Genomic DNA, 56294 nt, shown 5'->3' on the forward strand with positions numbered 1-56294 from the left:
GACCGGAGGCGGGGCAGGCCCGCAGACCGGGGCGACGCCGGAGGCCGGGGCGGGCCCGCAAACGGGGTGGCGACGGTGCCGGGGCGCAGCGATGCCGGAGGCCGGGGCGGGCCGCAGGCCGGGCGGCGCCGGGGCCGTCTCGGTGCCGGGGCGCGGTGATACCGGAACCGCGGTGGTACGGGGATGCAATGGTGCCGGAGGCGCGTGGTGATGCTGGAGGGGTCGCCGTGGTGGCGAGGGCCGTACGCTGGGTGGCGATCTTGCACCGCGTCGCGAGGAGCGGGAGGAGCGCGGATGACCGCCCGGACGGATGTCGTGGCCCGGCTCACCGGCCGGGCCGTGCGCGCGTGGCGGCCGATGTCGGGAGAGCTCACCGAGGCCACCCTCGACGACGGGCGGGTGGTGGTCGTGAAGCGGGCGCCGGGACCCGGCGCGGCACGGGCCGAGGCGGCGGGGCTGCGCTGGCTCGCCGACGCGGGCGGCGTGCGCGTGCCGGTGGTGCACGGCCACGAGGGCGACCGGCTGGTCGTCGACCGGGTCGCCGAGGGCCCGCCGAGCCGAAAGGCGGCCGAGCGCTTCGGGCGCGGGCTGGCCCACCTGCACGCCGCCGGGGCGCCGGCGTTCGGTGCCCCGCCGCCGGGCGGCCCCGCGGAGGCGTTCATCGGGCTCGCCCCGATGCGCAACGAGCCGGATGACGACTGGCCCCGCTGGTACGCCGGGCAGCGTGTGCTCCCGTACCTGCGCCGGGCCGTCGACGAAGGCACCGTCCGGCCCGGGGAGGCGGCCGTCGTGGAGCGGGTGTGCGAGCGGCTTCCCGCGCTGGCGGGCCCCGCCGAGCCGCCCGCGCGGCTGCACGGCGACCTGTGGAACGGCAACGTGCTGTGGGGGGCCGACGGGCACGTCCGGCTGATCGACCCGGCCGCGCACGGCGGGCACCGCGAGACCGATCTGGCGATGCTGCGCCTGTTCGGCTGCCCGTACCTGGACGCGGTGGTGGCCGGTTACCAGCAGGTGGCGCCGCTCGCCGACGGCTGGGCCGCACGCGTCGGCGTGCACCAGCTGTTCCCGCTGCTGGTGCACGCCGTGCTGTTCGGCCGGGGCTACGCGGAGCAGACCCTGTCCGCGGCCCGTGCGGCCCTGTCGGGCTGACGCGTCACCGCGTCACGACATGCCGCTCGTCCGGGACGCAGTGGGTCATCGTGAGCCCCTCGACGTCCCGCGGCTTGTTCTTGCCGAGGTTGGACAGGCGCTCGCGGTCCTCGTCGGTCAGGTCCTGGCTCGCCAGCGGCTCCAGGCCCGCCACGTCCTCGGGGCCGATGCCCAGTCCCTCGCCGACCCGCAGACCGAGGTCGTTCTCGACCAGCAGGAAGTGCCAGACCATGCGCTCCTGCACCGCCCGGTCGCACTGCGACAGCAGGTCGACGAAGTTCTTCACCAGGTCGTCGCGCTCCCAGTCCTCCAGGAGCAGGTAGCGCTGACCGGCCTGCAGGTAGTCGTTGGTGCGCGGGATGCGCTTGCGGGTCAGCCGGCCGACGATCTCGGGGCCCTGCTCGTCGTGGGTCGGGTACTGCGCCTCGCGCAGGCCGCCGGTGATCGAGGGTTCGTAGTTGACGTGCGGGTTCTCGCCGCCGCCGTCCTGGTGGTACGCCATCTGCCCGTCGCGCTGGTTGGTGCGCACCTCGGCGTTCTTGGCCTGGTTGACGGGCAGCTGGAGGTAGTTCGGCCCGACCCGGTAGCGCTGGGTGTCGCTGTAGGAGAAGGTCCGGCCGACGAGCATCTTGTCGTCGGAGAAGTCCAGCCCGTCGACGAGGACGCCGGTGCCGAAGGAGATCTGCTCGTTCTCGGCGAAGAAGTCCTTCGGCATGCGGTCGAGCACCATCCGACCGACCGGCTTCGGCGGGAAATCCTGCTCGGGCCAGGTCTTGGTGTCGTCCAGCGGGTCGAAGTCGAGCTCGGGGTGGTCGTGGTCGTCCATCATCTGGACGAGCAGCTCCCACTCGGGGTAGTCACCGCGCTCGACCGCCTCGTACAGGTCCTTGGTGGCGTGGCCGAGGGAGTCGGCCTGGACGTTGGCCGCGTCCTCCTCGGTCATGCTGCGCACGCCCTGCTTGGGCATCCAGTGGTACTTGACGAGCTTGGTCTGGCCCTCGGCGTTGACCCACTTGTAGGTGTTGACGCCGAAGCCCTGCATGTGCCGGTAGTCGGCCGGGATGCCGCGCGGGCTGAACAGGTTGACCAGCATGTGCATGGACTCGGGCGTCTGCGACATGAAGTCGAAGATGCGCCGGGGCTGCTGCTCGAAGGTCACCGGGTCCGGCTTGAGGGCGTGGATGACGTCCGGGAACTTGATGGCGTCGCGGATGAAGAAGACGCCGAGGTTGTTGCCGACCAGGTCCCAGTTGCCGTCCTCGGTGTAGAACTTCACCGCGAAGCCGCGCGGGTCGCGCGCCGCCTCGGAGGAGTCCCGCCCGCCGATGACGGTGGAGAAGCGGACGGCGAGGTCCGTGCGCTTGCCCTGCTCCTGGAAGAGCTTGGCGCGCGTGTAGCGGGAGATCGGCTCGTCGCCCCACTTCCCGTACGCCTCGAAGTAGCCGTAGGCGGTGACGCCGCGCGCATGGACGACCCGCTCGGGGATGCGTTCGCGGTCGAAGTGGCTGATCTTCTCGAGGAACTGGTAGTTCTCCAGCGTGGCCGGGCCGCGGGCGCCGACGGTGCGCTGGTTCTGGTTGTCGTAGACCGGATGGCCCTGCCGGTTGGTCAGTACCTTGCGGTCGTCGCCCGGTGCGGGGCCGGTCCCGGATACGTCCGTCATGTGCGTGGGCTCCTTCGGCTGGAGACCGGGGCGGCCGGGTCGTGCCCGGGGGCGGCCGCCGCCGATCATGGCGGGACGGGCCGGGTACCCGCCCCCCGCGGGTCACTCACGTCCTCTTTTCGGGTGAACCGACCAGATCCGTACAACCTTCGGCCGGTGGGCGGTGTCTTCCTCACCGAACGACCACATCCGTCCCGACGCGTTCCACGGGGGAACACATGAGCTCGGACCGTACTCGTCTGCGCCGCGGCACGGCCGTCGGCCTCACCGTCCTGATGGCGGCCGCTCTCGGTGCCGCCGGGGCCGGTGCCTCCACCGCCGGCACCGCCGCCCCGCAGAAGCACCAGACACAGCAGGCACAGCAGGCACAGCAGATCGCCTCGTCCGTCATCGGGTCCGACTACAAGATCACACTGACCGCGCTGCGCTCGACGCAGGACGCGTACGCCGCCTCGGTGCGGCTGCAGGTCTACACGCAGGCAGGGGGCACCTGGAAGGAGTCGGACCGCGTCACCGTCGGCGAGACGGACGGCTGGTTCTGGTACCCGCTGACGGGCAAGGGCGCCGTGTGCGCGTTCTCGACCGCGGGGACCGAGCCGGCGCCGCTGACCGTCAGCCTGCTGCTGACCCCGTCCCTCGGCTGCTCCGAGCCCGCGCACTACGTCGTGGAGGACGGCCGGGTCTCGGTGGAGTGAGCACGCCCCCGCACAGGGGAAGGCCCGGACCCCCGAAAGGTCCGGGCCTTCTCGCGCGCGTCGCGGCTCAGCCCTCGGCCAGGCGGCTGCGCAGCAGCTGCTTGCCCAGCTCGGCACCCTTGCGGCTGTCCGCCTGCGCCTTGCGGAACAGATCCGCGACCTCGGTGTCCTTGGCGCGCTCCGCGTCCTGGATGTAGCTCTCCAGCCGCAGGGCGTTGCTCAGGCACGCCTCGACGTACCAGATCAGGTTGTAGTCCTTGTCCTGCGTACCGGTCGCGCCGCCGGTCTCCGACTCGCTGGTCATACGGACCTCCTTCTCCGTGGAGCGGACCTCTTGTGGGCTGGCCGGGTACCCGGCCACCGGGAGTGCACACGGCCCGCAGCCCCGTCTCGGGGGCATGTTCCGGTCATCGCCCCCGGGCGGGCCGCGACCACGAGCAGACCGGCACGGAACACCAACTCCCCTCTGCAGCACGGCATTTCCGACGTTGACCGCAGAAGCACCCAGTCGTCGATCACTTTCGGAACGAAGTGGGACTCCACCGTGCGAGATCAGTCGATGACGGTGTGTACTGTGCTGCGGACGGTTCGCCCGAGCACCACCGACCCCGCCCTGACCGACCTCCCCTGGACTCACCTTCATGATCGACATACCGGACCTCGCCGTGGGCGGTCTCGCCCTCGGGACGCTGTCCGCGTTCGCTCTGGGCGGCGGTCTGCTGCGCTCCCGGCGGCACGTGGCCGCACTGCGGGCGACGACGGCCTCCCTGCGCGCCCGACTGGACGGCACCTCACGGATGTTCACGGCGGAGGTGGAGCACCTCGCGGAGCGGCGCGTGCCCGCCGCGGCCCGGCGCACGGCACATCCGCACGTCGCGGTCCCCGGCCCGCTGAACGCACAGGTGGCGGGTTCACCCGTCGAAGCAGCCCTGCAACGGGTGCTGGAGGCGCTGCACGCCGAGCTGGCCGCCCAGCGCACCAGGGTCGACGCCGCCGCACAGGCGGGGATGCGCGGGGCCACCCGGGAGATCCAGGCGGCGCTGTACCGCCTCCAGGACGCCCTGCGCTCCCTGCAACAGCGCTACGACGATCCCGAGCTGGCGCAGACTCTGTTCGCCCTGGACCACGAGAACGAGCAGTCCCTGCGGCGCGCGCAGGTCGCCGCGGTGGTCTGCGGGGCGTGGGTGGGTCTGGCCCGGCAGGAGTCCCATCTGGTCGACGCGGTGACGGGGGGTCAGGCGCGGCTCGTGGGGTACGAACGCGTCCGGGTGCACAACCACCTGGAGGCCGGCACCGCCCTGGTGTCCCACGCCGTGGAGCCGGTCGCCATCATCGTGGCCGAACTCCTCGACAACGCGCTGCGGCACTCCGCGCCCGACACCGACGTGGTGGTCAACCTGGAGGCCGTCCACCACGGCGTCTGCGTGACGGTGGACGACTCCGGTCTGGGCATGACCCTGGACGAACGGGCCCGCGCCCAGAGGATGGTCGCCGGTGGCGAGCCGATCCTGCTCACGGACCTGGGCGATCCGCCCCGGATGGGACTCGCGGCCGTCGGGCAGCTCACCCGGCAGTTCGACCTGAGCGTCGACCTGAGCTCGCCCTCGCCGTACGGCGGGGTGCGCGCGGTGCTGCGGGTGGGCAGTCACCTGCTGACCCGGATCGATCCCGAGGAGCAGCCCCCGGCGGCCAGCGCCCCGCGACCGACCCGCAGGGCGGCACCCGGGGCCGCGCGGGGCGGTTCCGGTTCGCCCGCCGGTGAGGAGGCCGGCGCCGGGCCGGCTCCCGCGCCCGGCGACGACAGGCCCGCGGCCGCCGGCCACGACGCTCCGGCCGCCGAACACGACGCTTCGGCCACGGGCCACGACGCTCCGGCCACCGGTCACGAGCCCGCGGCCGACGGCCGCGGGGCCGCCGACCGCCACCACGGCCCGGCGGGGACCGCCGTCGCCCCCGCGGCCGCCGACCACGCCTACGGCACCGCGCCGGACGACGGCACCGCCGCCCCGGCCCCGGGCCACCACGGCCCCCGGGACAGCGGCGGCCTGCCCCAGCGGCGCCGCCGCACCCGGGCGGCGGACGCGCCCGCCGCGTCCGCCCCGGACCCGCCCCGGCGGCGCGGCCCCGAGGAGTCCGCGGCGGCCCTCGCCGCCCTCCAGTCCGGCACGGCGGCGGCACGTTCCGCCGGCGGATCGAACGCCGGCGCCACCGGGCCCGTACCCGAGGACGCGCCGCCCGCGACCACGGCCGGGCCGGCGTCCGGCGGCACCGGCAGCGACACCTGCCGCACCGACACCGACACCGACACCGACGGCAATGACCACGAAGGGGGAACCGCGCGATGACCAGCCGCGCCACGGGGGACACGGCATGGGTGCTCGAACCGGTCCTGGAGGTGCCGCACGTCGTGGCGGCCGTCCTGCTCACCCGGGACGGACTGGTGACGGGCTGGACCGATGCCCTGTCGCAGCCGTCGGCCGAGCGGGTGGCCGCCATCACCAGCACCGTGCAGGGTGCCTGCCGCACCGCGGCGGCGGCCTTCGCGGACGCCGACCGGGCCGACGTCCGCCAGGTCGTCGTCGAGTCCGACCACGGATACGTGCTGATCGTGCCCACGGACCACGGCACCTGTGTGGCGGCCTACGGCGACCCGGACGTGCGCCTCGACCTGCTCGCCCACCGGGTGCACTCCCAGGTGGCGCGGCTGGGCCGGAAGGCCATGGCCGCCGGGCCCCGAGGCTCCGACGGCGGCACACCGGCATGACCGGCCGCCGAGGCGGCCGTCCCCTGGTTCCCGCGTACCTGTCCACCGGCGGGGTGGCCCGGCCCAGCCGTGACCATCTGGAGCGGCTGTCGGTCCTCACCGGCCGCGGCCTGCCGGCGCCCGCCGGTCTGCCCGCCGCGCAGGTGGCCCTGCTCGAGGAGCTTCAGGGCGGGTCCCTCACGGTGCTGGAGGCCGCGGCGCTGCTGCGGCTGCCGGTCTCCGCGGTGCTGGTGCTGGCCGCCGGGCTGCTCGACCGCGACCTGGTGCTGGCCCGCCCGCCGATCCCGCCCGCCCGCCGCTTCGACCCCGACCTGCTGAAGAGAGTGGCCGATGGCCTCCGCGACCTCAAACACCCTTGACGCCCGCAGCGGCGGCGTGGACATCCACCTGCCCGACACCGCCCGCGACCTGGTGAAGATCCTGGTCACCGGCCCCTTCGGGGTGGGCAAGACGACCTTGATCGGCTCGGTGTCGGAGATCCGGCCGCTGCACACCGAGGAACAGCTCACCGAGGCGTCCGTCCAGGTGGACGATCTCGCCGGGGTGCGGGACAAGTCGACCACCACGGTCGCCATCGACTTCGGCCGGATCAGCCTGCCGGGCGGCATCGTGCTGTACCTGTTCGGCACACCGGGCCAGGAGCGGTTCCGGACCCTGTGGGACGACATCGCCCACGGCGCGCTGGGTGCGCTCGTGCTGGTCGACTCCCGCCGGATCGACGCCTCGTTCGACGTGCTCGGGCTGGTGGAGGAGTCGGGGCTGCCGTACGCGGTCGCCCTCAACACCTTCCCGGACGCGCCCCGGCACCACACGCCCGCACAGCTGCGCGCGGCCCTGGACCTGGAACCCACGACCCCCATGGTGACCTGCGACGCGCGGGAGGCGAACTCCTCGATCGACGCCCTGCTCACCCTGGTGCAGCACCTGATCGACCACCACCCCCCGGAGCCCCGGTGACCCACCCCTCCCCCGCCGAGCAGGCCTTCACCCTCGCGGCACCCGTCCGCCTGTGGGAGGACGGCTTCGCCCGCGACCCCTCCTCGTACTACGCCGCCCTGCGTGCCCAGGGCCCGGTCGGCCGGGCGGAACTCGCGCCCGGCGTGCCGGCCTACGTCGTCACGGAGCGGCGGGCGGCGCTGGAGCTGCTGCACGACACGGACACGTTCTCGCACGACCCGCGGCCGTGGGAGGCGACCGTCCCGGACGACTCCCCGATCCTGGGGATGATGCGCTGGCGGCCCAACACCCTGTTCGCCGACGGCGCGGCCCACGTCCGGTACCGCACCGCGCTGCTCGACGCCTTCGACCTGGTCGAGCCGCACGACCTGCGCGAGCGCGTGCACCGGGCGGTGCACGTGCTGGTGAGCCGGTTCGGGCCGCGCGGACGGGCCGATCTGGTGGGCGAGTTCACCCGGCCGCTGATGGCGCTGGTGTTCAACAGCCTGTTCGGGCTGCCGGACAGCGCGAGCGACCGGCTCGACGCCGCCCTGGGCAAGATGATGGAGGGGGGCGCCCAGGCGGCCGAGGGCGAGGCCGAGTTCGGGGGCTACGTGCTGGAGCTGATCGCCGCCCGGACCCGGCAGCGCGGCGAGGACCTGCCGAGCCGGCTGCTGGACCACCCGGCGGGCCTGACGCCCGAGGAGGTCACCTGGCAGGTGTTCCTCACCCTCGGCGCGGGCCACGAGCCGACGGCGAACCTGGTGTCGAACGCCCTGTCGCGGATCCTCGGCAACCCGGCCTACTACTCGACCCTGACCAGCGGCGCCCGCCCGGTGACCGACGCGGTGCTCCAGGTGCTGCACCACGAGACCCCGCTCGCCAACTACGGGATCCACTACGCCCGTACGCCCGTCACGTTCCACGGCGCGCGGATCAGGGCGGCGGTACCGGTGGTGATCTCCTACGGGGCGCTGGCGGAGGAAGCCGAGCGCCGGCCCGGCGGCACGCGGCGCCACCCGTCCGACGCCTCGCACCTGTCCTGGTCGGCGGGCCCGCACGCCTGCCCGGTCAAGCAGCACACCCTGCTCATCGCCACCGAGGCGATCGAGCGGCTCACGCAGTGGCTGCCCGACCTCGAACCCGTGCTGCCGCGCGAGCGCCTGACCTGGCGGCCCGGCCCCTTCCACCGCTCGCTGACGGAACTGCCCGTCCGTTTCACCCCCCGCAGCCCCGACCAGCCAGGAGGACGCCCGTGACCGTCACCGACCGCATCGCCCTCGATCCGTCCGGCGCCGACATCGCCGCCGAGAGCGCCCGGTTGCGCGACCTCGGCGCGGTCGTCCCCGTGGAGCTGCCCGGCGGCATCCCCGCCTGGGCGCCCACGCGCCACGACACGCTGAAGGAGCTCATCCTCGACCCGCGGGTCAGCAAGGACCCGCGGCAGCACTGGCGGTTGTGGCCCGAGCTCGGTGAACACCCCTCCTGGGGCTGGATCCTGGGCTGGGTCGGGGTGGTGAACATGCTCTCCACCTACGGTCCGGACCACACGCGGCTGCGCAAGCTGGTCGCGCCCAGCTTCACCCACCGCCGCACCGAGGCGATGCGGCCCCGCGTGGAGGCCATCACGGCGGAGTTGCTGGACGCGCTGGACGCGGCCGGCGGCGGGACCGTCGACCTGAAGGAGGGGTTCGCGCATCCGCTGCCCATGCGGATGATCTGCGAACTGTTCGGTGTCCCGGACGAGTTGCGCGCGGACACCGGGCGGCTGATCGCGGCCATCATGGACACCAGCGACCCTGGTCCGGAGCACGCGGCCCACGTCCAGCGGCAGATCGGCACGGTGCTGCCCGCCCTGATCGCCCACAAGGCGGCGCACCCGGGCGACGACATGACCACCGAACTGATCCGGGTCCGCGACGAGGACGGCGACCGGCTGAGCGACGAGGAACTGCTGTACACGCTCCTGCTGGTGATCGGCGCCGGCTACGAGACCACGGTCAACCTCATCGGCAACGCCGCCGTGGCCCTGCTGCGCGATCCGCGGCAGCTCGACGCCGTGCGGGCCGGGCGGATCGGCTGGGACGCCGTCGTCGAGGAGACGCTGCGGGCGCACCCGTCGATCGCCTCGCTGCCGCTGCGGTTCGCCGTGAGCGACCTGTCGGTCGGGGGCGTCACGATCCCCGCCGGCGACGCCATCATCACCACCTACGCCGCGGCCGGACTCGACCCCGAGCACTACGGGCCGGACGCCCACGTCTTCGACGCCACGCGCGCCGCCGACGACCACCTGTCGTTCGGGATCGGGGTGCACCGCTGCATCGGAGCCCCGCTGGCCCGGATGGAGGCGCTGACCGCGCTGCCCGCCCTGTTCGACCGCTTCCCCGGCCTGCGGCTCGCGGCGGGTGACGAGGAGCTGCGGCAGGTGCCGTCGTTCATCGCCTTCGGCTGGCAGGAGATCCCGGTGCGGCTGCGGGACTGAGGATCGCGCCGCGGGAGCGGGCACCGCGCCGCGGCGGGAGCCGCGCGGGAGCGCGACCGGTCCCCCGTTCCGGTCGTGCCCCCGCGGTGCCCCGAACCTACGTGCCGGACGGCGGCCTTGTGAATCGTCCCGGTGCCCATCGCGCACGGCAGCGGACTCACCTGTGCACAGCCGCGCCCGGTTTGCCCGGGTTCGCCGGGCGTCGCGGCCCGGCCCGCTGCCGGACCGCCCGGGCACGCCGCTCAGTCGGGCTCGCCGAACACCGGCAGATCGAGGTCGCCCACGGCCAGGTGGGCGAGGACGACCTCGTACAGGTCCGTGCCCGAGGTGAGCAGCCGGCGCTCCAGAACCGGTTCGGCGCTGCGGACGTGTTCGCGCACGGTCTGCGCGTGCATGCCGAGCGCCTGGGCGGCCCGCTCGGCGTTGCCGCCCGCCGCGATCCAGGCGCGCAGGGTGCGGCGCGGGTTGCGCGCGTCGGCGTCCAGCCGTCCGAGCAGGTCCCGCGCCCAGGAGCGCAGGGCGGGCCCGGACAGCAGGTCGGCGAGCAGCGCTCCGCGGCCCCGGGAGCCGTCGGCCGGGTGGCTGTCGGGCAGGCCGATCCGCGTGTTGACCGCCAGGTGGACGACGGCCCGGGCCGCGAGGCCGGTGAAGTCCGCGCCGAGCAGGTTCTCCACCCGTTCCATGCGGGCACGGACGGTGTTGCGGCTCACGCCGAGAACCTTGGCGGCGTTGACGGCGGTGAACTCCAGGCCCAGCCGGTTGGTGGCGAGGAGCTCGGCACGGGTGTGGTGCGGCAGCGCGTCCAGCGGGCGCAGCGCCCGGGCCGTCCAGCCGCGCAGCAGCTCGGGGTCCATCAGGCGCTCGGGGTGGGTCCGCTCGGCGTAGACGGCCGTCTTGTCCGGCCGGAAGTGCGCCACCGCGAGGGCGCTGACGGCCTGCCCGTAGGCCGTCGCGGTCCGGGCGAGGCTCTGGCGGACGCTGCCGCCGAGGAACAGGTCGCGGTGCCCGGCGACCAGGGACCGCAGCGCACCGGCGGCGCTGTCCCGGGGGCTGACGACGATGACGTGGCCCGACATGGCGGGGCACCGGACGACGAGGGCGTTCTCCCCGGTGCGGTCCAGGCATTCCCGGGCGACGCGGTCGCGGGCGGAGGGCGCGGACTCCACGACGTAGACGCACGCCGTGTCGGCGTCGAGCAGCCCCGGCCACAGCCCGGCGGCGACGCGGCGGGCGGCGACGGTGTCCTCGACCATGAGCAGCTGAAGGATGGCCAGACGCAGGTCGGAGGTGGCCCGCCGGAGCCGGTGCCCGGCCGCGGCCGACTCGTGCGCGGTCAGCAGCAGGCCGATCACCTGGGCGGTGTGCGTGACGGCGTCGGAGGCCCGCCGGTCGAACGGCGTGGCGCGGGAGACGGCCAGGACACAGGACCGTGCGGCGTGCTCCACCCTGACCAGGCGCAGATGACGCTCCCGGCTCTGCCAGGCGGCGGAGGCGATCCGGCCGGCGGCGACGTCCGCGACGAGGCCGCCGTCGAGCGGCAGCCGGTCGCCGGCCATCAGGTTCCCGGCGTCGTCCTGGAGGGCGACGGCGGCGTCCACCGTGCCGGAGAGCCAGGCGACGACCCTGCGCACATCGCGGCCCGCAGGCCGCAGATGCTCCAGGAGCTCCGCCGCCCACGCCCCTTCGGCGCCGATCGCCGCCCTTCCTGTCCCGTCCTCACGGCCGGTCACCTCGGCCCTCCCCTCGCTGCTCGTGCCGCCGTACGGCACACCGGCCGGGGACGTTACCCGACGGGTGCCGGGCCGTCCCGGGGGCACCGGCGGGCCCGGTCCTGCGGGTCGGGCCCCGGCCCCTGCGCCTGCGGCCGGTGCGCGCGGCTTAAGCTCGGCGGATGGCGAAGTACTACGACGTGCACCCCGACAACCCCCAGCCGCGCACCATCGGCCAGATCGCCGACAGCATCCGCGCGGACGCCCTTGTCGCCTACCCCACGGACTCCTGTTACGCACTGGGCTGCCGTCTGGGCAGCCGCGACGGCATCGAGCGGATCCGCTCGATCCGCAAGCTGGACGACCGGCACCACTTCACGCTGGTGTGCCAGGACTTCGCGCAGCTCGGGCAGTTCGTGCGGATCGACAACGACGTGTTCCGCGCGATCAAGGCGTCCACGCCGGGCAGCTACACGTTCATCCTGCCCGCGACGAGGGAGGTGCCGCGGATGCTGCAGCACCCCAAGAAGAAGACGGTGGGCGTGCGCATCCCCGACCACGTCGTCACGCAGGCGCTGCTCGCCGAGCTCGGTGAGCCGCTGCTGTCGAGCACCCTGCTGCTGCCCGGGGAGGAGGAGCCGTTGACGCAGGGCTGGGAGATCAAGGACCTGCTCGACCACGTGCTGGACGGGGTCGTCGACTCCGGCGACTGCGGCACCGAGCCGACGACGGTCGTCGACTTCTCCGGCGGCGAGGCGGAGATCGTGCGGTACGGGGCGGGCGACCCCGCGCGGTTCGAGTAAAGCGCGACCCAAGGGCCGTTCACGGTTCAACCTTACGGCGGGGGTGGGCGAATTGCCCCGGAACCGCGCGTGCCACGATGACCATGATCCGCCCGGTCACGCGGACGGTTCCGGCCCGCCACCCCCCGCAGAAAGGCAGCCCGCCATGACCGCCGTACAGGGAACCGCCGTCGACATCCCCACGGAGGACGGCATCGCCGACGCCTACCTGGCCCAACCCGGCGACGGGGCCGCGCACCCGGCGGTCCTGCTCTTCATGGACGCCTTCGGGCTGCGTCCGCACCTGCGCTCCATGGCCGACCGGCTGGCCGGTGCGGGCTACACGGTGCTGGTGCCCAACCTGTTCTACCGGGCGGGCCGCGCCCCGCTGTTCGACCTGCCCGACTTCATCGACCCGCAGGCGCGACCGGGCACGTGGAAGCAGATCATGCCCGTCATGCAGGCCCTGACCGGCGAGCGGGCCATGCGGGACGCCGGCGCCTATCTGCGGTGGCTGGCCGCGTCGCCCGCGGTCGCCGACGGCCCGGTCGCCCTGACCGGCTACTGCATGGGCGCCCGCCTCGCCCTGCTCACCGCCGGGACCTACCCCGAGCGGGTGGCCGCCGCGGCCGGCTTCCACGGCGGACGGCTCGCGACGGACAAGCCCGACAGCCCCCATCTGGTGGCCGGGGACGTCACCGCCGAGCTGTACTTCGGCCACGCCGACCAGGACCACTCGCTGCCGCCGGAGCAGATCGACCGTCTGGAGCAGGCCCTGACCGAGGCCGGTGTCCGCCACCGGTGCGAGGTGTACACGGGCGCCCCGCACGGCTTCACGCAGGCCGACACGGCGGCGTACCACCGGGAGGGCGACGAGCGGCACTGGTCGGCGCTGCTGGACCTGCTCGCGCGCACGTTCTGACACCGGACCACTCCGGTGCGGCGGGAGTCGCGCCCCGCCCATCTCCCGCCCCGGGCAGGGTTGTTACGGTGCACCGGTGTCCGACTCCTCACGCGATACCGCCGAGGGCGCCGGCTGGGGCGGTGCCGAACGCGGCGCCTACCGGCAGCTGATGCCGCCGAAGACGGAGAAGATCTCCTGGCTGGACCCGAGGATGCTGTGGGTCGCCCGCAACGGTGTCCTGGCCTCCTGGTTCGGCGACCCCACCGGCCGCACCCGCGCCCGCTGGGTGGCGCAGCGGGCCGCCGCCGGCGCCCCGGCCGACAAGGTGATCCGGCGCGACGACCCGGACCGCTTCTCGTTCCTGGTCATCGGCGACACCGGGGAGGGCGACGACCCGCAGTACGCCGTCGTGCCCGGGTTGCTGAGCGCCGGCCGGGACACCCGTTTCGCCGTCCTGGCCAGTGACGTCGTCTACCCGGTGGGCAGCGCGGACGACTACGGCCCGAAGTTCTTCCGCCCGTACCGCGACTACCCGGCGCCGATCTACGCGATACCCGGCAACCACGACTGGTACGAGGACCTCGACGGCTTCATGCGGGTCTTCTGCGACGACGCGCCCGCCCTGCCGCCCGAGCCCCGGCCGCGCCCGCTGACCCGCGCCTGGCTGCGCTCCCTGCTCTGGCACCGGCCGCACCCCGGCGACGGCCGACGGCTGGCCGCGGCGCGGACCCTGCGCTCCGCACCCGCCCAGCAGGCCGTCCAGCCCGGGCCGTACTGGGCGATCGACGCCGGCCCGGTGCGCATCGTCGGCATCGACACCGGCCTGCTCGGCACCCTCGACGCCGAGCAGGGCGCCTGGCTGCGCGAGGTCTCCCGCGGGCCCCGCCCGAAGATCCTGGTCACCGGCTCGCCGCTGTACGTCGACGGACGGCGCGAGCCGTGCGCGGTCGAAGGCGGCGGCACCGTCGACGACATCGTCCGCGACCCGGCCCACCACTACGTCGCGGCGATCGGCGGCGACATCCACAACTACCAGCGCTACCCGGTCCGGCTGGACGACGGGCGCACCCTCCAGTACGTCGTCGCGGGCGGCGGCGGGGCGTTCATGCACGCCACCCACACCATCCCCCGCGTCGACGTCGCCGGCGTCAGCGAGGCGGACTTCCGCTGCTACCCGCTGCGCGGCGACTCCCTGGCCTTCTACAGCCGCCTCTACGGCCGGCGGTTGCGCCTGCCCCGCTTCTTCACCCTCACCGAGGCCGAGGCGACGGCCGTGATCGCCGAGCGCCTCGGCATCCCGCCCACGCGCGCGCAGGGCGCCCCGGTGAGGGTGACCCGGCGGGTGCGGCTGGTCGCCGCGCTGCTCGGTACCGGCCGCCGCCCCGACCGGGCCAGGCGGTTCCGGCTGCCGGTGCGCAAGATCTACACGTCGTTGTTCTCCCCGGGCTCGGCGACGTACAGCCCGCCCTTCTTCAAGTGCTTCCTGCGCCTGGACGTCTCCCCGGAGTCGGTCCGCCTGCGCTGCCACGCGGCGACCGGCAACCGGGCCCAGGAAGTCGCCCCGCCGGTCGAGGACGAGGTGACGATCCCGCTGCGCTGATCGGCGGAGGACGGGAACACGGCGGTGGCGACCGGGGTTGCCACTGCCGTGAGCCATCGAGCGAGCAACGACGGAGGACCCGTGCCACCGACCTCACGACCGCTGCGGAAGCTGGGATTCCTGACCATCGGGCTGTTCGACGAGGCGGATCCGCGCCGGGGTCACGAGTCCACGCTGGAGATCATCGAGCTCGGCGAGCGGCTGGGCTTCGACAGCGCCTGGGTGCGCCACCGCCACCTCCAGTACGGCATCTCCTCCCCCGTCGCCGTCTTGTCGGCCGCCTCCCAACGCACCCGCCGGATCGAGCTGGGCACGGCGGTCATCCCGCTGGCCTGGGAGAACCCGCTGCGGCTGGCCGAGGACCTCGCCACGGTCGACCTGCTGTCCGGCGGGCGGCTCAACCCGGGCGTCAGTGTGGGGCCGCCGGCGCACTTCGAGCAGGTCAAGGACGCCCTGTATCCGCACACGGCCGACGCGGAGGACTTCGGCTACGGCCGTGTGGAGCGGCTGCTGGACTTCGTCCGCGGCAAGCCGGCCTCGGACTTCAGCGGGGTGGAGGGCTTCGAGGTCTTCTCCGACCGTGTCCAGCCGCACTCCCCCGGGCTGGGCCGCCGCATGTGGTACGGCGGTGGCAGCCTGCGCTCGGCCCGCTGGGCGGGCGAGCACGGCATGAACCTCCTCACCAGCAGTGTCGTGAAGGCCGAGGACGCGGAGGGGCCCTGGGACTTCGCGGCGATCCAGCTCGCCCAGATCCGGGCGTTCCGCGCCGCCCACCCCGACGGCGAGGCGGCCCGGGTCTCGCAAGGGCTGGTGGTGATCCCGACGGACTCCGCGACCCCCGGTCAGCGCGCCCGCTACGCGGAGTACGCCGCCCGGCGCACCCCGCGCACCACGTCCCCGCAGGGCCCGGCCCGCCTGCTGTTCGCACCGGACCTGGTGGGCCCGTCGACGGAGATCGCCGAACGGCTCCACGCACACGCCGCGTTCCGCGAGGTCGACGAGGTCGCCTTCGCACTCCCCTTCGCCTTCGGCCACGAGGACTACGTCCAGATCCTCACCGACCTGGCCACGCACCTGGGGCCCGCCCTCGGCCGGCACCCCCGTGGCTGAGCCCCCCCCGGCCGTAGGTGACCTCGGGTCACCAGCGGCCGGGGGCCGTTCCCGTGACGGGTTGTGAGGGGCGGCCGTCGGGGCCGACGGGGACGTCACCGGCGAGCATCACGCGATGCATGATCCGCGGGTGGTCCAGGTGGGCCGTGTCGCCGGGGGCGAGGTGCATCGTGGTGCGGTTGTCCCAGAACGCCACGCTGCCCGGTTCCCAGCGGAAGCGGACCGTGTACTCGGGCCGGACCGCGTGCTCCAGCAGCAACTCCAGGATCGCCGCGCTCTCGGGCCGGGACAGGCCCTCGATCTGCTCCACGTAGTAGCCGTTGACGTACAGGATGCGCTCGCCCGTCTCGGGGTGGACCCATACCAGCGGGTGCAGCGAGGCGACCTGGTGCTCCAGCAGGTGACGGACGTAGCCGTCGTCGCCGGGCCGGGGCTGGTAGCCGACGCCGAGCCGGTGCTCGGCCCGCAGCCGGTCGGTGAACTCCCGCAGCGGCGCGGACAGACCGGCGTACGCGGCCGCCAGGTTCGCCCAGGTCGTGTCGCCGCCGTAGGGCGGGACGGTCTCCGCCCGGAGGATCGTCGCGGCGGGCGGGTCGACGCGGGCTCCGTGGTCGCAGTGCCAGCCGCGCTGCAGGGTGTGGCGGCGCCGCCGCAGCCACTCGTCGTGCTCCATGCCGTACCGCCCCCCCAGCTCCAGCCGGTCGGCGGTGGTCTCGATCTCGGGGACGTCGGGCGGTGAGGCCTTGCCGCGCCGCGGCAGCACCACCGGCCGGCCGAACCGCCGCGCGAACGCCACGTGCCCGGCGTGGTCGAGCCGCTGCCCGCGGAAGAACACCACCTTCCACCGCAGCACCGCCGCCCGGACGGCGGTGACGGTCGCGTCGTCGAGATCGGCGGCCAGGTCCACTCCGTCGATCTCCGCCCCGATGTGCCCGGCGACCGGCCGGACCTCGATCCCGGCCTTTCGCGCCGCCTCGTCCGTCCTCGGGCTGTCCGTCGTCATGAGCGCTCCGCTGGTCGTGGGCGTGGTCCTGTCTTCCGGGAGATCGTGACAGCGATCCCGGCGGAGGGCGACCACGCCTCCGGGCCGCACGGCTCCCGGTCCCCCGGTTGATCACCGCCCACCCCGTCCGCGACGCTGGGGGGACGACACAGTCAACGGGAAGGCCCGACGGTGATCAGCATCCCGACGCACACGCTCAACGACGGCACGGCGCTCCCGGCCCTGGGTTTGGGCACCTGGCCGCTCGGCGACGACGAGGCCCAGGCCGCGGTGGTCTCGGCCCTGGAGGCGGGCTACCGCCTGATCGACACGGCGACGAACTACCGCAACGAGACGGGGGTCGGCCGTGCCGTGGCCGCCGGGGTGGTACCCCGCGAGGAGATCGTCGTGACGACGAAGCTCCCGGGCCGCCACCACGGCTACGAGGAGACCCTCGCCTCCTTCGAGGAGTCCCGGTCCCGCCTCGGCCTGGAGTACGTGGACCTGTACCTGATCCACTGGCCGCTGCCGCGCCAGGACCGGTACGTCGACTCCTGGAGGGCCATGGTGAAACTGCGCGACGAAGGGCTGGTGCGGTCGATCGGCGTCTCGAACTTCACGCCCGCGCACATCGAGCGGCTGGAGAAGGAGACCGGGGTCCTGCCGTCGGTCAACCAGATCGAACTGCACCCGTTCCTGCCGCAGGACGAGCTGCGCGCCTTCCATGCCGGCCGGAACATCGTCACCGAGAGCTGGAGCCCGCTGGGCCGGGGGACGTCCCTGCTGGAGGACCCGGCCCTCGCCCGGATCGCCGGGACGCACGGGGTGACGCCCGGGCAGGTGGTGCTGCGCTGGCACACCCAGCTGGGCGCCGTGCCCATCCCGAAGTCGGCGAACCCCGAGCGGCAGCGCGCCAATCTGGACGTGTTCGGTTTCGAGCTGAGCGCGGAGGAGATGGCCGCCGTGGCCGACCGGGCCCACCGCCGGGTCGGCGGGGACCCCGAGGTGCACGAGGAGTTCTGAGGGGTACCCGGGCCGGCCGGACAGGAGGGAGCCGCACATGGCCGAGCGGGACCGGCTGCGGGACTATCGCGGCAGACGCGACTTCGGCCGGACCGGGGAGCCCGAGGGCAGCGGGGCCGCCCCCGGGAGGCGCCCGCGCTTCGTGGTGCAGATCCACGACGCGAGCACCCTGCACTTCGACTTCCGGCTCCAGGTCGGCGACGTCCTCACGTCCTGGTCGGTGCCGAAGGGCCCCTCGGCCGACCCCGGGGACAAGCGGCTGGCGGTGCCCACGGAGGACCATCCGCTGGAGTACGAGGACTTCGAGGGCGTCATCCCCCGAGGTGAGTACGGCGGGGGCACGGTCATCGTGTGGGACCGCGGCACGTACGAGCCGCTGAGCCACGACCGCCGGGGCCGGCCGGTGGACTTCGCCGCGTCGCTGGAGCGCGGGCACGCCACGTTCCGGCTGCACGGCTCGAAGCTGCGCGGCGCGTACGCGCTGACCCGCTTCCGCGGTGGCGACGACGGCGAGGAGGCGTGGCTGCTGGTGAAGCAGGCCGGCGGCTCCCGCACGCGGAGCGCCCCCGATCCGCGCCGGGCCCGTTCGGCGGTGTCCGGCCGTACGCTCGCCCAGGTCGCCGCGGAGACCGGGTGAGCGTGCCGTTCAGAACAGCGGCGTGAGGGCCTGCTCGCACCAGATGGTCTTGCCCCGGCTGGTCTGACGGCTCCCCCAGCGCCGGGTGAGCTGGGCGACCAGCAGCAGTCCCCGACCGCCCTCGTCGTCCTGGTGCGCCCGCCGCAGATGCGGGGAGGTCGAACTGCCGTCGGAGACCTCGCAGATGAGGGTCCGGTCGCGGATCAGCCGGAGCTGGACGGGCGGGGCGCCGTGGCGGAGGGCGTTGGTGACCAGCTCGCTGACGACGAGTTCGGTGACGAAGGCCGTCTCCTCCAGGCCCCACGCGGTGAGACGGTCGGTGGCGGCCTGGCGGATCACGGCCACCTGCGCGGGGTCCGGCGTGATGTCCCAGGTGGCGACCTGGTCGGCGCCCAGCGCCCGGGTGCGGGCCAGCAGCAGGGCGACGTCGTCGGAGGGCTCCTTCGGCAGGACGGCCTTGAGCACCGAGTCGCACAGGGCGTCCAGCGAGTCGGCGGGCACGGTCAGGGCGCGGCACAGCTCGTCGGTCGCTACGTCGACGTCGCGGTGGCGGTCCTCGACCAGCCCGTCGGTGTACAGGGCGATCAGGGAGCCCTCGGGCAAGGGGAGTTCCGTCGCCTCGAACGGCAGGCCTCCGACGCCCAGCGGAGGCCCGGCGCTCATCGGGATCAGCCGGGCGGACCCGTCGGGCAGCACCAGGGCGGGGGCGGGGTGCCCGGCCGCGGCGAGGTGGAGGCGGCGGGCGACGGGGTCGTAGACGGCGTACAGGCAGGTCGCCCCCACTTCGGCCACCTCGTCCCCGAGGTCGTCGGAGGCCAGGTGCGTGACCAGGTCGTCCAGGTGGGTCAGCAGCTCGTCCGGGGGCAGGTCGACGTCGGCCAGGGTGCGCACGGCGGTGACCAGCCGGCCCATGGTCGCCGAGGAGGGGATGCCGTGCCCGACGACGTCCCCGACGACCAGCGCGACCCGGCTGCCGGACAGCGGGATGACGTCGAACCAGTCGCCGCCGATCCCGGCCGCCGAGCCGGAGGGCAGATAGCGGTGGGCGACCTCGACGGCGGCCTGCCCGGGCATGCCGCGCGGCAGCAGGCTGTGCTGGAGGGTGAGGGCGGTGCCGCGCTCCCGGGCGAAGCGGCGGGCGTTGTCCACGCAGACCGCGGCCCGGCTGGCGAGTTCCTCCGCGAAGACGGCGTCGTCCCCGCCGTAGTCGTCCGGCTGCGCCACCCGGACCGCCACGGCGACGCCGAGCGTGATGCCACGGGCGCGCAGCGGTACGGCCATCATCGAGTGGGCGCCCTGGCGGTACGGGCGTCCCTGGGGGGAGCGGCTGTCGCGCTCGGCGACCCAGCGCACGAAGGCCGGCTCCCCCGCCTGGCTGACGACGGCCCGGCTCTCGCGCATGGCCCGGGCGATCGGTGAGAACGCCGGGTAGACGTCCACGTCGCCCACGTGCACGGCGGCTTCCGGGGTGCCCTCGCTGACCGATCCGTGGGCGACCCGCCGCAGGGCGATCTTCTCGGCCGGGACGGCCGGTGCCTCCTGCGCGCCGAGGACCCAGTCGAACAGGTCCACGCTCGCGAAGTCGGCGAACCGGGGCACCACGACGCCGATGAGCTCCTCGGCCGTGCGCACGACGTCCAGGGTGGTGCCGATGGCCGCCGCGGCCTCGTTCAGCAGGGCGAGCCGCTGCCGGGCCCAGTAGTGCTCGGTGCTGTCGTACGCGGCCAGGGCGGTGCCCACGAGGTCGCCGTCGGCGTCGCGGACCGGCCACATCTCGGTCACCCAGGAGTGCTCCCGGTTCAGCGCCGGCGCTCCGGTGAAGCTCTCGTAGCGCAGCGGCCGGCCCGTCTCCACGACGTGCCGCAGGTGCCAGTCGAAGCCGCGGCTGTGGCCGGCCTCCTCCACGGTCCCGGGGAAGTGCCGGCCGACCAGGCTCTCCTCGGACACGCCCATCACCTGGCAGGCGGCGTCGTTGAGGCGCAGACAGCGCTGGCCGGTGTCGAACACGGACATCGAGAGGGACGCCTGCTGGAAGGCGCGCCCCGCCAGGGAGGTCTCGGCGCGGCCGGGCGGCGCCGCGGTGAGCACGTATCCGTCTGGTCGCCCGTCCCCGCCGGCCACGGCGCACGCCCGGACCCGGAGCCCGACGAGGTGGCCGTCGCGGTGGCGCACCACGACCGTGCCCGCCCGGTCGGACACCGCCTGCACGGACACGTCCTCGGCGAGCAGGTGCCGTACGGACCGGCCCACGACCTCGGCGGCGGGGTGGCCGGTGAGCTGCCGGGCGCCCTCGCTCCACCCCGTCACGATGCCCCGGGCGTCGATGATCGCAGCAGCGGAGGAGTCCTCCATTCGTCCAGGATTGACCCTGTGCCGTCCCGCCTCAACCGCGGGGCGGCGTACGGGCGGCGCCGGGACGGGTGTTCAGGGCCGGTGCATGCCGGGTTCAGGGCCGGTGCGCGCGGAGTGCGGCGAGCGCCCGGTCGGCGTGGGCGTTCATGCGCAGTTCGCTGCGCACGACGTCCAGGACGGTGCGGTCCTGCGCGATGACGAACGTCGTGCGCCGGGTGGGGGCCAGGGAGAAGCCGCGCCGCACGCCGAACCGCTCGCGGACCGTGCCGTCGGCGTCGGACAGCAGGGGCATGCCGAGGCGGTGCTGCCCGGCGAACTCCCGCTGCCGTTCGACGCTGTCCGCGCTGATGCCGACGGGCCGGGCCCCGACGGCGGCGAACTCGGCCGCGAGGTCACGGAAGTGGCAGGCCTGGGCCGTGCAGCCGGGCGTCAGGGCGGCCGGGTAGAAGAACAGCACGACCGGCCCCTCGGCGAGCAGCCCGGACAGGCTGCGGACGCGGCCGGTCTCGTCCGGCAGCGAGAAGTCCTCGACCGTGTGCCCCGCTTCCACGCGGCCGCTCAACGCTTGCCCCCGGCGTTCCGGGCGACGCCGCGGGCCCACAGCACCAGCGGCACCTGGAGCGGCAGGCGCCCGAAGGCGGCGGCCTTCTGGCGTGCGGGGCGGTGCCGCCAGTCGACGGCCATCTTGACGTTGGCCGGGAAGACCCCGGCGAAGAACGCCGCGGTGGCCAGCGCGGCCGCCTTCCGGGTGCGGGGCAGCGCGAGGCCGGCGGCGAGCGCGAGTTCGGCGGCACCGCTGGCGTGGGTCCAGGTCCGGGGCGAGCCCGGCAGGGCGCCGGGGACGATCGCGTCGAACCGGCGGGGGGCGGCGAAGTGGGCGATGCCCGCGGTGGCCAGCAGGCCGGCGAGCAGCAGGGGCGAGCGTTCGGACCGGGACACGGTTCCTCCTCTGATGACCTGCCGCGCGATATTACTCGACGGTAGGAATCCCTCGGAGCCCGGGCGACCCCTTCGGGGCGCGGGACCGGCCCGGGTTCGGCGGCCGGCGCCGGGGCGGGGCGCAGGGGTGCGCGGCCGCCGTCCTCAGGCGGTGGGCGCCGGGGTCCCGTGGGGCTCGGGGGCCGCGTCGGCGGCGTACGCGAGGAAGTCGTCGACCATGCGGTGGAAGAGCGTGGCCAGCTGCCCCAGTTCCTCCGGGGACCAGTGCGCCAGCGCCAGCTGCATACCGCGGACGCCCGCCTCACGCACCTTGGCGATGGCCTCCCGGCCGGCCTCGGTGAGTTCGATGCGCTGGGCGCGGCGGTCGTCGGGATCGGGGACGCGCGTGACGTACCCGGACCTGTGCAGTTGCTGGACCGTGCGCGTGACGTGCGAGGCCTCCACGCCCAGCCGGGCGGCCAGCTCGCCCGGACGCAGCGGATCGGCGTCGGCGATCTGGCGCAGCAGCGCGACGGCGGCCCGGTCGAGCGGGACCCCCGCCAGGGCCATCAGCCGCTCGTGCTGACGGGCGCGCGTGCTCAGGTAGGTGATGCGCGTAAGCGCGCGCTCGATCTCGGTCACCTCCGCCGAGGGGCCGTCGGGGAGCGGTGGGGTGGGCATGGCACCACGTTACCATGTCGTTGCGTAACGCAAGTAAAGCGGGGCGCCGTTCAGGGGAAAGGGACGGCCGGCGCGCGTGACCGCACCCCGGGGCGTCGACATCTCACCCGTGAGTCTGCCGCTGATCCCGCCCATGCTCGCCACCTCCGGCACCCTGCCCCCCGCCGCGCAGGACGCGCGCTGGGCCTACGAGACCAAGCAGGACGGCCAGCGCGTGGTGGTCTACCTGCCCGGGGACGGCACCGTGGTGCTGCGCGCGCGGTCCGGCGACGAGATCACGGCCGCCTACCCCGAGCTGCGCCTCCTGGGCACCGCCCTCGGCGCCACCCCCGCCGTCCTGGACGGCGAGATCCTGGCCCTGGACGCCGAGGGGCGGGCGAGCTTCCAGTTGCTGCAGTCCCGCATGGGGCTGGCGCACGCCCCCGCCCGGGCCGCGCGGCGGGCGGCGGAGGTCCCGGCCCACCTCGTGCTGTTCGACGTGCTGCACCTGGCCGGCGAGTCCCTGCTGCGGCTGCCCTACACACGCCGCCGCTCGGCCCTGGAGGACCTCGGCCTGAGCGGACCGTCCTGGTCGACCCCGGCCGCGCTCGTCGGCCACGGCGCCGAGGCGCTGCGTGCCACCCGCGAGCACGGCCTGGAGGGCCTGGTCTGCAAGCGGCTGGACTCGGTGTACGAGCCGGGCGTGCGCTCACGGGCCTGGATCAAGATCCGCAACATGCGCACCGAGGACGTCCTGGTCGGCGGCTGGCAGCCCGGCAGGGGGCGGCTCACCGGCCTGCCGGGCGCGGTCCTGGTGGGTCAGCGCGCGGGCGGACGGCTGCGCTACGTCGGCAGTGTGGGCACCGGCTGGAGCGAGACCGAGCGCCGGGAGCTGGCCGGGCTGCTGGCGGCGGCCGCCACCGGCACCTGCCCCTTCGACCCGGCCCCCCGGGCACCCGGCGCGCACTGGGTGGTGCCGCGGCTGGTCGGCGAGGTCCGCTACAGCACCCGGACCCGGGAGGGGCTGCTGCGACAGCCGTCCTGGCTGCGGCTGCGGCCGGACCTCGCGCCCGAGGAGTCGGCCGCCGACATCCCGGACGACCCGGCCTGAAACGGCGCCCCGACGCCGGCTGTTGATCCGCCCTTCACCCGCGGGATGTTCCGACCCTCTTGGCATGGACGCGTTCAACCAGGAAGCTGAACCCCCGTTCCCCCCACAGCCGTTGGGCTGCGCCCGGATCCCGAGGAGGACGCAGTGTCGTCACGCCCGTACAGCCGCCGCAGGAGATGGCTCACCGGGGCCGCCGGGGCCGCCGCCCTCGTGCTCGCCCTGCCCGCGACCGCCTTCGCCGCCCCGCCGCCCGCCCTGCCGGCCGACGCCGAGCCCCTGGAGCGGACGTACCAGCCGGCGTACGACTACGACACCGACGGCTGCTACTCCTCGGCCGCGATCGGTCCCGACGGCAGCGTGAACAGCGGGCTCAAGCCGACCGGGGCGCTCGACGGCAACTGCCGCGACGCCTCCGACCTCGCCAACACCAACGGCTACGCGCGCGCCAAGTGCAACAACGGCTGGTGCGCCGTCCTGTACGCCCTCTACTTCGAGAAGGACCAGGCCCTGCCCGGTGTGAGCCTCGGCGGGCACCGGCACGACTTCGAGCACGTCGCGGTGTTCGTGCAGGACGACCAGGTCCGCTACGTCTCGACCTCCGCCCACGGCGACTTCGACGTGCACGCGGCCGCGCAGGTCCGCTTCGACGGCACGCACCCCAAGATCGTCTACCACAAGGACGGGATCGGCACCCACTGCTTCCGCCTCGCCGGCCCGGGCGACGAACCGCCCGAGAACCACCGGGGCACCTGGCAGTACCCGCCGCTGGTCGGCTGGAACGGCTACCCGGCCGGGCTGCGCGACAAGCTGTCCTCCCACGACTTCGGCAGCGCCCACTTCGGCCTGAAGGACGGCAGTTTCGAGAGCCACCTGGCCAAGGCCAAGCCGTCGGGCATCCCCTTCGACCCCTACGCGTGACCCGCCCGGTCCGGCCGGGGGGCACACCCCTCCGGCCGGACCGGGGCGGGGAACACACAGCCGAACGTCCCGAACTGGCGTACGCTGCCCGGCAGTCGGGGGAGGCACGCGACCTCCGCTCCACCGGGAGGGTCTATCGTGGGGCGCATGTCCGCCCCCGAACTGATCCGCATCGTCTCCCGCGACTCACCCATGGCGCTCGCCCAGGTGGAGCGCGTCCGGGCCGAACTGGCCGCCGCCCACCCCTCGGTGCGCACCGAGGTCGTCCCGGTGAAGACCACCGGGGACAAGTGGCTCGGCGACCTGTCCCAGGTGGAGGGCAAGGGCGCCTTCACCAAGGAGGTCGACGCGGCACTCCTGGCCGGGGAGGCCGACCTCGCGGTGCACTGCGTGAAGGACGTGCCCGCCGACCGTCCGCTCCCGGCGGGCACGGTGTTCGCCGCCTTCCTCAAGCGGGACGACATCCGTGACGCGCTGATCCACCCCGGCGGCCTCACCCTGGACGAGCTGCCCGCGGGGACGCGCGTCGGCACCTCCTCGGTGCGCCGGGTCGCGCAACTGGCGGCCACGCACCCGCACCTGGAGTGCGTGCCGTTCCGCGGCAACGCCAACCGCCGTCTGGCGAAGCTGGCGGCCGGGGAGGCCGACGCCCTGCTGCTCGCGGCCGCCGGCCTGGAGCGCATCGGCCGGACGGACGTGATCACCGAGATCCTCTCGACCGAGACGATGATGCCGCCCATCGGCGCGGGCGTCCTGGCCCTCCAGTGCCGCGAGGACGACGCCGACCTGATCGACGCGGTGAGCGGTCTCGGCGACCCGGACACCCACCGGGAGACGACGGCCGAGCGGATGTTCCTGCACGTGCTGCAGGGGCACTGCAACAGCCCCATCGCCGGGTTCGCGCGGGTCGACCGCGGCGGGGAACTCTCCCTGCGCGCCTGCGTGTTCACTCCGGACGGCAAGACACGGCTGAACGCCCACGAGTGGGCGGGGCGGCTCGATCCCGCCACGCTCGGCACCTCGGTCGCGGTGGCGCTGCTGCGCCAGGGCGCCCGGGAGATCATCGACGGCATCCCGCACTGAGCGCGGCGTCGCCCTGACGGCGGGTCAGGCGGTGCCTTCCTCCGCCTGGTCCCGCAGGAAGACGCTCACCTGGTGGGCCAGGCTGTCGCGGCACTGGCCCAGCGGGGCCCCGGGGGCTCCCTCGTGCACCCCGATGCCGCCCGCCCACAGACGCCGGGCGGTCCACTCCTCCTCGACGCGCAACTGCACCTGCACGTCCACCAGGCTCAGGGCCTCCTCGGCCGCGGCCGCGTAGAGCACGGCCGTGACCCGGCGCAGCGGATAGACGTCGAAGCCCTCGATGAACTGGGAGTTGCGCCAGTCGACGAAGGCACTCTCGCCGTCCGGGCCGACGCGCACGTCGATCTGGCCGTCCTCCAGGTGGATGCCGAGGTGCCGGCTGCCGCGGTTCTCGACCGTCACGCGCAGGCGGAAGTAGGTGAGCCCGTCGGCCGCGTCGTCCCTGCCACGAGGCGGTTCGGCCGGTTCCAGACGGTGGACGCGGACGCGCAGACCGGCATGCTCCTCGTACTCCTGCCAGTCCCCGACCACGTTCGGCTCGTACACGCTGCACCCTCTCGACCTCTGGAAGCTGCTTCCTATCTGTGGCCCGAGCACAGTGTCAAATGAGCAGAATGCGCTGTGGCCAGGCAGTTCGCCGTACCTGATCGATGATCAAGCCGTGCCCAGCGGTTATCCGCGAGCCGCCGGAGAAAGCGCTTGCCCAGGCGTGCCGCACATCACTTCCACGAGTGAAGATCAACGGGTCGGGCGACCCGGTGGCGCCGGAGCCGCCCGGACACCACCGCCTCGACGGCGGACGGCGCCGGGAACCGGCCACCGGAAGGGCCGGCGGCATGGTCACCGCACTCCGGAGGCGGCGACGGCTCCTCGGTCGCAGCCAGGCCAAGATGCCCCGAATGTCGTATTGTCGGAAGTGCTTCGTTGTCACTGCCCGGCCGCGGGCGGTGAAGTGCTTCGGACAGGAGGCACATCCGTGGGAGCCGGCCTGCCGGGCCCCGGGTGCTTCCGTGAGGTCCGAGTCCGTGCTTCCCATGGTGTCCGTCCCTTCCGCACCTGCTCAGGGAGGTGCGCACCACATGCGTATCGCCGGCAGCACCCGAACGCACCCGCACGACGACGCCCCCGACACCGCCGAGGCGTTCCGGCGGCTGGCACGACTGCCCGAAGGACCCGAGCGCAAGGCCCTGCGCGACGAACTGGTCGAGGCCTGGCTCCCCATGGCCGAGCGGATCGCCGTCCGGTTCCGGGGCCGCGGCGAGGCCCTGGAGGACCTCTACCAGGTCGCGGCCCTGGGGCTGGTCAAGGCGGTCGACCACTACGACCCGGCCCGCGGCAACGCCTTCGAGGCCTACGCCGTGCCCACCGTCACCGGCGAGATCAAGCGCCACTTCCGCGACCACATGTGGACGCTGCACGTGCCCCGCCGGGTCCAGGACCTGCGCAACCGCGTGCGGCACGCCGTCAAGGACCTGTCCCAGACCACTTCGGGCCGCTCCCCCACCCTGGCCGAGATCGCCGAGTACGCCCAGCTCACCGAGGGCGAGGTGCGCACCGGGATGGAGGCGCTGGAGTGCTTCTCCGCGCTGTCGCTGGAGGCGGAGATGCCGGGCACCGACGGCTACGCCCTCGGGGACGCGATCGGCGGACCCGACCCGGCCTTCGACATCGTGGTCGACCGCGTGGCCGTCCGGCCCTGCCTGGAGGCCCTGCCCGAGCGCGAGCGGGTCATCCTGTACCTGCGGTTCTTCAAGGGGATGACCCAGAGCCGCATCGCGGAGCAGCTCGGCATCTCCCAGATGCACGTCTCACGGCTGCTCAGCAGCTGCTTCGCCCACCTGCGCGAGGAACTGCTCACCGAGACCGGGTGAACGGGGAGCCGGCGCCACGCCTCCCGCGCGGCTCACCGCTCGGGGGGCGTGCCGGGCAGCTGCACCGGCCCCGCGCCATCCAGGGCGTCCTCCAGCGCAGCCCGGATCTCCTCGGGCATCAGGCCGGTGCGCCCCCACACGAGGATCATCTCGGCGACGTTGCGCAGCTTGGTGTTGGTGTGCTGGGAGACCTGCTTCAGCACGGCCCATCCCTGGTCGGGCGAGATCCTGCCGAGTGCCACGACCATCCCGATCGCCTGGTCCACGACGGCGTGGGAGACGACCGCCTCCTTCAGCTGCTGGATCTCCTCCTGCAGCTGAAGGATCCGCTCCGAGCCCCCGTCCGTGGGCATGGTCACCTCCGGGTCCGGTGCGCCGCTGCCCGGATGGCCGGACAGGGTGCTTGAGTGCCTTGACGCAGTGTCCGGCCCGTCCATCGTCGTCACCCGGCCCGCCGGGTGCCACCCGGGTGGACCAGCCGGTTCCGTTTCGGTGCGCCCGCCGGGGTACTCGGCAGGCGCAGCCCATGGCCGCGGCCGGACACTGGTGGCCATCCACCGGTGGCCGCCGGGCCGACGAGATCAGGACACGACTGCCATGAACCACGACATGCCCACCCCCTCCGGCACGAAGGACGTCATCTCCTCGCACTCCGTGTTCGGCGCTCCCTGCTGGGTGAGTCTGACCAGCCGCGACGTCCGGGCGACCGAGGAGTTCTACGGGGCGGTGCTGGGCTGGCAGTGGCGGCCGGCCAAGCTCGGCGACCGGTTCCGGATCGCCCTGGTGGACGGGTCGCCGGTGGCCGGGATCGCGGGCGTGGCGACCATGTGGCAGATGGCCGTGGCGTGGCTGCCGTACTTCGCGGTGCGCAGCGCGGACGAGGCGGCGGCCCGGGTGCAGGAGCGCATGGGCACGGTCGCGGTGGGGCCGATCTCCCTGCCGCCCGGGCGGGCCGCGCTGCTGGCCGACCGCGACGGGGCGGCGTTCGGCATCTGGGAGGGCGACCTGTTCACCGACTGGGAGACCTGGCGCAACGCGCAGCCCGCCTTCATCACGCTGCACACCCGGGACGCCTTCGACGCCGCCATCTTCTACGGCGAGGTCCTGGACTGGGCGTCGCGGAGCCCCGGGTGCTGCGAGGTCCACTACGAGGGCGGCGAGGTCGTGCTGCGCAGCCGCGGTGACGTCGTCGCACGGATCGAGTCGGGCGCCCTCGAGGCGGCGCCGGATCCCGCCATCCGCCCCCACTGGCAGGTCCACTTCAGCGTCGACGACGTGGCGGCCTGCGCCCGCGCCGCGGAGCTGCACGGCGGCAGCGTCGTGTCCAAGGGCGGCGACGAGGCGGTGCTGCGCGACCACGACGGGGCGCAGTTCACCGTCACCGCGCGACGCGCACGCTGATCGCCCCGGGCATGCGCCGGCCCCGCGGGAGCGGTGCTCCCGCGGGGCCGGAGTCCGTGGCCGTCACCGCGTCCGGTCGCCCCGCTCCGCCCGGGAGGGCCGGGACAGCAGGACCAGGCTGCGCGCCCCGACGGTGAGGCCGGTGCCCGCCTTGTGCTCCGCCTCGTCCGGCGTGCCGTCGGGGTCGGCCGTGTCGATCAGCGCCGTCCACCTCTCGCCGTAGGAGGCGTCCGGGATGCGGAAGTCGACCGGCTCCCAGTGGCTGTTGAGCAGCAGCAGGAAGGAGTCGTCGACGACGGGGCGGCCGCGCGGGTCGGGCTCGGCGATGGCGTCGCCGTTGAGGAACACCCCGACCGAGTGCGCGTCACCGCGCTGCCAGTCGTCGTCGGTCATCTCGCGGGCGTCGGGCGCCAGCCAGACCAGGTCGGGCAGCGGCTGGTCGGCCCGCCTGATCGTCTCGCCGCGGAAGAAGCGGCGCCGGCGCAGCACGGGGTGCGCGGTGCGCAGGTTGATGAGGTAGCGGGTGAAGTGCAGCAGGTCCCGCTGCTCCTCGCTCAGCCCCCAGTCGATCCAGGAGATCTCGTTGTCCTGGCAGTAGGCGTTGTTGTTGCCGCCCTGGGTGCGCCCGAGTTCGTCGCCGTGCGAGAGCATCGGGATGCCCTGGGAGAGCAGCAGGGTGGCGAGGAAGTTGCGCTGCTGGCGGATGCGCAGCTCCCGCACGGCCGGGTCGCGGCTTCCCCCCTCGGCCCCGCAGTTCCACGACCGGTTGGTGCTCTCGCCGTCCTGGTTGCCCTCGCCGTTGTCCTCGTTGTGCTTGTCGTTGTACGACACGAGGTCGCGCAGGGTGAAACCGTCGTGCGCGGTGACGAAGTTGACGCTGGCCCGGGGGCGGCGCCTGCTGTGCTGGTACAGGTCGGACGAGCCGGTCAGCCGGGAGGCGAACTCGCCGAGGGTGTGGTCCTCACCTCGCCAGAAGTCCCGTACGGCGTCCCGGTACATGCCGTTCCACTCCGACCACAGGGGCGGGAAGTTGCCCACCTGGTAGCCGCCCTCGCCGACGTCCCACGGCTCGGCGATCAGCTTCACGCGGCTGATCACGGGGTCCTGCTGGATGAGGTCGAAGAACGCCGAGAGCCGGTCCACCTCGTGGAACTGCCGGGCCAGGGTGGCCGCCAGGTCGAAGCGGAAGCCGTCGACGTGCATCTCGGTCACCCAGTACCGCAGCGAGTCCATGATCAGTTGCAGTACGTAGGGGTGCCGCATCAGCAGGCTGTTGCCGGTGCCGGTGGTGTCGTAGTAGTGCTTCCAGTCGCCGTCGACCAGGCGGTAGTAGGAGGAGTTGTCGATGCCCCGGAAGGACAGGGTGGGGCCCAGCTCGTTGCCCTCGGCGGTGTGGTTGTAGACCACGTCGAGGATGACTTCGAGGCCCGCCGCGTGCAGGGTCTTCACCATCTGCTTGAACTCGGCGACCTGCTCCCCGCGCGTGCCGTGGGCGGCGTAGCCGTTGTGCGGCGCGAAGAAGCCGATGGTGTTGTAGCCCCAGTAGTTCGACAGGCCCCGGTCGTGCAGCACCCCGTCGTGGACGAACTGGTGCACGGGCATCAGCTCGACGGCCGTGACGCCGAGGGAGGTCAGGTGCTCGACCACGGCGGGGTGGGCCAGGCCCGCGTAGGTGCCCCGCAGTTCCTCGGGCACCTCGGGGTGGGTCCTGGTCATGCCCTTGACGTGGGCCTCGTAGATGACCGTGTCGGCGTAGGGCCGGCCGGGCCGGGCGTCGTCGCCCCAGTCGAAGGCCGGGTCGGTCACCACGCCGAGCATGGTGTGCCCCGCGCTGTCGGCCGGGTCGGGGCCGTCGGGGTTGCGCTCGTAGAGCGAGGGGTGGTTGTCGATCTGCCCGTCCACCGCGCGGGCGTACGGGTCGAGCAGCAGCTTGGCCGGGTTGCAGTGGTGGCCGGCGCTGGGGGCCCAGGGCCCGTGCACGCGGTAGCCGTAGCGCTGGCCCGGGCCGACGCCGGGCGCGTAGCCGTGCCAGACGAAGCCGTCGACCTCGTTGAGCGGGACCCGGGTGTGGGTGCCGTCGTCGTCGACGAGGACCAGCTCCACGCGCTCGGCGACCTCGCTGAAGAGCGCGAAGTTGGTGCCCTCCCCGTCGAAGTCGGCACCCAGCGGGTAGGGGCGCCCGCCCCAGGCGGACACCCCTTTCCGTTCCTGCCTGCGGGTCACCGGGCGTCCTCCAGGACCTCGGCCGGGGTGCCGGCCGGACCGGCCAGCCGGGTGATGGGCACCTCACGGGGCACGTCCAGACCCTCGCTCTCGCGCGGGGCCGGCGCGGTCGGCACCAGCGGGACGCGCTCACCGGCGCGGGCGCGCTGCGAGAACCAGATGACCTTGCTGCCGGTCTCGGTGGCGCAGCAGCCCCAGCCGTCGCTCATCGCCGCGAGGTGCTCCAGGCAGCCTCGCAGTTCCTGGTCGGGGCGCAGGCCGCGGTCGTTGTCACCGATGGCGGTGATCAGGTGCTGCCCGTTCCACCACATCTCGATCGACGTGTTCTTGTCCGTGGCGTGCTCGTCGATGGCCTTGAGCAGCATCTCGGCACCGCCGCAGACGGGCTGGACGAGGTTGTCCAGGTCCCAGAACCTCAGGTGAGCGGCCAGAATGCGGCTGACCTGTCCCACCCGGTCGGGGCTGACTTCCACGTCGAGGTGGTAGTAGCAGGGCACTGCGGTCTTCATCGGTCGGCTCCTCACCGCGAAGCTCAATTCCTTCTCGTCCGCGTCTGCGGAACGAGCCCCGAACACAGAACGTGAGCGCGTATCGCTTCTGAGTCACCCTCAGAGTGAGGGTGCTGCTCCGTTCGTGCAACACGAGGGCACACCTGAGGCGCCGGAGCGCCCATGTGAGCAGCGGGACGGGCCCCGAACGGCCCACCCCGTCCGCGACTCGTTGAAGATCCAACAAGACGCTGCGTCATGGCGCGTGCACCATGTGTGAAAGAACTCGATCGCCGTCACGGGTCCGCGTCGCTGTGCGCGGCCTCCGTCCGACCGTCGGGAGACCGTGCCCCCCGAGCCCGAAAGGTGATCGGCGCCATGCTGCTACCCGCCAGAGCCGAAGTCGCCCGGCAGTTGCGCCGTTACCGGGCCTGGGAACGCGTGATGCTCGCCGCACCGAACGACCTCACCGTGCGGAGCACGTTCGAGGACTCCGGCTACACGCTGTGCGTGCTCATGGGCAAGCGCTGCGCGCGGGAGGCGGCGGACGCCGCCGAGCGGTACCTGCGCACCAATCACGTCACGTACCTGCAGGAGCAGAACGACAGACCGCGCCCGGCCGCGGCGGTCCGGCGCAGGCCGCCGGTGGCGGAGCGGAGATCCCCGGCGGGAAGGTGATGCCCTTCCCGCCGCAGCTGTCCCCCTGACCGGGCCTCCGCGGCCCGGCTTTCGAGCACGGTGGAGGTGAGGACCATGAGGAAGACCCGGGCCATCGGCCGTATCCCGGTGCGGGACGTCCGGCCGGCCGTGGAGGCCGGCAACCGGCCGGCCAAGGCGGTCGTGGGTGAGACGTTCGAGGTCACCGCCACCGTGTTCCGGGAGGGGCACGACGCGGTGGCCGCCAATGTCGTCCTGAAGGACCCCGAGGGCCGTCCCGGCCCGTGGACGCCGATGCGCGAGCTCGCCCCGGGCAGCGACCGCTGGGGCGCCGAGATCACGCCGCACGCCGTCGGCCGCTGGACGTACCGCGTGGAGGCGTGGAGCGACCCGGTCGCCACCTGGCGGCACGCGGCGGGGATAAAGGTTCCCGCGGGCATCGACCCGGGCCTGGTGCTGGAGGAAGGCGCGGAACTGCTCGAACGGGCGGCGGCCGGCGTACCGAGGGACGCCGGCCGCGGTGTGCTGCTCGACGCGGCGGAGACCCTGCGCGACGACTCGCTGCCCACGACGGACCGGCTGGCGGCCGCCCTGACACCCGAGGTGGACCGCGTGCTGGCCCGGTACCCGCTGCGGGACCTGGTCAGCACGTCCGAACCGATGCCGTTGCTGGTGGAGCGGGAGCGGGCGCTGTACGGGTCGTGGTACGAGTTCTTCCCGCGTTCGGAGGGCACGGCCGAGCGGCCGCACGGCACGTTCCGCACGGCGGCGCGGCGGTTGCCGGCGATCGCGGCGATGGGGTTCGACGTGGTCTACCTGCCGCCGATCCATCCCATCGGCACCACGTTCCGCAAGGGGAAGAACAACACCCTCTCCCCCGGTCCGGACGACGTGGGGGTGCCGTGGGCGATCGGCTCGCCCGAGGGCGGCCACGACGCCGTGCACTCGGATCTGGGCACGATGGACGACTTCGTGTGGTTCGTCGGGCGGGCGCGGGAGCTGGGGCTGGAGATCGCGCTGGACTTCGCGTTGCAGTGCTCGCCGGACCACCCGTGGGTGCACAAGCACCCGGAGTGGTTCCACCACCGGCTCGACGGCACGATCGCGTATGCGGAGAACCCGCCGAAGAAGTACCAGGACATCTTCCCCATCGCCTTCGACGCGGACATGGACGGTCTGGTGGCGGAGACGTGCCGGGTGCTGCGGCACTGGATGGACGCGGGGGTGCGGATCTTCCGGGTGGACAACCCGCACACCAAGCCGGTGGTGTTCTGGGAGCGGGTGATCGCGGACGTCAACCGCACCGACCCGGATGTGATCTTCCTGGCCGAGGCGTTCACCCGGCCCGCGATGATGCACACCCTGGCGCAGATCGGTTTCCAGCAGTCGTACACGTACTTCACCTGGCGCAACACCAAGCAGGAGCTGACGGAGTACCTGACGGAGCTGTCGGGCGAGGCCGCCTCCTACATGCGGCCGAACTTCTTCGCCAACACCCCTGACATCCTGCACGCCTACCTCCAGCACGGCGGCCGGCCGGCCTTCGAGGTGCGGGCGGTGCTCGCCGCGACGCTCTCGCCGACCTGGGGCATCTACTCCGGCTACGAGCTGTGCGAGAACACGCCGTTGAAGGAGGGCAGCGAGGAGTACCTGGACTCGGAGAAGTACCAGCTGCGGCCCCGCGACTGGGAGGCGGCCGAACGCGAGGGACGCAGCATCGCCCCGCTGATCACCCGCCTCAACACCGTCCGCAGGGAGAACCCGGCCCTGCGACAGCTGCGCCACCTGCACTTCCACCACACCGACAACGACGCGCTCCTCGCCTACAGCAAGCGCAGCGGAGACGACGTCGTCCTGGTGGTGGTCAATCTCGACCCGCATCGGGCCCAGGAGGCCACGGTCTCGTTGGACATGCCGCGACTCGGCCTGGACTGGCACGAGTCGGTGCCGGTGCGCGACGAGCTCACCGGCGAGACCTACCACTGGGGCCGGAACAACTACGTGCGCCTCGAGCCGGGGCGGGCTCCCGCGCACGTCTTCCACCTCCAGTCCCCGCCCGCCGCGCAAGGTAACGGAGGGGCAGGAACGTCATGACCGTGAACGAACCCGTGCCGGACACCTTCGAGGACACCCCGGCCAGGGACCGGGATCCCGACTGGTTCAAGCGCGCCGTCTTCTACGAGGTGCTGGTCCGCTCGTTCCAGGACAGCAACGGCGACGGCGTCGGCGACCTCAGGGGCCTGACCGCCAAGCTGGACTACCTCCAGTGGCTCGGCGTCGACTGCCTGTGGCTGCCGCCGTTCTTCAAGTCGCCCCTGCGTGACGGCGGCTACGACGTCAGCGACTACACCGCCGTGCTCCCCGAGTTCGGCGACCTCGCCGACTTCGTGGAGTTCGTCGACGCCGCCCACCAGCGCGGCATGCGCGTGATCATCGACTTCGTCATGAACCACACCAGCGACCAGCACCCGTGGTTCCAGGAGTCCAGGAAGGACCCCGACGGCCCCTACGGCGACTTCTACATGTGGGCCGACGACGACAAGGGCTACCCGGACGCGCGGATCATCTTCGTCGACACGGAGACCTCAAACTGGACGTTCGACCCCGTGCGCGGCCAGTACTTCTTCCACCGCTTCTTCTCGCACCAGCCGGACCTCAACTACGAGAACCCGCGCGTCCAGGAGGAGATCCTGGCCGCGCTGAAGTTCTGGCTGGACCTGGGCATCGACGGCTTCCGGCTGGACGCGGTCCCGTACCTCTACGCGGCCGAGGGCACCAACTGCGAGAACCTGCCCGCCACGCACGCCTTCCTCAGGCGGGTGCGCAAGGAGATCGACGCCCAGTACCCGGACACCGTGCTGCTGGCGGAGGCCAACCAGTGGCCCGAGGACGTCGTCGACTACTTCGGCGACTACGCCGCCGGCGGCGACGAGTGCCACATGGCCTTCCACTTCCCGGTCATGCCCCGCATCTTCATGGCCGTCCGCCGCGAGTCCCGCTACCCGGTCTCCGAGATCCTGGCCAAGACCCCGGCCATCCCCTCGGGCTGCCAGTGGGGGATGTTCCTGCGCAACCACGACGAGCTGACGCTCGAGATGGTGACCGACGAAGAGCGCGACTACATGTGGGCCGAGTACGCCAAGGACCCCCGCATGCGGGCCAACATCGGCATCCGCAGGCGCCTGGCGCCACTGCTGGACAACGACCGGCACACCATCGAGCTGTTCACCGCGCTGTTGCTGGCCCTGCCCGGCTCGCCGATCCTGTACTACGGCGACGAGATCGGCATGGGCGACAACATCTGGCTCGGCGACCGGGACGCGGTGCGCACCCCGATGCAGTGGACCCCGGACCGCAACGCCGGCTTCTCGACCAGCGACCCCGGCCGGCTGTACCTGCCGGCCATCATGGACCCGGTCTACGGCCACCAGGTGACCAATGTCGAGGCGTCGATGTCGTCGCCGTCGTCGCTGCTGCACTGGACCCGGCGCATGATCGAGATCCGCAAGCAGAACCCCGCGTTCGGCCTCGGCTCCTACACCGAGCTGCCCTCGTCCAACCCCGCCGTGCTGGCCTTCCTGCGGGAGTACGAGGACGACCTGGTGCTGTGCGTGAACAACTTCGCCCGTTTCGCCCAGCCCACCGAACTCGACCTGCGCGAGTTCGCCGGGCGGCACCCGGTGGAGCTGTTCGGCGGGGTCCGCTTCCCCGCGATCGGTGAACTGCCGTACCTGCTCACCCTCGGGGGCCACGGCTTCTACTGGTTCCGGCTCACTCGAGTCGCATCCCGCATCGGCCGGCGACTGTGAGCGTGCGCCGACGAAAGGAGGCGTGACCATGCCGAAGACCGCATCCCTCCGCCCGGACCTCACGCGCCTGGCCGAGCCCATGGAGTCGCTCGGGGCGCTGCTGCGCGACTGGCTGCCCCGGCAGCGCTGGTTCGCCGGCAAGGACCGGCCCGTCACCGAACTCGGTCTGCTGTCGATGACCGAGCTGTTCCCGGGGTGCCTGCACCTGCTGGTGCACGCCGGGCACGCGGGGCACACCGGCGTGCCCTCGCCGGGCGGCGCGCCCCCGGCCGGCGACTGCTACCAGCTGCTGCTCGGTGTGCGCGAGCACCCGTCGCCACGGCTGGGCCGGGCGCTGATCGGGCAGGTGCAGGACGGGCCGCTGGCCGGCACGACCGTCTACGACGCCCTGCACGATCCGCGCTCCGCGCAACTGCTGCTGGAGCGGCTGCGCCGGCCCGGCACCGCGGGCCCCCTGCGCTTCGACTGTGACCCGGAGCATGAGGTCCCCGCCGGGCTCGTGCCGCGGCTGCTGGACGCCGAGCAGTCCAACTCCTCGCTGGTGTACGGCGACGAGTACATCCTGAAGGTCTTCCGGCGCATCCAGCCGGGCGTCAACCCGGACCTGGAGGTGCCGGGCGCGCTGGCCCGTCAGGGCTGTCACCGCGTCCCCGCGCCGGTGGCCTGGTTCCAGACCAAGCACCCCTTCACCGCGACCCTGGGCGTGCTCCAGCCCTACCTCCAGGGGGCCTCCGACGGCTGGACGCTGGCCCTGGAGGCGCTGGCCGCCGGGGACGACTTCACCGTCCAGGCCCGGGCGCTGGGAGCGGCCACGGCCGAGGTGCACCTCGCGCTGGCCTCGGCGTTCCCCGTCGGGGCGCCCGGGGAGAACGCGCGCACGGCGTCGGCCATGACCGAGCGGCTGGACGCCGCCGCGCACTGCGTGCCCGCGCTCCAGCCCCACGTACCGGGACTGCGCACCGCGTTCGCCGCGCTCACCACCTGCGACCCGGGCCCGCCCGCCCAGCGCATCCACGGCGATCTGCATCTGGGACAGGTGCTGCGGGCCGGGCGTGACTGGTTCGTCATCGACTTCGAGGGCGAGCCGTCCCGGCCGCTCTCCGAACGGCGCAGCGCCCACTCCCCCGTGCGGGACATCGCCGGGATGCTGCGCTCCTTCGACTACGCCGCCCGGCAGCGCCGCCCCTGGCGCCCGGAGTGGGCCCGCCGCTGCCGGGAGGCCTACTGCGCGGGCTACGCCGCCCGCGCCGGCTGGGACCCACGCAAGAAGCACGGACTGCTCCGGGCCTACGAGACGGACCGGGCCGTGTACGAGGTGCTGTACGAGGCACGGCACCGCCCCGACTGGCTGCCTGTACCGATGGCGGCGATCGAGCGCCTCGCCGTGAGAGGAGACTGAGCCGTGGCCCTGCGAGACACCTCAATCCCGGAGCCGTCCGGCCCGGTCACGACGGCGCCCGCGCCCGCCCTGAGCGCGGAGGACCGCGGGCGGCTGCTGGCGGGCGCCCACCACGACCCGCACGCCCTGCTGGGCGCCCACCCGGTGCCCGGCGGAGTGGTCTTCCGGGCGCTGCGCCCGTTCGCCCGCTCGGTGTCCGTCGTGACCGGCGGCAGGAGCGTGCCCCTGGTCTCCGAGGGCGAGGGGCTCTTCTCGGGCGTGCTGCCGCTGGCGGAGGTTCCCGACTACCGGCTGCACGTGGTGTACGAGGCGGGTGAGATCGAGACGCACGACCCGTACCGGTTCCTGCCCGCGCTCGGCGAGCTCGACCTGCACCTGATCCGGGAGGGGCGCCACGAGCAGCTGTGGCAGGCACTCGGCGCGCAGCCCATGACCCACGAGGGGGTGACCGGCACCCGGTTCACGGTGTGGGCGCCGAACGCGCAGGGCGTGCGGGTGGCCACCGACTTCACCCACTGGGACGGGACCCAGTTCCCGATGCGCTCACTCGGCGCGTCCGGTGTGTGGGAGCTGTTCCTGCCGGACGTCGGCGAGGGCACGGCGTACAAGTTCGAGATCCACTCGCGGCACGGCCACCGCTTCCTCAAGGCCGACCCGATGGCGCGCCGCACGGAGGAGCCGCCCAACACGGCGTCGATCGTCACGGCCTCGCACTACGCGTGGGACGACGCGGAGTGGATGGCGCACCGGGCGGACCGGCCGGTGCACGAGGCGCCGTTCTCGGTGTACGAGGTGCACCTGGCGTCCTGGCGGCCGGGGCTGACCTACCGGCAGCTCGCCGAGGAGCTCCCGAAGTACGTCAAGGAGATGGGCTTCACGCACGTCGAGCTGATGCCGGTCGCCGAGCACCCCTTCCACGGGTCCTGGGGCTACCAGGTCACCGGCTTCTACGCGCCGACGGCCCGGCTCGGCACGCCGGACGACTTCCGGTTCTTCGTCGACGCCTGCCACCGGGCGGGGATCGGCGTGATCATGGACTGGGTGCCGGCCCACTTCCCGAAGGACGACTGGGCGCTGGCCCGCTTCGACGGGGAGCCGCTGTACGAGCCGGGGGACGACCGCCGTGCGGAGCACCCGGACTGGGGCACCTACGAGTTCGACTTCGGCCGCACCGAGGTGCGCAACTTCCTCGTGGCGAACGCCGTGTACTGGTGCGAGGAGTTCCACATCGACGGGCTGCGCGTGGACGCGGTGGCCTCGATGCTCTACCTGGACTACTCGCGCGAGGACGGCCAGTGGGAGCCCAACGCCTACGGCGGCCGGGAGGACCTGGCGGCCATGCGGTTCCTCCAGGAGATGAACGCGACGGTCTACCGGCGGGCTCCCGGCGTGGTGACCATCGCCGAGGAGTCCACCGCCTGGGGCGGGGTGACCAGGCCCACCGACACCGGCGGGCTCGGCTTCGGGCTGAAGTGGAACATGGGCTGGATGCACGACTCGCTGGAGTACGTCTCCCACGAGCCGGTGCACCGCAAGTACCACCACCACGAGATGACGTTCTCGATGGTGTACGCCTACAGCGAGAACTACGTGCTGCCGATCTCGCACGACGAGGTGGTGCACGGCAAGCAGGCCCTGGTGTCGAAGATGCCGGGCGACTGGTGGCAGCGGCGTGCCAACCACCGGGCCTACCTGGGCTACATGTGGGGCCACCCCGGCAAGCAGCTGCTGTTCATGGGGCAGGAGTTCGCGCAGGGGGCGGAGTGGTCGGTGGAGCAGGGCCCGGAGTGGTGGCTGCTCGACGACGGCTACCACTCGGCGGACGACCACCGGGGGGTGCGCGAGCTGGTCCGTGACCTGAACGCGGTGTACCTCGAGACGCCGGCGCTGTGGGAGTGCGACACCCGGCCGGAGGGCTTCCGCTGGGTGGCGGTGGACTCCGCCGACGACAACGTCCTGGCGTTCCTGCGGTACGACGCCGAGGGCAACCCGCTGCTGGCGGTGTCCAACTTCTCCCCCGTGGTCCGGCACGACTACGGGCTGTGGGTGCCGGGGGACGCCTTGGCCTGGCGGGAGCGGCTCAACACCGACGACCTGCGCTACGGCGGCAGCGGCGTCACCCGCCCGGATCCGGTGAAGCCGGAGGACGGCTGCCTGCGGATCACGCTGCCGCCGCTGGCCACCGTGTGGCTGACGCCGGACGCCGGGTAGAACTGCTGCCGTCCCGCCAGGTGTCCCACCCGCCCGCGGGGGGCACTGGGGGTCGTACCACCGGGACGTTCCGGTGGTACGACTCGACGGAGACAGAAGGGCGGGCACCAGGTGCGCACCGTGGGAGTGGAGGAGGAACTCCTCCTGGTCGATCCGGAGACCGGTGAACCGCGGGCACTGTCCGCCGCGGTCCTGGCCCGGGCGGCGCAGGACGAGGCGGGGCAGGACGTGTTCGAGAAGGAACTCCACGAGCAGATGCTGGAGTTCGCCACACATCCGCAGTCCTCGATGGAGAGCCTGCACGCGGAGATCGTCCGCTGCCGCAAGGAGGCCGCCCGGCACGCCGGTGACATCGGCTGCACCGTGGCGGCCCTCGCCACGTCCCCGCTGCCGGTCAGTCCGGCGGTCAGCCTGAACCGCCGCTACCAGTGGATGGCCGAGCAGTACGGCATCGCCACCCGGGAGCAGCTCGTCATGGGCTGTCATGTACACGTGTCGGTGGAGTCCGACGAGGAGGGCGTCGCGGTCGTCGACCGGGTGCGGCCCTGGCTCCAGGTGCTGAAGGCGCTGAGCGCGAACTCGCCGTTCTGGCAGGGCAAGGACTCCGGGTACAGCAGCTACCGCAGCCGGGTGTGGCTGCGCTGGCCCTCCGCCGGCCCCACGGAGCTGTTCGGCTCCGCGGAGCGGTACCACCGGCAGGTCGCCGACATGGTCGCCACCGGCACGATCCTCGACGAGGGGATGATCTACTTCGACGCCCGGCTGTCGCGCAGCTATCCGACCGTGGAGTTCCGCGTCTCGGACGTCTGCCTGCACTCGGGCACGGCCGTGCTGATCGCCACGCTCGTGCGCGGGCTGGTGGAGACCGCGGCCCGGGAGTGGCGGGCCGGGACCGAGCCGCTCGACCCCGGTGTCGGCCTGCTGCGGCTGGCCGACTGGCAGGCCGCCCGGTGCGGGCTCACGGGCGAGCTGCTGCACCCTGCGACCATGCGCCGCATGCCGGCCGAGACGGTCGTGCGCGCCTTGCTGGAGCACGTCGAGGAGGCCCTCGACAGCACCGGGGACCTGGAGCAGGCCCGGGCCGCCTGCGAGGAGCTGCTGCGCGAGGGGAACGGCGCCCGGGTGCAGCGCGAGCTGATGGAGCGCACGGGGAGCCTGCGGGACGTCGTCACGGAGTGCGTGCGGCACACGCAGGGGTGAGACGTCCCGGCTCGAGCGGGCGTCGGCTCAGAGGATCAGCACGAGTGCGTAGGCCAGGAAGAACGCCGCGACCAGCACGGAAACGATGATGATCACGGCCATCGGCCCCTTGGCCCACCCCTTGGTCGGGTTGTGCGTCTCCCGGGGCAGGGCCTCGGGCATGCTGCTCTCCGCGGGTGGGGTCTCGCCCGGCGGCACACCGCCGCCGGGCTCCAGACCGGTGCTGCGCTCGGGCTCGGGATCGGGACTGTAGTGACTCATGCCGACCGGGTCCCCCGATCACGCCCGGATCATCAGCGGACCCACTTCCGTATTTTCCGACCCCGAAGGGTCCTGCCTGGACTACATTCGAGCACCGCCGATGACGGTACCCGTCGGCACGGTCACACCACGTACATGTCAGGAGCAGTGCATGCGCGACCTCGCCCTCGCTCCACCTGCCGCGCCGAACCTGACCGGCGGCCTCGCCGACAGCGTCTTCGAGACGGCGGACCGCGAACCCACCCGGCCCCTGCTGGCCCGCCGCGTCGATCCGGCCTCCGCCACCTGGGAGGAGATCACCGCGATCGAGCTGCGTGACCAGGTGGTGGACACGGCCAAGGGGCTGATCGCCGCCGGCATCGCCCCCGGTCACCGCGTGGCCATCATGGCCCGCACCCGCTACGAGTGGACGGTCCTGTGCTACTCCCTGTGGGCCGTGGGCGCCGAGGTCGTCCCGGTCTACCCGACCTCCTCGCGTGACCAGGTGGAGTGGATCCTGCGGGACGCGGGCTGCGTGGCCGTGGTCGTGGAGGACGAGCAGGGCGTCATGACCGTCGGGTCGGTGTGCGCCGCGCTGCCGCTGCTGCGCCATGTGTGGCAGCTGGACGCGGGTGCGCTGGAGCAACTGGCGGCACGCGGCCACGACGTGCCGGTCACCACGGTGGACTCCATGCGCCGGATCGTGCTGCCGGACTCCACGGCCGTGATCGCCTACACCTCCGGGACGTCCGGCCGGCCGATGGGCTGCGCCCTCAGCCACCGCAATCTGGCCGCCCCCTGCGACACGCTGCTGGCGGGCTGGGGGCACACCGCCGCGCCCCGCGGGGAGCAGGGGTCGGTGCTGGCGTTCCTGCCCTTCTCCCATGTATACGGGCTGATGATCCAGGGGCTGTGCGTGCGCGGCGGCCTGCTCATGGGGCACCAGGCCGATCTGAGCGGGGAGGCGCTGGCCGCGGCGCTGCGCTCGTTCCGGCCGACCTACCTCTACGCGGTCCCCTCGGTCCTGGAGAAGATCTACAAGAACTTCCTGCGCGTCGCGCAGCAGGACGGCCACGGCGCGCTGTTCGAGCGGGCCGCGGCGACCGCGCGCGACTTCGCCGCGGCGCTGGAGCGCCAGCGGCTCGGCCGGGGCCGCGGCCCCGGTCTCGACCTGCGGTTGCAGCACGCCCTGTACGAGCGGACCGTCTACCGGCGGCTGCGGGCCGCCCTCGGCGGGAGGGTGCAGCGGGCCACGTCCGGCGGCTCGCCCCTCAGCCGCGACCTGTCCCTGTTCTACGAGGGCATCGGCGTCTACGTCCACGACGGGTACGGCCTGACGGAGACGGCCGGCGGGGTCACGATGCAGCCGCTCGGCCGGGAGAAGTCCGGAACCGTGGGGCAGGCCCTGCCGGGCACGGAGATCCGCGTCGCCGAGGACGGCGAGATCCTGGTGCGCGGGCCGTCGGTGTTCCAGGGGTACGTGGGCGACGACGCCGCGACCCGGGCCGCCCTGCGCGGCGGCTGGCTGGCCACCGGCGACCTCGGGCGGCTGGACTCCGAGGGCTACCTGACCATCACCGGGCGCAAGAAGGACGTCATCATCACCAGCAGCGGCAAGAGCGTCGCCCCGGCCGCCCTGGAGCAGCGGCTGCGCATGCACCCCCTCGTCCACCAGGCGGTCGTGGTGGGCGACAACCGGCCCTGCGTCGGCGCCCTGATCACGCTGGACCCGGACTTCCTGGCCCACTGGCGGGCGGCACTGGCCCTGCAGGGCGAGCTGCGCGAGGCCCGGGAGGAGAACGCGCTGCGGGAGGAGGTCGCGCGGGCCGTGGCCGCGGCGAACAGCTCCGTCTCGCCGTCGGAGTCGATCCGGGTGTTCCGGGTGCTGCCGGAGCCGTTCGACGTGACGAACGGGCTGCTGACCCCCTCCATGAAGCTGCGCCGCGACGAGATCGTGCGGCACCACGCGTCCGAGATCGACGCGATGTACGAGTCGCGCAGGCGCCCGGGGCGGCAGCCGGCCAGGGACGAACCGTCACATTGGGACGATACGGACAACGTGTTCCGCTGAGCGGGGTGGCGAACGCGTAGCCCTCGCCCTCATGGGAACACGCGACAGTGGCGACGCACGAGAAAGGACGACTGCCCTGACGACAGCCCTTGCTGACGCCCGGGCCGGAAAGGCGATATGTCAACCGAGCCGCGTGGAGACGACGCCCTGACCTCCGAGGAGATCCCCAGCCGCACGAACAGCTTCGTGGGCGAGCCGCACGACGTGACGGGTGCGCGCCTCGCAGCGGAGGAGTTCCTGCGTGATCTGGCACGCTCCTCCCCGCCCTCCGCTCCCGAGTACTGGGACGACATCCTGCTGGTGGTGACGGAACTGGCCGCCAACGCGGTCCAGTACGCCCCGGGTCCGTTCGCGCTGCGGATGCGCCGGACCTTCGACGGCGTGCACGTGGTCCTGCACGACACCAGCACCACCGAACCCGCCCCACGCCCCTTCGATCCCCGCAGTGGCGGCGGCGGCATCGGCTGGCACCTGATCCACACCCTGTGCGACCAGGTCAGCGTGGTGACCGACGACAGCGGCAAGGACGTGCACGTCTTCCTGCCGTGGTGAGGCCGGTCGCCGCTCGGTGCGCCCCGGACCCGGCGAGCGGTGGACGGACGGCACACGCTAAGGGAGCGCCCGGCTCGCGCCGGGCGCTCCCTCCATGACCGCGCTCCCTGCCCGCAGGTGGCCGGTCAGGGGCGCGAGGCGCCCGTGACCGGCTCAGACCGCGGTCGTCTCGCGCGGCGGCAGCCGGTGGTAGTAGTCGCCCACGGCCGTCAGGTACTGCGGGTCCCGCGTCTCGCTGTCGGTCTCGAAGCGGGGCGCCTCCTTGGCGTCGGCCCTGCTGCAGGCCAGTGTGATCTTCCGGCCCTCGGTGTCCACGCCCGTGACGACTCCGGCCGGCACCAGGACGCTGCGGCCGAAGACCCAGACCCCGGTGTCGACGACGAGGTGCCGCATGCCGTGCGGGGCGTCCTCCCGGTCCACGTGCCCGATCGTGCCGTCGGTCGCCGCGACGCTGAACCCGGTCAGGTCCTGCCCCTCGGTGTGGGCGCTGCCGGGTGCGTACGACCAGATTCTGTCGATGGCCACGCTGCTCCATCCTCCCTGGCGGTGTGCGGATCGCGGGGCGGCGGCGGACGCCTTCCGCCCGTCCTGCCGTCCCACAGCGGCAATTACCCTCCTGGCGCACGCGCATTCGGTGATCGGGTCGGCAACCCGGGCGTCTTCCGCCGGGTGATCCCGAAAGCCGTGCACATCCCGCAGGCATGCATCGGTGATTGCCGGGTATTCGCGGGGCGCGGTGGGATCCGAGCCCTGGTGCGGAAGGAGGCGCATGACAGACGGCACCCGAGTCCGGAGAACGACCGGCATCCCCGCGCACCGCGGTCACCCCCGGCGGTGACCGACCCCAGGCCGTAGCACTTGTTGGAGGTACCCGTGCCCCTCGCCCAGAACCCGCTGTCCGTGGAAGTCGAACTGCCCCGGGAGGACGTCGCCCTGATCACGGTCGACGGCTACCTGGACGTCGACACCGCGACCGAGTTCCAGGCCCATCTGGCCAACCAACTCCACCACGGCCGACGTCACTTCCTGCTGGACCTCGCGTCCGTGCCGTTCATGGACTCGTCGGGGATGAACATCATCCTGCGCGTCTACCAGGAGACCCGTAAGACCGAGGGCAGCGTGCACGTCATCAGCCCGACGCCCGCCGTGCGGCGCATCCTCGATCTGACCGGCGTGAGCATCACCGTGCCGATATCGGAGAGCGTCGACGAGGCGCTGGCCCGGGTCGACGCGGGACCGTCGGTCCCGGAGGAACCGGAGCTCTGACCGACCGGGCACCCCTCGGGCACGGCACCGGCGCGGGCCGGTCGGCCGGTGCCCGGTTCGGTCTGCCCGAAGGCCCGTCACCGGCGCGTCGCCCGCCGGTCCAAGAGGTGGCCGACGGCCGCTCCCCCGAACCGGACCGCTTGCCCCGGATCAGGTGTCGTACGAGGTCGGCGCGTGGTTAGAGTTGTCGCCCGGCAAGTGTCACAGCGCCGTCCCGATCGCTGCAGCGGGGCGGCCGGCGCAACGCGGATGAGGAGAGAACCAGGTGCCGGAGCACGAAGCGGACGGACAGCTCGCCACGCCGACCGACGAGGTACGGGACTTCCTGCACCGCCGGCGTGAGCAGATCGCCCAGCGGTGGGCGGACGAGCCTGTGTTCCGCACCGTGTTCACCGTCTCGCGCGACGAGGCGGTGGAGGCGGGCAAGGTGATCGTGGAGGCGCTGGCCCGGGTGGCCGACTCGGGCCAGGTGGAGAACCCCGACGCCGCGGGCTTCAGCGGGGTGCGGGAGCAACTGGCCCGGATGGGCGCGGCCCGCTCCCGCGCCGGGCTGTCCGGCACCCAGGTGTCCGGTGAGCTGGCCGCGCTGCGGCCGCCCGTGGAGAACCTGCTGGCCGCCGACCTGGAGCAGGCACCACCGGAGCACCTGCGGGCGTCCTCCACCGCGCTGACGGTGCTGATGGGCACCCTGCGGCTGGTGGCGATGCAGGCGGCCCTCAGCGAGTCGCAGGCACTCAGCGACCGGCAGCGGCTGCAGCTGATGGAGGTGGCCACCCCCGTCATCCGCCTGTGGGACGGCATCGTCGCCGTGCCGCTGATCGGCACGCTCGACAGCGCCCGCAGCCAGGTGGTGATGGAGACACTGCTCAACGCCGTCGTCGACGAGCACGCCCGGTTCGCGATCCTCGACATCACCGGTGTGCCGACGGTGGACTCCCTGGTCGCCCAGCACCTGATGAAGACGGTCGCCGCGGCGCGCCTCATGGGCGCCGAGTGCATCGTCTCGGGCATCCGGCCGGCCATCGCCCAGACGATCGTGCACCTCGGTCTCGACCTGGACGTCATCACCCGCGCGAGCCTCGCCGACGCCCTGGGGTACGCCCTGCACCAGCTGGGCGCCGACATCGTGACCCGGGGCGCGGTCAAGCGGTGAACGACGTGCACACCCGCCCCGCCGCGGGCCACGTACCGGTGCTCCGGCTCGGTGACGTGCTGCTCGTCACCCTCCAGGGAGACCTGTACGACAGCACGGCGCAGCAGTTGCAGCAGGACCTCGCGGAGACCATCTCCCGCACCGGGGTGCGCGGCGTCCTGATCGACATCTCCGGCATCGAGATCGTCGACTCCTTCCTGGGCCGGGTGCTGGCCGAGATCGCCGCGCAGGCCGAACTGCTCGCCGCGCGCACGGTGGTGGCCGGTATGCGTCCCGCCGTCGCCATCACCCTCGTGGAACTGGGCCTGTCGCTGCCGGGGCTGGGCACGGCGCTCAGCACCGAGGCCGGCATGGAGCTCCTCACGGGGCGGCCGGCGCGGGCCCGCGCCGGCGGTCCGCGTCAGGAGAGTCCGTGATGCACACCGCCGCGGGCGTCGATGCCTGCCTGCCCATCCGGTCCGACATGGACCTGGTGTGGGTGCGACAGCACGTGCGGCAGGCCGCCGCCCTGCTCGGCTTCGGCCTGGTGGAGCAGACCAAGCTGGTCACGGCGGCCAGCGAGCTGGCCCGCAACACGCTGGTGCACGGCGGGGGCGGGCAGATGAAGGCGACCCGCGTCAGCAGCGCGGGCGCCCAGGGCCTGCAGCTGGCCTTCAGCGACGAAGGGCCCGGCATCGCCGATATGGACCTGGCACTGACCGACGGCTACACCTCCGGCGACGGGCTCGGGATGGGGCTGAGCGGCGCCCGGCGCCTGGTGCACGAGTTCCACGTGGACAGCACGCCGGGGGCCGGCACGACGGTGCGGGTGACCTGCTGGGTGGCGCAGCCGCCGCGTCCGCGCGAGGGGGCCTGATGCCCCGCGTGTGGGACGTCCCGGTGCGCGACTGGACACGGGTGCACGACGCCCGGCTCGCCGCCGAGGGCGCGGCCGCGCTGGCCGGACTGGACCAGCGGCGCACCGCCGCGGCGGCCCTGGTCGCGACCGAGCTCGCGACGAACCTGCTGAAGCACGCGGAGGGCGGCCGGCTGCTCGCCGAGGTCGTGCCCGCCCCGGCGCCGTCGCAGGAGGGCGGGCAGTCCCGCGTCGTGCAGCTCGCCGCGATCGACCACGGCCCGGGCATTGGCGACGTCCCCGCGGCCCTGCGCGACGGGTTCTCGACGACCGGCTCGCTCGGCGCGGGCCTGGGCACCTGCCGGCGGCTCGCCGACGACTTCGCCCTGCACAGCACGCCGGGCCGGGGCACGGTCGCGGTGGCCCGCCTGGGCGCGGCCCCGCGGGGCGCGGACGCCGTACCGGGGGCCCGGGGCCACGGGCCGGAGCCCTCTGTCCCGACGCCGGACGAGGGAGGTGCGCCCGCCTCGGTCCCCGGAACCGGCGGGGAGCGGCCCACCCCCGCGCCGGCCGGCGGGCGTGAACGTTTCGCTCCCCTCGCCGGCGTGCGCGCGGGAGGTCTGAACATCCCGTACGGCGGTGCGGAGCACTCGGGCGACGCCTGGGCCTGGGCGCGGGCCGGGGACGCGGTCACCCTGATGCTGGCGGACGGTCTCGGGCACGGTCCGGAAGCCGCCCGGGCCTCCACCGCCGCCGTCACGGCCCTGCACCTGTGCGCCCACCTGTCCCCCGCCGACGTGCTGCGGCGGCTGCACGACGCCCTGCGGGGCACGCGCGGTGCGGCGGTCTCCCTGGCGCGGCTCGACCTCTCCACCGGGCGGCTGCGGTTCGCCGGGATCGGCAACGTCGGAGCCCGGCTGCGCACCGGCGGCACCTGGCGCCACCTGCTCGCGCGGCCCGGCATAGTCGGCGTCCACCGGCCCACCACCCTCCGTGAGGAGGAGGCCGACTGGACGGGCGATCCCCTGCTGGTCCTGCACACCGACGGGCTGCCCAGCCGCTGGGCCCCGCCGCCCGGAGCCGGCCTGCCGGCGGCCGACCCGGCCGTGACGGCCGCCGTGACGATACGTGACGCGAGCAGTCCCGCCCGCCCGGTGCGGGACGACACCGCCGTGGCCGTGCTGACTCCGACCCCGCCGGAACTCCCATGAAGCGCACTTGGCAGATCACCACCGTCACCGACGCGGCCCGCGCGCGCATCGCCCTCGCTCGCCTGGCCGCCGCCCACGGCGTGCCCACCGTGGAGCGGACCCGGCTCGCGGCCGACCTCAGCGCCCACCTGCGGCAGTGCCTCACCAAGGGCGGCACCTGGCGGCTCATCCTGGCCCCGGCGGACGACGGCGCCGGCAAGGGGCTGCTGCGCGCCGTCGTCGTCCCCTCGCCGGAGGCGTGCGCCGCGGGCGAGCCCCCGTGGGAGGTCACCGTCCCCTGCCCCGAGAGGCCCCGTGCCGCCGCCGACGACGTCGCCGAGGACCCCGGCGCCCTGGCGGAGGCCCTGCTCGGCGCCGACGAGGACACGGCCGTGGTGCTGGACAAGCTCACCGAGCAGGAGGACCTCGTGTCCTTCCACCGCGAGGAGCTGCACCAGACCAACCAGGGCGTGCTGGCCCTGCACGCCGAGCTGGACGCGGCGGGCAGGGCCCAGCGCGAGGCCTTCGCCGCCGAGCGCCGCGCCCGCAACGAGGCGGAGAGCGCCCGCCGCCGGCTGACCTTCCTCGCGGACGCCAGCGCCGTGCTGACGGCCTCGCTCAACCACGAGGAGATCGTGCGCCGGCTGCCCGACCTGCTGGTGCCCGAGTACGCCAGCAGCGTCGACGTCTGGCTCTTCGACCAGGAGGAGGACAAGGACCGCGCGGCGCCGCACCCGGCCGCGGCCGTCGCCGCCGCCCGGACCGGGCGTCCCCAGTACGCCGCCGACCACCCGGGCGAGCTGCCCGGTGTCGACGACCATCCCCCGTCGGCGCTGAACCCGGGGCGCCCGCTGCTGTGCGTGCCGCTGCCGACCCGGCGGGCGCCGCTCGGGGTGCTGACGCTCTCGCCGCCCGGGGCGCGCTGGGACCCGGACGACGCGGTCATGCTGATCGAGCTCACCCGGCGGGCCAGCATCGCGATCGACAACGCCCGGCGCTTCGAGCACAACCGGGACATCGCCGAGACCCTCCAGCGGGCGCTGCTCACGGACCTGCCCGCCACCGAGGGTCTCAGCCTGGCCGCGCGGTACCTGCCCGCCACGCACGGCCTGAACATCGGCGGGGACTGGTACGACGCCTTCCCGCAGCGCGACGGCGGTCTCATCACGGTCATCGGCGACGTGACCGGGCACGGACTGCGGGCCGCCGTCATGATGAGCCAGCTGCGCACCGCCCTGCGGGCGTACGCCGTCGACGGCGACAGCCCGGGCCGGCTGCTGACCCGGCTGCACCGGTTCCTGCACCATCTCCAGCCGGACCTGTACGCCACGGCCGTCATCGCCCGGTTCCACCCGGACGAGCCCACCCTGACCTGGGCCGCGGCCGGGCACCCGCCGCCGGTGCTGCGCCGGGCCGACGGGACGGTGCAGATCCTCGACGCCAAGCCCGGTGCCATGCTCGGCATCCCGCTCACCCAGGAGATCGACGACCACACGGTGCGCCTGTCGCCCGGCTCGACCCTCGCCATGTACACCGACGGGCTGGTGGAGCGCCGGGCCCAGGGCATAGACCCGGGGATCGGTCGGCTGGCCGAGGCGCTCGGCCGGTTCCGCTCCGAGGAGCTGGACGCGGACCTGGAGGACTCGGCGGACCGGCTCCTGCACCCGCTGCTGAGCGACTCCGAACGGGACGACGACGTGTGCCTGCTGCTGTGTCACGTCCGCGGGGACGGCGCCCGCTGAGCCGTCTCCCGGCGGCCCCGGATGCGCACACGTTCCGCCTTCCTCCGCGGTGCTTTTCGGCCACCGTGCGGGCATGGTGGTGATCGGCACGTTCGTCTGCCTGCCCCGTCCGGCTGGCGCACCGGCGCCACACGCGGTGGGATCGAAAGGGTGCGAACCGGCGATCCAGGGGCAGTCGAATGGCGTTCGAGGCAGACCGCCTGGAGCCGCAGAAAGGGATGAACACCGTGACACGACCCAGGATCCTGGTGGTGGGCGCTGGCTTCGCCGGCGTGGAGTGCGTCCGCCGTCTGGAACGGAAACTCTCCCCCGACGAGGCGGACGTCACCCTGGTGACCCCCTTCGCCTACCAGCTCTACCTGCCGCTGCTCCCCCAGGTCGCCTCCGGCGTGCTGACACCGCAGTCGATCGCCGTGTCCCTGCGCCGCAGCAAGAGGTACCGCACGCGGATCATCCCGGGCGGCGCGATCGGCGTGGACCTGAAGTCCAAGGTCTGCGTCATCCGCACCATCACCGACGAGATCGTCAACCAGCCGTACGACTACATCGTGCTGGCGCCCGGCAGCATCACCCGGACCTTCGACATCCCGGGCCTGACGGACCACGCGTTCGGCATGAAGACCCTGGCCGAGGCGGCGTACATCCGGGACCACGTCATCTCCCAGCTGGACTTGGCCGACGCGAGCCAGGACCCCCAGGAGCGGGCCTCGCGGCTGCAGTTCGTGGTGGTGGGCGGCGGCTACGCCGGCACCGAGACCGCCGCCTGCCTGCAGCGCCTCACGCACGCGGCGGTCCGGCGCTACCCGCGGCTGGACCCCAAGCTGATCAGGTGGCACCTGATCGACATCGCGCCGAAGCTCATGCCGGAGCTGGGCGACAAGCTCGGCCGCAGCGCGCAGGAGATCCTCCAGCGCCGCGGCATCGAGATCTCCCTGGGCACCTCGATCGCCAAGGCGGGCCCCGAGGAGGTCACCTTCACCGACGGGCGGGTGATCCCGACCCGCACGCTCATCTGGACGGCCGGTGTCGTCGCCAGCCCGCTCATCGCCACGCTCGGCGCCGAGACCGTCAAGGGGCGGCTGGCCGTCGGCGCCGAGATGAACCTGCCCGGCGACGACGGGGTGTTCGCGCTCGGCGACTCGGCCGCCGTGCCCGACCTGGCCAAGGGCGACGGGGCCGTGTGCCCGCCGACCGCGCAGCACGCGCTGCGGCAGGGCAGGCACGTAGCCGACAACGTCATCGCGTCGCTGCGCGGCCAGGCAATGACGCCGTACGTGCACAAGGACCTGGGGCTGGTGGTCGACCTGGGCGGCACCGACGCCGTCTCCAAGCCGCTCGGCGTCGAGCTGCGCGGCCTGCCCGCCCAGGCCGTGGCCCGCGGGTACCACTGGTCGGCCCTGCGCACCAACGTCGCCAAGACGCGGGTGATGACGAACTGGCTGCTCAACGCGGTCGCCGGCGACGACTTCGTGCGCACCGGGTTCCAGGCCCGCAAGCCGGCGCGGCTGAAGGACTTCGAGTACACGGACGCCTATCTGTCGCCCGAGCAGGTGCGCGAGCGGATCGGCGGTGCCACCCGGCAGGAGTAGTCCGGGCCGGTCGGGACCTTCCGCCGCCGGCATGTCATGCTGTAAAGCGGATCTTGGTCTGAGTCGGGAGAGAGTGCGACGGCGTGAGGGCAGCGGGACGCTCGGTGCGGACACGACTGCGGGACCGGGTCGCGGCGTCCGACCCCGGGCTGCTGCGCCTGACGGCGGGGCTGCGCACCGTCGGCGCCATCGCCCTCACCCTGGCGCTGCTGTCCCTGCTGGGCGCCGATGTGCGCCTGCTGGTGGCGGGGGCCATCGCGGCGATGGTCGCCACCTTCGCCATCCGGGAGAAGCAGCTCGGCCCGCAGGCGGTGACCCTGGCCGTCGGGCTGCCGGTGGCGCTGGCGTCGGTCTCCCTGAGCGCGGTGCTCTCCACGCGCCCGGTGGCGGGCGACGTCTTCTTCGTCGTGCTGATCTTCTGCGCGGTGTACGGCCGCCGCTTCGGTGACCGGGGCACCGCGCTCGGGCTGATCGGCTTCCAGGTCTACTTCCTGTCCCTCTTCGTCGGTGCGACCCTGACGGGTCTGCCGGAGTTGTGGGGCGCCATCGCGCTGGCCTTCGCCTCCAGTGCCGTCCTGCGCTTCGCCGTCGTGCCGGCGACGCCGGCGTCGGTCCTGGTGCGGCTGCGGCTCGCCTTCCGGGCCCGGCTGGCCCAGCTGGTGGCCGCCCAGCTGGAGCTGCTCGACGCGGGCGCGGACGACATGGACAAGGCGCTGGAGGCCGTGCGCGAGGGCACCGCGCGACTGCACGAGACGGCCATGATGATCCAGGGGCGGCTGGAGGAGGGCACCCCGGACGAGTCCGCGGCGCGGCTGGTGCAGCGCCGCATCGCGGAAGCCGAGATCGCTGCCGAGCGGCTCGGGCTGCTGCTGCTGACGGCCCGCAGCGCCGAGCGGGCCGACACCCTCACCCTGCACCTGCCGGGCGCGCCCGCCCCGTCGGTGACCGTGCCCGCCGTCCCGGACGAGTCCACCGTCACGCTGCGCCGCGATCTGCGGGCGCTGCACACCCTGGTGCTGCGGGGCGGGGACCCGGGGACCGGGCTGGCGCAGGTGCGCAACCGGCTCCTCGGCTACCGCGACGAGGAGAACCTGCCGCCCGCCTCCGCCGCCGTCCAGGACGTCTTCCGCGGCATCGGCGAGGCCGCCCGTGCCGTGCTCGGGCTGCGGATCGCGCTGGACGGTCCGCAGGACGAGTCGGACGACTCCCCCGCCACGGCCCGCTCCCGCGAGGAGCTGGACGCCGAGGAGGCGGCACTCGACGGCGGCGCCGAGGAGAGCGCCCAGGAGGAGCAGACCGGGCTGCGCCGCCCCACCACGCGGGCCGCCGTGCAGGTCTCCGTCGGGTCCTCGCTGGCGATCCTGGGCGGTGAGCTGCTGTCCACGCAGCGCTGGTACTGGGCGGTGCTGACGTGCTGGATCGTCTTCATCAACACGTCCTCGACCGGCGAGATCCTGGTCAAGGGCTACCGGCGGCTGCTGGGGACGGTGTTCGGCGTCGTGGCCGGCATCGTGCTGGCGGGCCTGGTCGGCAACCACACCTGGACGGCGTTCGCCCTGGTGCTGGTGCTGATCTTCGCGATGTTCTACACGGCCCCGCTGTCGTACACGCTGATGTCCTTCTTCGTCACGGCGATGCTGGGGCTGCTGTACACGCTGCTGCACACCTACAGCCTCGACGTGCTGGTGCTGCGGATCGAGGAGACGGCCCTGGGGGCCTTCTGCGGCGTGGTCGCGGCGGCGCTGGTGCTGCCGGTGCAGACCGACCGGCGCACCAACGAGCTGCTGGAGACCGTCCTGGAGCGGCTGTCCGACGTCACGCAGGCGGCCGTGGCGCAGCTCAGCGGCGGGCCGGCGGACGGCCTGCTGGACAAGGCGCGCGACCTGGACCAGGCGCTGGCCGATCTGCGGGCCGCCACCCAGCCGCTGACCCATCCGGTCACGCCGCTGCGCAGCCGCCGCGACACGGCCCGGTACGTGGTGGCCCTGCTGGAGACGTCCGCGTACCACGCGCGGACCCTGGCGGCGACCGCCGAGCTGCTGCCGACGCATCCGTCGATCGCGGCGGACCCGCGGCTGCAGGGGGCAGCGGGGCGCACCGTGCGCAACATCGAGGCCATCGCGGCCCGGGTCGCGGACGAGCGCGCGCAGGCGCTGGTGGAGACCGGCCCGAGCATCGCCTCGCTGCTGGGCTCGGACGCCGGTACACCGCGCTACAGCCGGATCACCGACCGCGTGCTGCGGCACCTGGAACGGCTGGACGAGGCCGTGGTGGGCCTCGCCCGGCCGCTGGGGGTACGGGTGGGCCCGCCTCCGGCGTGAGGCGGGCCGCGGTTCAGAAGTCGGTGGGCAGTCCGCTCACCTCGGCGATGCCGCGCAGCTCCTCGGTCTGGCGGTGCCGCTCCTTGATGTAGTCGGCGATCTCGCCGAGCCGGACGGGGTCGGAGGCCGTGGAGGCGTCCGTGACGATCCTGACCGGGCCGGTGTCGTCGACCTCCAGTTCGATCACCTCGTTGTCCAGGCGGCCGGTGACGGCCGTGGCGATGACGAGGGCCACCTCGTCACGGACCTCCTGCGGCAGTTCGTCGTCGGTCCCGGAGTCGAGCGCGAAGTCCAGGCTGGACAGGCGTTCCTCGTCGATCGCCTGGAGCACCGGTTCCACCGCGCGCATCAGGAGGCTGTAGTCCTCCGTGTCCATCCGGATGCGCAGGAGGTCCAGGTACACGTCCACGGGACGGCCATCACCATGCGGAATCTCGGAATCGCTCATTGGCCTCGTGTTCCCCGTTCCGCGCGGCTCAGACGCGCCGATAGCGGGCCATGGCGAACGAGAACACCCCGAAGAGCACCAGCCCCACCGCGACGATCACCAGCAGCCAGGGGCCGAGCGGGGTGTCGGCGAAGGTCCGCAGGGTGTCGTCCAGGCCCTTGGCCTTGTCCGGCTCGTAGTCGACGGCGGCGCGGACGGCGAAGACTCCGGCGGCGGCGAACACCAGGCCGCGGGCCACGCCGCCGGCCACGCCGGTGACGTCCACGAACTGCCGGGTGCGGCGGCTCATCTGCCCCATGCGCATCTTGTCGTGGTACTTGCGCATCGCGGCCCGTACGCCGATCCAGCCGCCGGCCGCGACGACGGCGATCCCGGCCGCGCCGACCAGCCACTGGCCGCCGGGCATCTCCATGACCTTGGCGGTGGCGTCGCGGGACTGCTGGTCGCTGGATCCGCCGCTCTGGTGGCGGGTGGCCGCGAAGGACAGCACGGAGTAGGCGACGAAGGAGTAGAAGAAGAAGCGAACCGCGGACAGCAGCCGCTTGCGGGGGCTGCGGCCGTCCTTGCCGACCGAGCCGAACAGCACCTCGGACAGCCGCCACAGCGCCATGCCCACCAGGCCGATGCCCAGCGCCCACAGCAGGACCGCGCCGAAGGGCTTCTGGGACAGTTCCGCGAGGGCACCGCCGCGGTCGGCCTGCTTGCCCGTGTCGCCGAAGGCGATCTGCACGGCCAGCGCACCGACCAGCAGATAGATCACGCCCCGGGCGCTCAGGCCCGCCCGCGCCGCCCCCTCGGTCACCGAGCCGCGCGCCATGCGCCGGGCCCGGAACCCGTTCTGTGCCATCGCACTCGTGTTCATCTCGACCTCCCGGAGGTGCGGATGCCCCGGGTCGGGGGCCACACACCCGGGCGTCATCAGGAGCGGCGCAACCGCGCACCGCGGGCGGTGCGCCCGAGGGCGTGCAGGTACTCCAGCGCGTCGAGGACGACCGTACGGTCGTGCCAGGCCAGCCAGCGGCCGGCCTGGCCGCCCAGGGAGTCCAAAGCCTTGAGCTGGGCGGTGGTCAGCCCGGTCAGGGGACGGTCCATGTGCGCCGAGACCATGCCGACGCACAGCCCGGACGCGGTCGTCAGGGGCACGCTGTGGCACGCCCTGCTGCCGGCCTCCAGGATCGCCAGCCTGGCCGGTTCGGTGAACACCGGGGCGCTCTCCACGTCACGCACCGTCACCTGGGAGACGTCGCGGGCGGCCTGGGCGCAGGAGGTGCCGTCCTCCCCGACATGGGCGAAGAAGTCGACGAACCGGGCCGTGAGCCCGGTGTGCTCCTCCATGCGCAGCCCGCCCCGGGCCCGGTCGGCGAGCTGGACGTTGCCCATGGACGTGCCGGTCACCGTCAGGGTGTGCCCGAGCACGGCCTTCAGGACCGCGCCGCGGCTCCCGGACTCCCGGTGCGCGGTGGTGAAGGTGAGCTCCGGCGGGGGCTGCCGGACCCGCCGGGGGAACCACAGCTGCTGCCCGGCGTCGGGCCGGCCCACGGTGACCAGGGTCTCGGCCAGGGCGCGCAGCTTGACGTTGTGGCGCTGGGACGCCCGCTGCATCAGGGCGAAGGCGCTCTCCGCGTCGGCCAGTCCGTACCGCTCCTGGAGCATGCCCTGGGCCTGGGAGATCAGCGGGTACACACGGGCCCGGGCCCGCAGGTCGCGCACCTCGGCGCGCAGCCGCTCCAGCTCGTCGTCGTCGCCGGCGGCCGGCCGTCCCGCTGAGGACATGGCTCTCCCTCGCTCCGGGCATGGGCGGGCCCGGCCGCGGCTGCCGCCGTCGGCCGGGCCCCTTGCTCAGGCTCGCCTTCCCCGCCGTGTCAGGCGCACACGTGGTCAGGCGCTGCCGGCGGCCGGCACGCGTGCCTCGGCGGCCGCGGGGGCGGGAATCGTCTCCCGGGCGGGAACGGACGCGGCCGCGAGCCACTGGTGGGCGGCTTCCAGGGCGCGTCGCACGTCCCGGGTGCCGGTGGTCACGCACAGCGTGTACGCCAGGTCGCGTGCCCGCGGGTTCGTCTCGACCGGACCACGGCCGGCGTCTGCGGCGGTCAGTGCCTCGTACTCGTCGACGAGACGGCGCAGCACGGCGGGGTTGGGCCTCAGCATGG

The 56294-nt window shown here is 73.4% G+C and carries 53 protein-coding genes; 35 read left to right on the forward strand and 18 right to left on the reverse strand.

What is annotated here, in order from left to right; translation table 11 throughout:
* Window positions 1-294: 294 nt before the first annotated feature.
* A complete protein-coding gene (locus tag ACH4C6_RS10655; protein ID WP_398108194.1) occupies window positions 295-1149 on the forward strand; it encodes a fructosamine kinase family protein in 855 nt (284 codons plus the stop codon).
* 4 nt (window positions 1150-1153) lie between these two features.
* Here the strand turns inward: ACH4C6_RS10655 and ACH4C6_RS10660 are convergent, their stop codons facing one another.
* Complete coding sequence (locus ACH4C6_RS10660; protein WP_398108195.1) at window positions 1154-2812, reverse strand: catalase; 1659 nt, start codon at window positions 2810-2812, stop codon at window positions 1154-1156.
* 218 nt (window positions 2813-3030) lie between these two features.
* On the opposite strand from ACH4C6_RS10660, the gene ACH4C6_RS10665 reads away from it, so the two are divergent.
* A complete protein-coding gene (locus tag ACH4C6_RS10665; RefSeq protein WP_398108196.1) occupies window positions 3031-3507 on the forward strand; it encodes a hypothetical protein in 477 nt (158 codons plus the stop codon).
* 67 nt (window positions 3508-3574) lie between these two features.
* Here ACH4C6_RS10665 and ACH4C6_RS10670 read toward each other — a convergent pair whose 3' ends face one another.
* Entirely contained in the window at window positions 3575-3811 is a 237-nt protein-coding gene (locus ACH4C6_RS10670) for a hypothetical protein (protein WP_333930269.1), read from the reverse strand.
* Window positions 3812-4148: 337 nt separating this feature from the next.
* On the opposite strand from ACH4C6_RS10670, the gene ACH4C6_RS10675 reads away from it, so the two are divergent.
* Genes ACH4C6_RS10675 through ACH4C6_RS10700 form a run of 6 tightly spaced genes read left to right on the forward strand, consistent with a single transcriptional unit; the run spans window position 4149 to window position 9689 of the window.
* On the forward strand, window positions 4149-5852 hold the full coding sequence (locus tag ACH4C6_RS10675; protein ID WP_398108197.1) for a sensor histidine kinase: 1704 nt from the start codon (window positions 4149-4151) through the stop codon (window positions 5850-5852).
* The gene (locus ACH4C6_RS10680; RefSeq protein ID WP_398108199.1) at window positions 5849-6271 is read left to right on the forward strand and encodes a roadblock/LC7 domain-containing protein; all 423 of its coding nucleotides are present in this window, start codon (window positions 5849-5851) and stop codon (window positions 6269-6271) included. Before ACH4C6_RS10675 ends, ACH4C6_RS10680 begins: the two co-directional genes overlap by 4 nt.
* Window positions 6268-6630, forward strand: coding sequence for a DUF742 domain-containing protein (locus ACH4C6_RS10685; RefSeq protein WP_398108200.1), 363 nt, complete (start codon window positions 6268-6270; stop codon window positions 6628-6630). The genes ACH4C6_RS10680 and ACH4C6_RS10685 overlap by 4 nt, the downstream gene beginning before the upstream one ends.
* Window positions 6602-7228 carry a GTP-binding protein gene (locus tag ACH4C6_RS10690; RefSeq protein ID WP_398108201.1) on the forward strand — a complete coding sequence of 209 codons (627 nt, stop codon included), beginning with the start codon at window positions 6602-6604 and terminating at the stop codon, window positions 7226-7228. The genes ACH4C6_RS10685 and ACH4C6_RS10690 overlap by 29 nt, the downstream gene beginning before the upstream one ends.
* Window positions 7225-8466, forward strand: coding sequence for a cytochrome P450 (locus ACH4C6_RS10695; RefSeq protein ID WP_398108202.1), 1242 nt, complete (start codon window positions 7225-7227; stop codon window positions 8464-8466). Before ACH4C6_RS10690 ends, ACH4C6_RS10695 begins: the two co-directional genes overlap by 4 nt.
* Complete coding sequence (locus ACH4C6_RS10700; protein WP_398108203.1) at window positions 8463-9689, forward strand: cytochrome P450; 1227 nt, start codon at window positions 8463-8465, stop codon at window positions 9687-9689. Before ACH4C6_RS10695 ends, ACH4C6_RS10700 begins: the two co-directional genes overlap by 4 nt.
* A 242-nt stretch (window positions 9690-9931) precedes the next feature.
* Here ACH4C6_RS10700 and ACH4C6_RS10705 read toward each other — a convergent pair whose 3' ends face one another.
* Entirely contained in the window at window positions 9932-11419 is a 1488-nt protein-coding gene (locus ACH4C6_RS10705; RefSeq protein ID WP_398108204.1) for a helix-turn-helix domain-containing protein, read from the reverse strand.
* A gap of 161 nt (window positions 11420-11580) precedes the next feature.
* On the opposite strand from ACH4C6_RS10705, the gene ACH4C6_RS10710 reads away from it, so the two are divergent.
* From ACH4C6_RS10710 to ACH4C6_RS10725, 4 genes are all read left to right on the forward strand, one after another.
* Complete coding sequence (locus tag ACH4C6_RS10710; protein ID WP_398108205.1) at window positions 11581-12201, forward strand: L-threonylcarbamoyladenylate synthase; 621 nt, start codon at window positions 11581-11583, stop codon at window positions 12199-12201.
* A 145-nt stretch (window positions 12202-12346) separates the two neighbouring features.
* On the forward strand, window positions 12347-13102 hold the full coding sequence (locus ACH4C6_RS10715; RefSeq protein ID WP_398108206.1) for a dienelactone hydrolase family protein: 756 nt from the start codon (window positions 12347-12349) through the stop codon (window positions 13100-13102).
* Window positions 13103-13178: 76 nt separating this feature from the next.
* Window positions 13179-14684 carry a metallophosphoesterase family protein gene (locus ACH4C6_RS10720; RefSeq protein WP_398108207.1) on the forward strand — a complete coding sequence of 502 codons (1506 nt, stop codon included), beginning with the start codon at window positions 13179-13181 and terminating at the stop codon, window positions 14682-14684.
* Window positions 14685-14765: 81 nt separating this feature from the next.
* Window positions 14766-15794 (forward strand): LLM class flavin-dependent oxidoreductase, encoded by a 1029-nt coding sequence (locus ACH4C6_RS10725; protein WP_398108208.1) that lies wholly within the window; start codon window positions 14766-14768, stop codon window positions 15792-15794.
* 28 nt (window positions 15795-15822) lie between these two features.
* On the opposite strand, the gene ACH4C6_RS10730 is transcribed toward ACH4C6_RS10725, so the two are convergent.
* Window positions 15823-16797, reverse strand: a complete 975-nt coding sequence (locus tag ACH4C6_RS10730) for a TauD/TfdA dioxygenase family protein (protein WP_398108209.1) — start codon at window positions 16795-16797, stop codon at window positions 15823-15825.
* Between the two features lie 171 nt (window positions 16798-16968).
* Between ACH4C6_RS10730 and ACH4C6_RS10735 the strand changes: the two genes are divergently transcribed.
* The gene (locus tag ACH4C6_RS10735) at window positions 16969-17799 is read left to right on the forward strand and encodes an aldo/keto reductase (RefSeq protein ID WP_398108210.1); all 831 of its coding nucleotides are present in this window, start codon (window positions 16969-16971) and stop codon (window positions 17797-17799) included.
* Window positions 17800-17836: 37 nt separating this feature from the next.
* Window positions 17837-18436, forward strand: coding sequence for a DNA polymerase ligase N-terminal domain-containing protein (locus ACH4C6_RS10740; protein WP_398108211.1), 600 nt, complete (start codon window positions 17837-17839; stop codon window positions 18434-18436).
* Between the two features lie 9 nt (window positions 18437-18445).
* Here the strand turns inward: ACH4C6_RS10740 and ACH4C6_RS10745 are convergent, their stop codons facing one another.
* The 4 genes from ACH4C6_RS10745 to ACH4C6_RS10760 form a co-directional block, all read right to left on the reverse strand.
* Entirely contained in the window at window positions 18446-20788 is a 2343-nt protein-coding gene (locus ACH4C6_RS10745) for a SpoIIE family protein phosphatase (RefSeq protein ID WP_398108212.1), read from the reverse strand.
* A gap of 94 nt (window positions 20789-20882) precedes the next feature.
* A complete protein-coding gene (locus ACH4C6_RS10750) occupies window positions 20883-21350 on the reverse strand; it encodes a peroxiredoxin (protein WP_398108213.1) in 468 nt (155 codons plus the stop codon).
* The gene (locus ACH4C6_RS10755) at window positions 21347-21727 is read right to left on the reverse strand and encodes a hypothetical protein (RefSeq protein WP_398108214.1); all 381 of its coding nucleotides are present in this window, start codon (window positions 21725-21727) and stop codon (window positions 21347-21349) included. The genes ACH4C6_RS10750 and ACH4C6_RS10755 overlap by 4 nt, the downstream gene beginning before the upstream one ends.
* A 144-nt stretch (window positions 21728-21871) precedes the next feature.
* On the reverse strand, window positions 21872-22387 hold the full coding sequence (locus ACH4C6_RS10760) for a MarR family winged helix-turn-helix transcriptional regulator (RefSeq protein WP_398108215.1): 516 nt from the start codon (window positions 22385-22387) through the stop codon (window positions 21872-21874).
* Between the two features lie 109 nt (window positions 22388-22496).
* Here ACH4C6_RS10760 and ligD point away from each other — a divergent pair, with 109 nt between their 5' ends.
* From ligD to hemC, 3 genes are all read left to right on the forward strand, one after another.
* On the forward strand, window positions 22497-23477 hold the full coding sequence (ligD, locus tag ACH4C6_RS10765) for a non-homologous end-joining DNA ligase (RefSeq protein ID WP_398108700.1): 981 nt from the start codon (window positions 22497-22499) through the stop codon (window positions 23475-23477).
* 144 nt (window positions 23478-23621) lie between these two features.
* Window positions 23622-24395 carry an NPP1 family protein gene (locus tag ACH4C6_RS10770; RefSeq protein ID WP_398108216.1) on the forward strand — a complete coding sequence of 258 codons (774 nt, stop codon included), beginning with the start codon at window positions 23622-23624 and terminating at the stop codon, window positions 24393-24395.
* A gap of 147 nt (window positions 24396-24542) precedes the next feature.
* Entirely contained in the window at window positions 24543-25478 is a 936-nt protein-coding gene (gene hemC / locus ACH4C6_RS10775; protein WP_398108217.1) for a hydroxymethylbilane synthase, read from the forward strand.
* Window positions 25479-25502: 24 nt separating this feature from the next.
* Here the strand turns inward: hemC and ACH4C6_RS10780 are convergent, their stop codons facing one another.
* Entirely contained in the window at window positions 25503-26024 is a 522-nt protein-coding gene (locus tag ACH4C6_RS10780; RefSeq protein WP_398108218.1) for a hypothetical protein, read from the reverse strand.
* 533 nt (window positions 26025-26557) lie between these two features.
* On the opposite strand from ACH4C6_RS10780, the gene ACH4C6_RS10785 reads away from it, so the two are divergent.
* The gene (locus ACH4C6_RS10785; RefSeq protein ID WP_398108219.1) at window positions 26558-27349 is read left to right on the forward strand and encodes an RNA polymerase sigma factor SigF; all 792 of its coding nucleotides are present in this window, start codon (window positions 26558-26560) and stop codon (window positions 27347-27349) included.
* Between the two features lie 32 nt (window positions 27350-27381).
* Here ACH4C6_RS10785 and ACH4C6_RS10790 read toward each other — a convergent pair whose 3' ends face one another.
* Entirely contained in the window at window positions 27382-27702 is a 321-nt protein-coding gene (locus ACH4C6_RS10790) for an ANTAR domain-containing protein (RefSeq protein WP_398108220.1), read from the reverse strand.
* A 244-nt stretch (window positions 27703-27946) separates the two neighbouring features.
* Between ACH4C6_RS10790 and ACH4C6_RS10795 the strand changes: the two genes are divergently transcribed.
* Window positions 27947-28750 (forward strand): VOC family protein, encoded by an 804-nt coding sequence (locus ACH4C6_RS10795; protein WP_398108221.1) that lies wholly within the window; start codon window positions 27947-27949, stop codon window positions 28748-28750.
* A gap of 63 nt (window positions 28751-28813) precedes the next feature.
* Here the strand turns inward: ACH4C6_RS10795 and glgX are convergent, their stop codons facing one another.
* Both glgX and ACH4C6_RS10805 read right to left on the reverse strand, forming a co-directional pair.
* Window positions 28814-30973 (reverse strand): glycogen debranching protein GlgX, encoded by a 2160-nt coding sequence (gene glgX / locus ACH4C6_RS10800; protein ID WP_398108222.1) that lies wholly within the window; start codon window positions 30971-30973, stop codon window positions 28814-28816.
* Window positions 30970-31482 (reverse strand): pep a2, encoded by a 513-nt coding sequence (locus tag ACH4C6_RS10805; RefSeq protein ID WP_398108223.1) that lies wholly within the window; start codon window positions 31480-31482, stop codon window positions 30970-30972. Before ACH4C6_RS10805 ends, glgX begins: the two co-directional genes overlap by 4 nt.
* Before the next feature lie 357 nt (window positions 31483-31839).
* Between ACH4C6_RS10805 and ACH4C6_RS10810 the strand changes: the two genes are divergently transcribed.
* From ACH4C6_RS10810 to ACH4C6_RS10835, 6 genes are all read left to right on the forward strand, one after another.
* Window positions 31840-32139: a DUF5133 domain-containing protein gene (locus ACH4C6_RS10810; RefSeq protein ID WP_398108224.1), complete on the forward strand. Its 300-nt coding sequence runs from the start codon at window positions 31840-31842 to the stop codon at window positions 32137-32139.
* A 75-nt stretch (window positions 32140-32214) separates the two neighbouring features.
* A complete protein-coding gene (locus ACH4C6_RS10815) occupies window positions 32215-34212 on the forward strand; it encodes an alpha-1,4-glucan--maltose-1-phosphate maltosyltransferase (protein ID WP_398108225.1) in 1998 nt (665 codons plus the stop codon).
* Window positions 34209-35927 (forward strand): maltose alpha-D-glucosyltransferase, encoded by a 1719-nt coding sequence (gene treS / locus ACH4C6_RS10820; protein ID WP_398108226.1) that lies wholly within the window; start codon window positions 34209-34211, stop codon window positions 35925-35927. Before ACH4C6_RS10815 ends, treS begins: the two co-directional genes overlap by 4 nt.
* Before the next feature lie 28 nt (window positions 35928-35955).
* Window positions 35956-37326, forward strand: coding sequence for a maltokinase (locus ACH4C6_RS10825; RefSeq protein WP_398108227.1), 1371 nt, complete (start codon window positions 35956-35958; stop codon window positions 37324-37326).
* Between the two features lie 3 nt (window positions 37327-37329).
* On the forward strand, window positions 37330-39537 hold the full coding sequence (gene glgB / locus ACH4C6_RS10830; RefSeq protein ID WP_398108228.1) for a 1,4-alpha-glucan branching enzyme: 2208 nt from the start codon (window positions 37330-37332) through the stop codon (window positions 39535-39537).
* Between the two features lie 111 nt (window positions 39538-39648).
* Entirely contained in the window at window positions 39649-40737 is a 1089-nt protein-coding gene (locus ACH4C6_RS10835; protein ID WP_398108229.1) for a glutamate--cysteine ligase, read from the forward strand.
* A gap of 27 nt (window positions 40738-40764) precedes the next feature.
* Here ACH4C6_RS10835 and ACH4C6_RS10840 read toward each other — a convergent pair whose 3' ends face one another.
* Window positions 40765-40998 carry a DUF6480 family protein gene (locus ACH4C6_RS10840; protein ID WP_398108230.1) on the reverse strand — a complete coding sequence of 78 codons (234 nt, stop codon included), beginning with the start codon at window positions 40996-40998 and terminating at the stop codon, window positions 40765-40767.
* A gap of 151 nt (window positions 40999-41149) precedes the next feature.
* Here ACH4C6_RS10840 and ACH4C6_RS10845 point away from each other — a divergent pair, with 151 nt between their 5' ends.
* On the forward strand, window positions 41150-43048 hold the full coding sequence (locus ACH4C6_RS10845) for an AMP-dependent synthetase/ligase (RefSeq protein ID WP_398108231.1): 1899 nt from the start codon (window positions 41150-41152) through the stop codon (window positions 43046-43048).
* 117 nt (window positions 43049-43165) lie between these two features.
* The gene (locus ACH4C6_RS10850) at window positions 43166-43600 is read left to right on the forward strand and encodes an ATP-binding protein (RefSeq protein WP_333930237.1); all 435 of its coding nucleotides are present in this window, start codon (window positions 43166-43168) and stop codon (window positions 43598-43600) included.
* Between the two features lie 153 nt (window positions 43601-43753).
* On the opposite strand, the gene ACH4C6_RS10855 is transcribed toward ACH4C6_RS10850, so the two are convergent.
* A complete protein-coding gene (locus ACH4C6_RS10855) occupies window positions 43754-44125 on the reverse strand; it encodes a PRC-barrel domain containing protein (protein ID WP_398108232.1) in 372 nt (123 codons plus the stop codon).
* Between the two features lie 348 nt (window positions 44126-44473).
* Between ACH4C6_RS10855 and ACH4C6_RS10860 the strand changes: the two genes are divergently transcribed.
* From ACH4C6_RS10860 to ACH4C6_RS10895, 8 genes are all read left to right on the forward strand, one after another.
* Window positions 44474-44866: an STAS domain-containing protein gene (locus tag ACH4C6_RS10860; protein ID WP_398108233.1), complete on the forward strand. Its 393-nt coding sequence runs from the start codon at window positions 44474-44476 to the stop codon at window positions 44864-44866.
* Window positions 44867-45131: 265 nt separating this feature from the next.
* Window positions 45132-46019, forward strand: a complete 888-nt coding sequence (locus ACH4C6_RS10865; RefSeq protein ID WP_398108234.1) for an STAS domain-containing protein — start codon at window positions 45132-45134, stop codon at window positions 46017-46019.
* A complete protein-coding gene (locus ACH4C6_RS10870) occupies window positions 46016-46435 on the forward strand; it encodes an STAS domain-containing protein (RefSeq protein ID WP_398108235.1) in 420 nt (139 codons plus the stop codon). Before ACH4C6_RS10865 ends, ACH4C6_RS10870 begins: the two co-directional genes overlap by 4 nt.
* Entirely contained in the window at window positions 46435-46875 is a 441-nt protein-coding gene (locus ACH4C6_RS10875) for an anti-sigma regulatory factor (protein ID WP_398108701.1), read from the forward strand. The genes ACH4C6_RS10870 and ACH4C6_RS10875 overlap by 1 nt, the downstream gene beginning before the upstream one ends.
* Window positions 46875-48065: a SpoIIE family protein phosphatase gene (locus ACH4C6_RS10880; protein WP_398108237.1), complete on the forward strand. Its 1191-nt coding sequence runs from the start codon at window positions 46875-46877 to the stop codon at window positions 48063-48065. Before ACH4C6_RS10875 ends, ACH4C6_RS10880 begins: the two co-directional genes overlap by 1 nt.
* The gene (locus ACH4C6_RS10885; RefSeq protein WP_398108239.1) at window positions 48062-49786 is read left to right on the forward strand and encodes a PP2C family protein-serine/threonine phosphatase; all 1725 of its coding nucleotides are present in this window, start codon (window positions 48062-48064) and stop codon (window positions 49784-49786) included. Before ACH4C6_RS10880 ends, ACH4C6_RS10885 begins: the two co-directional genes overlap by 4 nt.
* Window positions 49787-50004: 218 nt before the next feature.
* Window positions 50005-51375 carry an NAD(P)/FAD-dependent oxidoreductase gene (locus tag ACH4C6_RS10890; protein ID WP_398108702.1) on the forward strand — a complete coding sequence of 457 codons (1371 nt, stop codon included), beginning with the start codon at window positions 50005-50007 and terminating at the stop codon, window positions 51373-51375.
* An 83-nt stretch (window positions 51376-51458) separates the two neighbouring features.
* On the forward strand, window positions 51459-53696 hold the full coding sequence (locus ACH4C6_RS10895) for an FUSC family protein (RefSeq protein WP_398108240.1): 2238 nt from the start codon (window positions 51459-51461) through the stop codon (window positions 53694-53696).
* A 13-nt stretch (window positions 53697-53709) separates the two neighbouring features.
* On the opposite strand, the gene ACH4C6_RS10900 is transcribed toward ACH4C6_RS10895, so the two are convergent.
* The 4 genes from ACH4C6_RS10900 to ACH4C6_RS10915 form a co-directional block, all read right to left on the reverse strand.
* Entirely contained in the window at window positions 53710-54144 is a 435-nt protein-coding gene (locus ACH4C6_RS10900; RefSeq protein ID WP_398108241.1) for a hypothetical protein, read from the reverse strand.
* 28 nt (window positions 54145-54172) lie between these two features.
* The gene (locus ACH4C6_RS10905) at window positions 54173-55006 is read right to left on the reverse strand and encodes a DUF1206 domain-containing protein (RefSeq protein WP_398108242.1); all 834 of its coding nucleotides are present in this window, start codon (window positions 55004-55006) and stop codon (window positions 54173-54175) included.
* A gap of 56 nt (window positions 55007-55062) precedes the next feature.
* Window positions 55063-55917 (reverse strand): ANTAR domain-containing protein, encoded by an 855-nt coding sequence (locus tag ACH4C6_RS10910; RefSeq protein ID WP_398108243.1) that lies wholly within the window; start codon window positions 55915-55917, stop codon window positions 55063-55065.
* Between the two features lie 105 nt (window positions 55918-56022).
* Window positions 56023-56292, reverse strand: coding sequence for a DUF5133 domain-containing protein (locus ACH4C6_RS10915; protein ID WP_398108244.1), 270 nt, complete (start codon window positions 56290-56292; stop codon window positions 56023-56025).
* Window positions 56293-56294 lie beyond the last annotated feature (2 nt).

It is taken from the genome of Streptomyces sp. NPDC017943 (genome assembly GCF_044328425.1).
Lineage (GTDB): Bacteria > Actinomycetota > Actinomycetes > Streptomycetales > Streptomycetaceae > Streptomyces > Streptomyces djakartensis_A.

What these genes read in the sequence shown, in the direction of transcription:
- ACH4C6_RS10655 (WP_398108194.1), top strand. Translation starts at nt 295, where the DNA reads ATGACCGCCCGGACGGATGTCGTGGCCCGGCTCACCGGCCGGGCCGTG.
- ACH4C6_RS10660 (WP_398108195.1), bottom strand. Translation starts at nt 2,812, where the DNA reads ATGACGGACGTATCCGGGACCGGCCCCGCACCGGGCGACGACCGCAAG.
- ACH4C6_RS10665 (WP_398108196.1), top strand. Translation starts at nt 3,031, where the DNA reads ATGAGCTCGGACCGTACTCGTCTGCGCCGCGGCACGGCCGTCGGCCTC.
- ACH4C6_RS10670 (WP_333930269.1), bottom strand. Translation starts at nt 3,811, where the DNA reads ATGACCAGCGAGTCGGAGACCGGCGGCGCGACCGGTACGCAGGACAAG.
- ACH4C6_RS10675 (WP_398108197.1), top strand. Translation starts at nt 4,149, where the DNA reads ATGATCGACATACCGGACCTCGCCGTGGGCGGTCTCGCCCTCGGGACG.
- ACH4C6_RS10680 (WP_398108199.1), top strand. Translation starts at nt 5,849, where the DNA reads ATGACCAGCCGCGCCACGGGGGACACGGCATGGGTGCTCGAACCGGTC.
- ACH4C6_RS10685 (WP_398108200.1), top strand. Translation starts at nt 6,268, where the DNA reads ATGACCGGCCGCCGAGGCGGCCGTCCCCTGGTTCCCGCGTACCTGTCC.
- ACH4C6_RS10690 (WP_398108201.1), top strand. Translation starts at nt 6,602, where the DNA reads ATGGCCTCCGCGACCTCAAACACCCTTGACGCCCGCAGCGGCGGCGTG.
- ACH4C6_RS10710 (WP_398108205.1), top strand. Translation starts at nt 11,581, where the DNA reads ATGGCGAAGTACTACGACGTGCACCCCGACAACCCCCAGCCGCGCACC.
- ACH4C6_RS10715 (WP_398108206.1), top strand. Translation starts at nt 12,347, where the DNA reads ATGACCGCCGTACAGGGAACCGCCGTCGACATCCCCACGGAGGACGGC.
- ACH4C6_RS10730 (WP_398108209.1), bottom strand. Translation starts at nt 16,797, where the DNA reads ATGACGACGGACAGCCCGAGGACGGACGAGGCGGCGCGAAAGGCCGGG.
- ACH4C6_RS10740 (WP_398108211.1), top strand. Translation starts at nt 17,837, where the DNA reads ATGGCCGAGCGGGACCGGCTGCGGGACTATCGCGGCAGACGCGACTTC.
- ACH4C6_RS10745 (WP_398108212.1), bottom strand. Translation starts at nt 20,788, where the DNA reads ATGGAGGACTCCTCCGCTGCTGCGATCATCGACGCCCGGGGCATCGTG.
- ACH4C6_RS10760 (WP_398108215.1), bottom strand. Translation starts at nt 22,387, where the DNA reads ATGCCCACCCCACCGCTCCCCGACGGCCCCTCGGCGGAGGTGACCGAG.
- hemC (WP_398108217.1), top strand. Translation starts at nt 24,543, where the DNA reads ATGTCCGCCCCCGAACTGATCCGCATCGTCTCCCGCGACTCACCCATG.
- ACH4C6_RS10785 (WP_398108219.1), top strand. Translation starts at nt 26,558, where the DNA reads ATGCGTATCGCCGGCAGCACCCGAACGCACCCGCACGACGACGCCCCC.
- ACH4C6_RS10790 (WP_398108220.1), bottom strand. Translation starts at nt 27,702, where the DNA reads ATGCCCACGGACGGGGGCTCGGAGCGGATCCTTCAGCTGCAGGAGGAG.
- ACH4C6_RS10795 (WP_398108221.1), top strand. Translation starts at nt 27,947, where the DNA reads ATGAACCACGACATGCCCACCCCCTCCGGCACGAAGGACGTCATCTCC.
- ACH4C6_RS10805 (WP_398108223.1), bottom strand. Translation starts at nt 31,482, where the DNA reads ATGAAGACCGCAGTGCCCTGCTACTACCACCTCGACGTGGAAGTCAGC.
- ACH4C6_RS10810 (WP_398108224.1), top strand. Translation starts at nt 31,840, where the DNA reads ATGCTGCTACCCGCCAGAGCCGAAGTCGCCCGGCAGTTGCGCCGTTAC.
- ACH4C6_RS10815 (WP_398108225.1), top strand. Translation starts at nt 32,215, where the DNA reads ATGAGGAAGACCCGGGCCATCGGCCGTATCCCGGTGCGGGACGTCCGG.
- treS (WP_398108226.1), top strand. Translation starts at nt 34,209, where the DNA reads ATGACCGTGAACGAACCCGTGCCGGACACCTTCGAGGACACCCCGGCC.
- ACH4C6_RS10825 (WP_398108227.1), top strand. Translation starts at nt 35,956, where the DNA reads ATGCCGAAGACCGCATCCCTCCGCCCGGACCTCACGCGCCTGGCCGAG.
- ACH4C6_RS10840 (WP_398108230.1), bottom strand. Translation starts at nt 40,998, where the DNA reads ATGAGTCACTACAGTCCCGATCCCGAGCCCGAGCGCAGCACCGGTCTG.
- ACH4C6_RS10845 (WP_398108231.1), top strand. Translation starts at nt 41,150, where the DNA reads ATGCGCGACCTCGCCCTCGCTCCACCTGCCGCGCCGAACCTGACCGGC.
- ACH4C6_RS10850 (WP_333930237.1), top strand. Translation starts at nt 43,166, where the DNA reads ATGTCAACCGAGCCGCGTGGAGACGACGCCCTGACCTCCGAGGAGATC.
- ACH4C6_RS10875 (WP_398108701.1), top strand. Translation starts at nt 46,435, where the DNA reads ATGCACACCGCCGCGGGCGTCGATGCCTGCCTGCCCATCCGGTCCGAC.
- ACH4C6_RS10880 (WP_398108237.1), top strand. Translation starts at nt 46,875, where the DNA reads ATGCCCCGCGTGTGGGACGTCCCGGTGCGCGACTGGACACGGGTGCAC.
- ACH4C6_RS10885 (WP_398108239.1), top strand. Translation starts at nt 48,062, where the DNA reads ATGAAGCGCACTTGGCAGATCACCACCGTCACCGACGCGGCCCGCGCG.
- ACH4C6_RS10890 (WP_398108702.1), top strand. Translation starts at nt 50,005, where the DNA reads ATGAACACCGTGACACGACCCAGGATCCTGGTGGTGGGCGCTGGCTTC.
- ACH4C6_RS10900 (WP_398108241.1), bottom strand. Translation starts at nt 54,144, where the DNA reads ATGAGCGATTCCGAGATTCCGCATGGTGATGGCCGTCCCGTGGACGTG.
- ACH4C6_RS10905 (WP_398108242.1), bottom strand. Translation starts at nt 55,006, where the DNA reads ATGAACACGAGTGCGATGGCACAGAACGGGTTCCGGGCCCGGCGCATG.
- ACH4C6_RS10910 (WP_398108243.1), bottom strand. Translation starts at nt 55,917, where the DNA reads ATGTCCTCAGCGGGACGGCCGGCCGCCGGCGACGACGACGAGCTGGAG.
- ACH4C6_RS10915 (WP_398108244.1), bottom strand. Translation starts at nt 56,292, where the DNA reads ATGCTGAGGCCCAACCCCGCCGTGCTGCGCCGTCTCGTCGACGAGTAC.